General features: G+C 43.0%; 51 protein-coding genes and 1 tRNA gene (2 of these 52 cut by a window edge). 25 read left to right on the top strand and 27 right to left on the bottom strand.

What is annotated here, in order from left to right; genetic code table 11:
- The 6 genes from devC to AACT52_RS36890 all read right to left on the bottom strand — a co-directional run.
- Positions 1-720 carry the 5' portion of an ABC transporter permease DevC gene (devC, locus tag AACT52_RS36915; protein WP_073628511.1) on the bottom strand. It extends 525 nt beyond the left edge of the window, so 720 of the gene's 1,245 nt are visible here — the first part of the coding sequence; its start codon is at positions 718-720; its stop codon lies beyond the left edge, outside the window.
- A 60-nt stretch (positions 721-780) separates the two neighbouring features.
- On the bottom strand, positions 781-1,995 hold the full coding sequence (locus AACT52_RS36910) for an HlyD family efflux transporter periplasmic adaptor subunit (RefSeq protein WP_073628509.1): 1,215 nt from the start codon (positions 1,993-1,995) through the stop codon (positions 781-783).
- Between the two features lie 225 nt (positions 1,996-2,220).
- Complete coding sequence (locus AACT52_RS36905; RefSeq protein ID WP_073628507.1) at positions 2,221-2,958, bottom strand: phytochelatin synthase family protein; 738 nt, start codon at positions 2,956-2,958, stop codon at positions 2,221-2,223.
- A 270-nt stretch (positions 2,959-3,228) separates the two neighbouring features.
- The gene (locus tag AACT52_RS36900; RefSeq protein ID WP_073628505.1) at positions 3,229-4,149 is read right to left on the bottom strand and encodes a glycine betaine ABC transporter substrate-binding protein; all 921 of its coding nucleotides are present in this window, start codon (positions 4,147-4,149) and stop codon (positions 3,229-3,231) included.
- A 55-nt stretch (positions 4,150-4,204) separates the two neighbouring features.
- Positions 4,205-4,846, bottom strand: a complete 642-nt coding sequence (locus tag AACT52_RS36895) for an ABC transporter permease (protein ID WP_073628503.1) — start codon at positions 4,844-4,846, stop codon at positions 4,205-4,207.
- Positions 4,843-5,592, bottom strand: coding sequence for an ATP-binding cassette domain-containing protein (locus AACT52_RS36890; protein WP_073628501.1), 750 nt, complete (start codon positions 5,590-5,592; stop codon positions 4,843-4,845). Before AACT52_RS36890 ends, AACT52_RS36895 begins: the two co-directional genes overlap by 4 nt.
- Positions 5,593-5,981: 389 nt before the next feature.
- Here AACT52_RS36890 and AACT52_RS36885 point away from each other — a divergent pair, with 389 nt between their 5' ends.
- Both AACT52_RS36885 and crtC read left to right on the top strand, forming a co-directional pair.
- On the top strand, positions 5,982-6,251 hold the full coding sequence (locus AACT52_RS36885) for a PTPA-CTERM sorting domain-containing protein (RefSeq protein WP_073628499.1): 270 nt from the start codon (positions 5,982-5,984) through the stop codon (positions 6,249-6,251).
- Positions 6,252-6,555: 304 nt separating this feature from the next.
- Positions 6,556-7,443: a cyanoexosortase C gene (gene crtC, locus AACT52_RS36880; protein WP_073628497.1), complete on the top strand. Its 888-nt coding sequence runs from the start codon at positions 6,556-6,558 to the stop codon at positions 7,441-7,443.
- On the opposite strand, the gene AACT52_RS36875 is transcribed toward crtC, so the two are convergent.
- From AACT52_RS36875 to AACT52_RS36865, 3 genes are all read right to left on the bottom strand, one after another.
- Positions 7,427-7,822, bottom strand: a complete 396-nt coding sequence (locus tag AACT52_RS36875; RefSeq protein WP_158054540.1) for a hypothetical protein — start codon at positions 7,820-7,822, stop codon at positions 7,427-7,429. The genes crtC and AACT52_RS36875 overlap by 17 nt on opposite strands.
- 211 nt (positions 7,823-8,033) lie before the next feature.
- On the bottom strand, positions 8,034-9,593 hold the full coding sequence (locus AACT52_RS36870; RefSeq protein ID WP_073628493.1) for a glycoside hydrolase family 10 protein: 1,560 nt from the start codon (positions 9,591-9,593) through the stop codon (positions 8,034-8,036).
- Positions 9,594-9,718: 125 nt separating this feature from the next.
- The gene (locus AACT52_RS36865; protein ID WP_073628491.1) at positions 9,719-10,576 is read right to left on the bottom strand and encodes a nucleotidyltransferase domain-containing protein; all 858 of its coding nucleotides are present in this window, start codon (positions 10,574-10,576) and stop codon (positions 9,719-9,721) included.
- Between the two features lies 1 nt (position 10,577).
- On the opposite strand from AACT52_RS36865, the gene AACT52_RS36860 reads away from it, so the two are divergent.
- Positions 10,578-10,961, top strand: coding sequence for a hypothetical protein (locus AACT52_RS36860; RefSeq protein ID WP_198940845.1), 384 nt, complete (start codon positions 10,578-10,580; stop codon positions 10,959-10,961).
- A 73-nt stretch (positions 10,962-11,034) separates the two neighbouring features.
- Here the strand turns inward: AACT52_RS36860 and AACT52_RS36855 are convergent, their stop codons facing one another.
- Together AACT52_RS36855 and AACT52_RS36850 are read right to left on the bottom strand one after the other, a co-directional pair.
- Positions 11,035-11,295 carry a DUF433 domain-containing protein gene (locus AACT52_RS36855; RefSeq protein WP_073628489.1) on the bottom strand — a complete coding sequence of 87 codons (261 nt, stop codon included), beginning with the start codon at positions 11,293-11,295 and terminating at the stop codon, positions 11,035-11,037.
- Between the two features lie 55 nt (positions 11,296-11,350).
- A complete protein-coding gene (locus AACT52_RS36850; RefSeq protein ID WP_073628487.1) occupies positions 11,351-11,929 on the bottom strand; it encodes a Uma2 family endonuclease in 579 nt (192 codons plus the stop codon).
- A 219-nt stretch (positions 11,930-12,148) separates the two neighbouring features.
- On the opposite strand from AACT52_RS36850, the gene AACT52_RS36845 reads away from it, so the two are divergent.
- Genes AACT52_RS36845 through AACT52_RS36835 form a run of 3 tightly spaced genes read left to right on the top strand, consistent with a single transcriptional unit; the run spans position 12,149 to position 14,385 of the window.
- On the top strand, positions 12,149-12,604 hold the full coding sequence (locus tag AACT52_RS36845; RefSeq protein ID WP_073628485.1) for a hypothetical protein: 456 nt from the start codon (positions 12,149-12,151) through the stop codon (positions 12,602-12,604).
- 4 nt (positions 12,605-12,608) lie between these two features.
- On the top strand, positions 12,609-13,124 hold the full coding sequence (locus AACT52_RS36840) for a hypothetical protein (RefSeq protein ID WP_073628483.1): 516 nt from the start codon (positions 12,609-12,611) through the stop codon (positions 13,122-13,124).
- On the top strand, positions 13,114-14,385 hold the full coding sequence (locus AACT52_RS36835) for a hypothetical protein (RefSeq protein ID WP_073628481.1): 1,272 nt from the start codon (positions 13,114-13,116) through the stop codon (positions 14,383-14,385). Before AACT52_RS36840 ends, AACT52_RS36835 begins: the two co-directional genes overlap by 11 nt.
- Positions 14,386-14,509: 124 nt before the next feature.
- On the opposite strand, the gene AACT52_RS36830 is transcribed toward AACT52_RS36835, so the two are convergent.
- From AACT52_RS36830 to AACT52_RS36810, 5 genes are all read right to left on the bottom strand, one after another.
- Positions 14,510-16,471 carry an Hsp70 family protein gene (locus tag AACT52_RS36830; protein WP_073628479.1) on the bottom strand — a complete coding sequence of 654 codons (1,962 nt, stop codon included), beginning with the start codon at positions 16,469-16,471 and terminating at the stop codon, positions 14,510-14,512.
- 236 nt (positions 16,472-16,707) lie between these two features.
- Positions 16,708-17,751, bottom strand: a complete 1,044-nt coding sequence (locus AACT52_RS36825; protein WP_073628477.1) for a hypothetical protein — start codon at positions 17,749-17,751, stop codon at positions 16,708-16,710.
- Between the two features lie 649 nt (positions 17,752-18,400).
- Entirely contained in the window at positions 18,401-21,994 is a 3,594-nt protein-coding gene (locus tag AACT52_RS36820; RefSeq protein WP_073628475.1) for a PAS domain S-box protein, read from the bottom strand.
- Positions 21,995-22,596: 602 nt separating this feature from the next.
- Complete coding sequence (locus AACT52_RS36815) at positions 22,597-24,441, bottom strand: tetratricopeptide repeat protein (RefSeq protein WP_073628473.1); 1,845 nt, start codon at positions 24,439-24,441, stop codon at positions 22,597-22,599.
- A gap of 127 nt (positions 24,442-24,568) precedes the next feature.
- Complete coding sequence (locus AACT52_RS36810; protein ID WP_073628471.1) at positions 24,569-27,388, bottom strand: hybrid sensor histidine kinase/response regulator; 2,820 nt, start codon at positions 27,386-27,388, stop codon at positions 24,569-24,571.
- A gap of 308 nt (positions 27,389-27,696) precedes the next feature.
- Here AACT52_RS36810 and AACT52_RS36805 point away from each other — a divergent pair, with 308 nt between their 5' ends.
- The 3 genes from AACT52_RS36805 (at position 27,697) to AACT52_RS36795 (ending at position 31,768) form a co-directional block, all read left to right on the top strand.
- On the top strand, positions 27,697-29,232 hold the full coding sequence (locus AACT52_RS36805; RefSeq protein ID WP_073628469.1) for a DEAD/DEAH box helicase family protein: 1,536 nt from the start codon (positions 27,697-27,699) through the stop codon (positions 29,230-29,232).
- A gap of 56 nt (positions 29,233-29,288) precedes the next feature.
- Positions 29,289-30,503 carry a DUF790 family protein gene (locus AACT52_RS36800; RefSeq protein ID WP_073628631.1) on the top strand — a complete coding sequence of 405 codons (1,215 nt, stop codon included), beginning with the start codon at positions 29,289-29,291 and terminating at the stop codon, positions 30,501-30,503.
- 140 nt (positions 30,504-30,643) lie between these two features.
- Positions 30,644-31,768: a tetratricopeptide repeat protein gene (locus AACT52_RS36795; RefSeq protein WP_073628467.1), complete on the top strand. Its 1,125-nt coding sequence runs from the start codon at positions 30,644-30,646 to the stop codon at positions 31,766-31,768.
- Positions 31,769-31,796: 28 nt separating this feature from the next.
- On the opposite strand, the gene AACT52_RS36790 is transcribed toward AACT52_RS36795, so the two are convergent.
- Genes AACT52_RS36790 through AACT52_RS36780 form a run of 3 tightly spaced genes read right to left on the bottom strand, consistent with a single transcriptional unit; the run spans position 31,797 to position 32,811 of the window.
- On the bottom strand, positions 31,797-32,495 hold the full coding sequence (locus tag AACT52_RS36790; RefSeq protein WP_073628465.1) for a phosphoribosyltransferase: 699 nt from the start codon (positions 32,493-32,495) through the stop codon (positions 31,797-31,799).
- Positions 32,496-32,530: 35 nt separating this feature from the next.
- The gene (locus tag AACT52_RS36785) at positions 32,531-32,671 is read right to left on the bottom strand and encodes a hypothetical protein (RefSeq protein WP_198940844.1); all 141 of its coding nucleotides are present in this window, start codon (positions 32,669-32,671) and stop codon (positions 32,531-32,533) included.
- Positions 32,672-32,676: 5 nt separating this feature from the next.
- Positions 32,677-32,811 carry a hypothetical protein gene (locus AACT52_RS36780; protein ID WP_272937068.1) on the bottom strand — a complete coding sequence of 45 codons (135 nt, stop codon included), beginning with the start codon at positions 32,809-32,811 and terminating at the stop codon, positions 32,677-32,679.
- Positions 32,812-33,921: 1,110 nt separating this feature from the next.
- On the opposite strand from AACT52_RS36780, the gene kdpA reads away from it, so the two are divergent.
- Together kdpA and kdpB are read left to right on the top strand one after the other, a co-directional pair.
- Positions 33,922-35,631 carry a potassium-transporting ATPase subunit KdpA gene (kdpA, locus tag AACT52_RS36775; protein WP_073628463.1) on the top strand — a complete coding sequence of 570 codons (1,710 nt, stop codon included), beginning with the start codon at positions 33,922-33,924 and terminating at the stop codon, positions 35,629-35,631.
- 62 nt (positions 35,632-35,693) lie between these two features.
- A complete protein-coding gene (gene kdpB, locus AACT52_RS36770) occupies positions 35,694-37,790 on the top strand; it encodes a potassium-transporting ATPase subunit KdpB (RefSeq protein ID WP_073628461.1) in 2,097 nt (698 codons plus the stop codon).
- Positions 37,791-38,225: 435 nt separating this feature from the next.
- On the opposite strand, the gene AACT52_RS36765 is transcribed toward kdpB, so the two are convergent.
- Positions 38,226-38,450 carry a hypothetical protein gene (locus AACT52_RS36765; RefSeq protein WP_143172724.1) on the bottom strand — a complete coding sequence of 75 codons (225 nt, stop codon included), beginning with the start codon at positions 38,448-38,450 and terminating at the stop codon, positions 38,226-38,228.
- Between the two features lie 90 nt (positions 38,451-38,540).
- Between AACT52_RS36765 and AACT52_RS36760 the strand changes: the two genes are divergently transcribed.
- From AACT52_RS36760 to AACT52_RS36745, 4 genes are all read left to right on the top strand, one after another.
- Entirely contained in the window at positions 38,541-38,813 is a 273-nt protein-coding gene (locus AACT52_RS36760; RefSeq protein WP_073628459.1) for a potassium-transporting ATPase subunit F, read from the top strand.
- Positions 38,814-38,873: 60 nt separating this feature from the next.
- Positions 38,874-39,479 carry a K(+)-transporting ATPase subunit C gene (gene kdpC, locus AACT52_RS36755; RefSeq protein ID WP_073628457.1) on the top strand — a complete coding sequence of 202 codons (606 nt, stop codon included), beginning with the start codon at positions 38,874-38,876 and terminating at the stop codon, positions 39,477-39,479.
- Positions 39,480-39,593: 114 nt separating this feature from the next.
- A complete protein-coding gene (locus tag AACT52_RS36750) occupies positions 39,594-40,793 on the top strand; it encodes a universal stress protein (RefSeq protein WP_073628455.1) in 1,200 nt (399 codons plus the stop codon).
- Positions 40,794-40,841: 48 nt separating this feature from the next.
- Positions 40,842-41,996 (top strand): anhydro-N-acetylmuramic acid kinase, encoded by a 1,155-nt coding sequence (locus tag AACT52_RS36745; RefSeq protein ID WP_073628453.1) that lies wholly within the window; start codon positions 40,842-40,844, stop codon positions 41,994-41,996.
- Here the strand turns inward: AACT52_RS36745 and AACT52_RS36740 are convergent.
- Complete coding sequence (locus AACT52_RS36740; RefSeq protein WP_233153822.1) at positions 41,988-42,932, bottom strand: CheR family methyltransferase; 945 nt, start codon at positions 42,930-42,932, stop codon at positions 41,988-41,990. The two genes, AACT52_RS36745 and AACT52_RS36740, sit on opposite strands and share 9 nt — an antisense overlap.
- A gap of 473 nt (positions 42,933-43,405) precedes the next feature.
- Here AACT52_RS36740 and AACT52_RS36735 point away from each other — a divergent pair, with 473 nt between their 5' ends.
- The gene (locus tag AACT52_RS36735) at positions 43,406-44,653 is read left to right on the top strand and encodes a PAS domain-containing protein (protein WP_073628451.1); all 1,248 of its coding nucleotides are present in this window, start codon (positions 43,406-43,408) and stop codon (positions 44,651-44,653) included.
- On the opposite strand, the gene AACT52_RS36730 is transcribed toward AACT52_RS36735, so the two are convergent.
- Positions 44,650-45,213 carry a Uma2 family endonuclease gene (locus AACT52_RS36730; protein WP_073628449.1) on the bottom strand — a complete coding sequence of 188 codons (564 nt, stop codon included), beginning with the start codon at positions 45,211-45,213 and terminating at the stop codon, positions 44,650-44,652. The two genes, AACT52_RS36735 and AACT52_RS36730, sit on opposite strands and share 4 nt — an antisense overlap.
- 22 nt (positions 45,214-45,235) lie before the next feature.
- Positions 45,236-45,547, bottom strand: a complete 312-nt coding sequence (locus AACT52_RS36725) for a hypothetical protein (protein WP_073628447.1) — start codon at positions 45,545-45,547, stop codon at positions 45,236-45,238.
- Between the two features lie 35 nt (positions 45,548-45,582).
- On the opposite strand from AACT52_RS36725, the gene AACT52_RS36720 reads away from it, so the two are divergent.
- On the top strand, positions 45,583-45,870 hold the full coding sequence (locus AACT52_RS36720) for an antitoxin family protein (protein ID WP_073628445.1): 288 nt from the start codon (positions 45,583-45,585) through the stop codon (positions 45,868-45,870).
- Positions 45,864-46,331, top strand: coding sequence for a type II toxin-antitoxin system VapC family toxin (locus AACT52_RS36715; RefSeq protein WP_073628443.1), 468 nt, complete (start codon positions 45,864-45,866; stop codon positions 46,329-46,331). The genes AACT52_RS36720 and AACT52_RS36715 overlap by 7 nt, the downstream gene beginning before the upstream one ends.
- 232 nt (positions 46,332-46,563) lie before the next feature.
- Here the strand turns inward: AACT52_RS36715 and AACT52_RS36710 are convergent.
- Positions 46,564-46,635: transfer RNA gene (locus AACT52_RS36710), tRNA-Thr, on the bottom strand.
- Positions 46,636-47,032: 397 nt separating this feature from the next.
- Here AACT52_RS36710 and argF point away from each other — a divergent pair.
- The 7 genes from argF (at position 47,033) to AACT52_RS36675 (ending at position 54,698) form a co-directional block, all read left to right on the top strand.
- Positions 47,033-47,959 (top strand): ornithine carbamoyltransferase, encoded by a 927-nt coding sequence (gene argF / locus AACT52_RS36705; protein WP_073628441.1) that lies wholly within the window; start codon positions 47,033-47,035, stop codon positions 47,957-47,959.
- 161 nt (positions 47,960-48,120) lie between these two features.
- A complete protein-coding gene (lexA, locus tag AACT52_RS36700; protein ID WP_073628439.1) occupies positions 48,121-48,726 on the top strand; it encodes a transcriptional repressor LexA in 606 nt (201 codons plus the stop codon).
- Positions 48,727-49,037: 311 nt separating this feature from the next.
- Positions 49,038-50,516 (top strand): DNA phosphorothioation system restriction enzyme, encoded by a 1,479-nt coding sequence (locus AACT52_RS36695; RefSeq protein WP_073628437.1) that lies wholly within the window; start codon positions 49,038-49,040, stop codon positions 50,514-50,516.
- A 360-nt stretch (positions 50,517-50,876) separates the two neighbouring features.
- Positions 50,877-51,065 carry a hypothetical protein gene (locus tag AACT52_RS36690; protein ID WP_073628435.1) on the top strand — a complete coding sequence of 63 codons (189 nt, stop codon included), beginning with the start codon at positions 50,877-50,879 and terminating at the stop codon, positions 51,063-51,065.
- Positions 51,062-53,134 (top strand): AAA family ATPase, encoded by a 2,073-nt coding sequence (locus AACT52_RS36685; RefSeq protein WP_073628433.1) that lies wholly within the window; start codon positions 51,062-51,064, stop codon positions 53,132-53,134. Before AACT52_RS36690 ends, AACT52_RS36685 begins: the two co-directional genes overlap by 4 nt.
- Positions 53,135-53,435: 301 nt before the next feature.
- A complete protein-coding gene (locus AACT52_RS36680; protein WP_073628431.1) occupies positions 53,436-54,017 on the top strand; it encodes a Uma2 family endonuclease in 582 nt (193 codons plus the stop codon).
- Between the two features lie 219 nt (positions 54,018-54,236).
- Entirely contained in the window at positions 54,237-54,698 is a 462-nt protein-coding gene (locus AACT52_RS36675) for a DNA phosphorothioation-associated protein 4 (protein WP_073628429.1), read from the top strand.
- 52 nt (positions 54,699-54,750) lie between these two features.
- Here the strand turns inward: AACT52_RS36675 and AACT52_RS36670 are convergent, their stop codons facing one another.
- The 3 genes from AACT52_RS36670 to AACT52_RS36660 all read right to left on the bottom strand — a co-directional run.
- Positions 54,751-56,748 carry a DNA sulfur modification protein DndB gene (locus AACT52_RS36670; protein ID WP_073628427.1) on the bottom strand — a complete coding sequence of 666 codons (1,998 nt, stop codon included), beginning with the start codon at positions 56,746-56,748 and terminating at the stop codon, positions 54,751-54,753.
- A gap of 6 nt (positions 56,749-56,754) precedes the next feature.
- Entirely contained in the window at positions 56,755-57,435 is a 681-nt protein-coding gene (locus tag AACT52_RS36665; RefSeq protein WP_073628425.1) for a hypothetical protein, read from the bottom strand.
- A gap of 74 nt (positions 57,436-57,509) precedes the next feature.
- On the bottom strand, positions 57,510-57,671 hold the 3' portion of the coding sequence (locus tag AACT52_RS36660) for a DGQHR domain-containing protein (protein ID WP_073628423.1). 1,437 nt of this gene lie beyond the right edge of the window; only the last 162 of its 1,599 coding nucleotides appear in the window; its start codon lies beyond the right edge, outside the window — the gene reads right to left on this strand; the stop codon is at positions 57,510-57,512.

Genomic DNA, 57,671 nt, shown 5'->3' with positions numbered 1-57,671 from the left:
TTGGAGACTATTTTGCCCATTCCGTTGAGCATAATTCCAGTCACTGATGATGACATTACCTTTATCATTCATGGTGCTGCCCATATTGAAAAGCCCAACAACATAGGTGCGGTGATTGTCCATGATAGTTGGTAACTCTTCTTTCTTGCCAAGCAGTTTTGGGATATCTCCAAGAGATGATTGGGATAGGCGATCAAACAATACAGCATCTGGGATTGCCAATTTTGCCAACTGCTGATTAACTTCTGGCATATTCAGTACGGCAGGTTGGGCAGGATTGAAGGCAATTATCCTGACTTCGTTACCAAAAAGACGCGAACGTGGGCGTTTTCCTTTGGCAATATAACTCTCTCCAGAAGAAGATAACTGATTGGGATTCACCCAATTCGCCCTACCTATATATACAGGGCTAGCAGAAGCGACACCTTCTACAGCTGCTGCTTGATAAAGGTAAGCACGTGGAAAAGAGATTCTAAACAGTAAACTTGGGCTGAAAGACGATACTAACAGCAAATCACCAGCCAAACTTTCATGAAGTTTGGTTGATCCATCTGTCAGCATAGCCAGAAGCCCTAGCTGGCTAAACATCAGGATGTTGGCAAAGCAAACGCCTGTCGTTGCAACAGCAAGGCGAACCTTTTGATGAGACAATTGCGCCCAAGCAAGGGGAGTCTCGAAGTCAAAATTCTTGAAGAATGATTTCAAATAGGGAAATTTCATCTGTGTCCATCTGTGTCCATCTGTGGTTCATTATTTCTTTGATGTTTTGAAATCTCGTCCTTACTTAGAATCAGTATCAATTTTGACTCTTACCTGCATACCTGTTAAAGCGGCTACTTTCGGACTATCCTGTGGGTTAAGGCGGATTTTCACTTCCACAACACGAGCATTGACATCATTAGTTGGGTTACTCTGGTCTTGATTAAGACGCGTTTTGCCAATTTGTAAACCAATTTCGTCAACTTTACCCCGAATATCGCCGCCAAAGCCGCCATATTCACTCGTAACTATAGCTTGCTGCCCGGGACGCACTTTGACAATATCAGTTTCGTAGACTTCGGCGATCGCATACATTTGGTTTGTCCTTCCCAATTCTGCTATCCCTTGTTGGGTACTCACCAGTTCTCCAACGCGGGTGTTGATTCTCAAAATTTGTCCAGAAATCGGTACTCGCACTTGGGTGTTGTCCAATTCAGCCTTTCGTTGTTCCACCTGAATCAGGGCTTGTTCTAATTCAGCTTTGGCAATTTCTACATCGACTGGGCGAACTTCTTGCAATTTCGCCAAATTCGCTCGTTCTTTAGCAAGTTGTGCCTGTAAAGTCGTCTTAGTGTTTTCTAACTCTGCTTTGTTTTGTGCAAGAATTGCTGTAGCCTTGTCAAACTCTTCTTGTGCATTATCTAGGTTAGAGGTACTGATAGCTCCTTCTTTTGACAAAGCAAGGTTACGCCGATATTTCAGCTGAGCATTGCGCAGAGTTGCTTCAGAAGAGGCGATCGCTGCTTCTCTCTGTTTCGTTTCAGAACGAATGCGAGCCTCTAACTCAGCAATAGCCGCACGTTGGGCAGCAATTTCTCCTTCTTTTACGTCTCCCTGCTGGATTTTCAGCAACTGCGCCCGTTTAATAGCAACATTTGCCCTAGCATCCCTCAGCTGTTGTTCAGCTCTATCTTTTCCCTGAAGGATGGCAATGATTTGATTTGCTTTGACAAAGCCGCCTTCCTTTACCAAAATTTGGTTAACGCGGCTATCCTGCGCATTTGCTACTGAAATCTTGATCACGTCTCCTTCTGGGATTAACTTACCAAGAGCAACAACCCGAGTGGTAGAACTGGGATTTGCTGCAGAAGGAGTTTCAGAAGTATTATCCTGTGCCTGGGTTGTACCACCGCAGGCAGTAGACAAACCGAGAAGGCTGAGAATAACTGTGTAACTCACCCACTGGCGAAAACCGAAAGATACACCTCGGCTGAATCCATGTTGGGGCTGAACCATAATGATAGCGGTTCTCGTGTGGATACAATAATAACTCGGGTGTGGAAAAACGAATAATCTATTGAACTGGGGATTGGGGATTGGGGATTAGGGACCCTTAAACTGGGAGGATTATGAACAGACAAGTTAGACTCAAAATGCATCTTTGAAGTTCCCATAAGGAATATTACTTATTGTGCATCTGTCGAAAGGCAGAATAGACTATTGCACTTCTGCCTTCAACCTTTAACTTCGACTGACAAATACAAATCCCCGTGTCTTACCAGAAACTGAATCAGGCGTTGCCATAGCCTTCCATAAATCCGCTGTTTTCACCCAAATCGGGGGATACTTGTAACGAGCAACATCCATGATTAAAAACCTATCTGTTTTCTCGTTGTATGCTGCTATGGGCGAGATATGCCCGCCTTTTTGTTGCCCAATTTCTTTACGTAAATAATTAATTATGACGAAATTAGCTGGCTGTTTCAAATTTTGTGAAACCAATTTTCTAAAATCTTCTAGGTTAGTGTCAGCAGCGTGGTAAACTTTGACCTTAACACCATAACTAGCCAACAATTGCCCTATCTGCTCTAGCGTCATACCCATACGAGAAACAACTTCGGGTGGTAACACTTTTCGCGTCGCTTCGTTACTAAAAAAGTTTTCTTGAGTAAACACACGATAAGGAGAATACTGGGGCGTATCTGGTGCAGGAACTTGCAACCCATTCAACACCATAACAATGCTAGCAACTCCACAATATGCCTGATTGTTTTGCGTGATAAACTGCATACTGAGTGGAAAAAAATCTTCCCTCGATTGACTTTGAACAAATAATTTTTCACCTTCAGGCGAATTGAAAGCAATCAAATTTTGTGGCAGAGTTAATGTTTGAGCAAAGACACTTCCACCAGCAACACAAGCGCCTATTATCAAAGTCTTTAAAGGAAATCTGATAACTTTCATTAAAATATTATTCATAAATAATTTTTTGGAAAAATATATAATATGATATGTTCTCAAGAATCAATAGAATAAAAAATGTAATATTTTTTTGCAAGATTCATGGTATATGGATATTTTGAACCACAGATGGACACAGATGCACACAGATAATTTATCGGTGTTCATCTGTGTCCATCTGTGGTTTCATTTTCATAAATTTGATTTTTGCACTCTTGTCTAATCAATGATCTGTTAGCCCCACACATCCTTCATCCCCAGCATCCGTCATAAAATGCATTGCCAACTTTACGTCTTTACATCTTGTCGTGAGGCTAAACCCTTAGCTTTGCGAAACTCGCTGACAACTTCTTTAACATCACGTAACTCGCCCTCAACCAAATAGTTCAATTGGCGCATTTCGTCTGCCGAAATTCTTCCACCAAGTTGGGCGATCGCCTTCCTAACTTCCGGGTACTTTTGCAAAGTTTCTTTCCGTAGAATTGGAGTCGCTTGATAAGGTGGGAAATACTGCCTATCATCCTTAAGCACAACTAAACCCAAGCGAGAAATTTGCCCATCAGTCGAATTACCATTTATCATATCTACTTGCTTTTGTAGAATCGCCCGGTATATCAACCCCAAATCCATAATCCGAGGAGATTTTGCAAAGCGCAAACCGTAACTTTTAGACAATCCAGGAAAACCATCTTCCCGTTCTATAAATTCATAGCCAAAACCACCACGCCATTGAGGTGTATATTGAGCAGCTTCCGAAAGAGTTTTGATATTATAACGATTTGCATCTTCACCGCGTATAATCATTGCAAAAGTGTTTTCAAAACCCAACGACTCCATCACTTCCAGATTGAACTGTTGAGCGTAAGCTTCTTTTAAGCGCTGATAAACTTCTTTTGGATCATTAATTGCTTTTTGTTTTAAAATAACAGTAAAAGCCGTACCCGTGTACTCAACATAAGCATCAATTTTGCCAGCAGTAATCGCTTGATGAGTGACTAACGCACTCGTAAAGCGAAGACGCTGAACTTTTAAATTGGTTGTTGCTTCGATTTGCTGTGCTAAAAGTTCGCTTAAAATATCTTGTTCAGTAAAACCTTTTGAAGCAACGGCAATATCACCACCACCACCGCCACTTGTGCTGGGGTTACAACTGGCAATTCCCAGTACTAAGGCAAAAGTTAAAAGGAAAAAGGCAAAAAATCTCTTCATTTATCTCTCTTTCTCCTCCTCGGCTTCCTCTGCGGTTTATTAATGACAACGCACCCTATTTTTTTGTAATTTTAAATTTCCCTTCCAACCAACCAATCGCAAAATCAGCAAGCAAAGCAATCACTGCTGCAGGAATCGCACCAGCTAAAATCAACTGATTATTCACCGCTGAAATACCTCGAAAAATCAACTCCCCTAAACCACCAGCACCAATTGCTGCAGCAATCGTGGCAATTCCAATCGCAATCACCGTCGCCACCCGCACTCCTGCCAAAATCACACTTAGCGCCAAGGGAATCTCCACTTGAAGCAAGAGTTCTTTATCAGTCATTCCCATTCCCCGCCCAGCTTCTATAATGGCTGAATCCACACCAGTAATACCCGTGTAAGTGTTACGAATAATTGGTAATAGAGAATACAAAATCAGGGCAAAAATTGCAGGGTTTGCTCCAATTCCGCCAATGACAGGCACAGGGATAAGCAAGCCAAACAGCGCCAAACTGGGAACGGTTTGCATAATATTCGCAATCCCGAGAATTGGTTGACGGAGATTCTTCTGTCGGGTAATTAATATACCAAGTGGAATACCTATAACAGTGGCAATCCCGATAGAAATCGCTACAAGTAGCAAGTGTTCTAGAGTGCGTTCCAGGATTTCCGGGGCATATTTTATTAAGAAGAAGTCAGTGATGTTCATATAGCTGGCTTAAGACATTGGAGAAATGCGAGGGCTTCTGGATGTTGAGAATGCAAAAATTCATTGGTTGTACCTAACACTACTAATTCTCCCCCATCCATTAACCCAATTCTCGATGCCAAGACAAATGCTTCTTGAATATCGTGAGTGACAAACACAACTGTTTTCCCCAGTTCCTGCTGTAACCGTTTAAATTCTTGTTGCAGTTCCAACCGCGTAATGGGATCGAGTGCGCCAAACGGTTCATCCATCAATAATACTGGCGGATCTGCTGCAAGCGCCCTTGCCACACCAACCCGTTGCCTTTGCCCTCCTGAAAGTTCATGTGGATATCTTTGAGCAAATTTTTCTGGATCTAAACCAACTAAATGCAGCAATTCATAAACTCGCGTTTTAATTTGTTTGGGTTTCCAACCTTCTAAAGATGGAACTAAACCTACATTGCGTTCCACTGTGAAATGAGGGAATAAACCCGTTTCTTGAATGACATAACCAATCTTGCGCCGCAGTTTAATTTCATCCCATTGAGCGGTGGGAATGCCATCAAATAACACCTCGCCTTGTGTGGGTATAAATAGGCGATTGATTAATTTCATTGTCGTGGTTTTGCCGCTTCCACTGCGCCCTAGTAATATCAGTGCTTCCCCCCGATGGATAGAAAAATTGAGGTTTGATACTAAAGGGCGGTTGTTACGGCTAAAGGTAACATTGTGGAATTCGACAGCGATTTGGTTATCCTGTGGCATAGGTAACTTACAAGCTGGTTTTATGTCATTATCTGCTGAATTTTGCCATTATGCGTTAAGCTTATGCTTTGGCTGATTAATAAGAGAGCAACGCTTGGAGCCGATGTAGCTCCTGTACTTCTGTGAATTCATTAGCCGACAGCGACGAATACGGTTGTTATGACACATAGATAAGGAAAGCCAATTAGGTGTTCAGTATTTGCACTCTTGTGTTGAAATATCATCCCTAGTTGATGAAATATTTGCACTTCATACTTAGGTAATAGAGTTTCAAATGCGAGTTGCAAAATAACAGGCAAACAACTTTTCAGTAAAATTTCGGATGGAAATAGAACATAAGTAACACTAGATTGTTATGAAATTTCTTATGAAGTTACCGGAAGATGGACATGAAATTGCAAGCTATTTTCATGAGCGCAGCCGTCACTGTTGCCGTATTCACAGGGTTAACACTGAGCCATCAGCAGTCTGCTCAAGCTCAAGGTGCTAATATTAATGCTAATGTTGATACTAATGTTGTTGATGCTAATGCTTGCGTTGGAGTATTGGGAGGAAACTGCGCACAAGTTCCCACTCCGGCTCTACTGCCAGGTTTAATTGGTTTAGGCGTGGGCTTACTACGCAAGCGCAAGGCTAAGGAGGCTGAGGTTGATATCTAAAGTTTCTTACAGCTAAGTACCTGGACTGTTATGTCGTCCCGCTTAGGCTCACTAGCTATAAGTCATAAATGATGGCACTTTTAAGGCAAAACTTTGACTAGAGAGCCATCATTCTTATTTATCTGTCAATTGGGTTCTACCTAGCTGATAAGGCAGGAAGTCTTTAGAGCAACGTGGAAAAGCTCTTAGCATACTACTGACAGCAGTTAGCGGGGAGATAGCATTGCTGCTTGAGGTTATCTCCGGAGATTATACCAATGCATAGAATCCCAGTGCTGTAAAAATGTGGTAAAAGGTAGGCAATATGGGTCGGCTGTTGTTGTTTAAAAGCCCAAGAACTGCTCACAATTGGATAGTTCTATGTGGTCTTGTAGTAGGTTTGTGTTACCTGCCTGCTTGGTTAGGGATTCTACTAAAATTAGTTGTTCACGGTGTTGCGTTTCCTTTACTTGTCTTTGGAGCTGCTTATCTAGCAATACAAGAGCTATGGCATCAGCGAAACCAACTGGCTAAGCTAATTGCTCCTGTCGAACAGAGGCGACTAGGACACATCGTAATTCTGACTAGTGTAGGTCTTTTTGGGTTCTGTCGTTTCGCCTTCTGGTCACAGGCTCTACTGTGGTTTTTGGTCTTAGTTGGGATTGCTTTAAGTTCTTGGGGTGTAAGTTTCTTCAAAAAGTACCCGCAGCCTACCTTCTTGATACTTCTAAGCATACATCCAACACCAAATTATCTCATAGATTATCTATGGATATCCGTTAATTCCCACAAGACTCTAGAGCACTTGGTGGCTTGGAGTGGTAGTCTAGGACTTCAAGCTATAGGTCAGTCAGCGACTTCAACTGATAATATTATCTATTTAGGCACAGGTGCAATCCAGGTAGAGTGGGGTTGTACTGGCACTGATATGGCTATTACTATGGCTGCAACTAGCTTGTTATTGGGCTTAATTTTTAAGCAAAACTGGGTACAAACAGTAGGATTAGTTATTTTAGGAATTGTTCTGGCTTTTGTTTTGAATCTACCCCGAATTATGTTGCTAGCGTTTGCAAATACCTTCTGGGGGAAAGAAGCATTTGAATTCTGGCACGGTGGTTGGGGTGAACAAATTTTCTCAACAATTCTGTTCACAATTTACTATTACCTGATGAAGGGTATTTTTTGTGAGCGCTCCGTCAAATCGCAGTTCTGATGCTAGGTTGATGCACATCTAGGACACATTTCATACTTCTATCAAAGCATAGTGGGAGGGTGAGAACCCCTTGCTTAAAAGCCAGGGGATGAAACCCGACACAACAAGTTTTAACTTGTTGTTTCTCTGGTATAATTCTTGAAGGTACTGGGTGGCGACCCATACAGGATATCCATAACTGGACTCCGAGGGTAGAAACGTAGTATGAAGGGCTGTACCACAGTCTGCGGTGGGACGCGTCGTGGACGTAAAACCAAAATGCTTGTGGAGACGGTGAGACCAGCGCTGCGGGAGGGTTTCCCGACAGCAGGCGACTGGCGTTCGCGTAGCGTGCCGAAGGCATACCCGGAGGGTCTGGCGGGGACTGATTTTCAGTCAAGCTTTGAGTCTAAGAAACAGGAATTAAGGTGGAAATGTATGGCTAATGCCTACACTCGAACATCTTTTAAGAATTCTCGTGCATTTATGCCGAGGAGTACGTCAATTAAAAGGCAATACGGTTCAGTGAAGGATTGTTGGTAAAGATTGTACACATGTAGAGACGTTGCATGCAACGTCTCTACATTGACGTGTTTATAATGGTTTTGGTCTTATCTGGACTGTATTGATTTAAAAGGTGTAACAGCGATTGGCTTTGTCAGTGTCGTTTGGGCGATCGCTCCCTGAGTGCCGTAGCGAGTCACTGCGGAGACAGCCGCACTTTCAACTTGCGTATTATTTAACACGTAGGAAGTTTGCCCGACGGGTAAGATATTTGTCGTCCATTCACTTCCTGTTTTAGTCTGCACAACCCACCACCAAACTTTTTGCTGCCCTGTGGGTTTCCAGTTAAGTTGAATTCTGCCTGTAATTGGATCTTTATATATTGTCAGTTCAGGTTTACCTGGTGCTGTGTTATCTAACCACGGCGATGCAGGAACCAATGCTGGTTTTGTGTAAACCTCCTTTGCTAACAAGTCAGAAATTCCGCCACGATTTTGCATCAAGGATTTCATACTGAAGTGAATGTTGCCACCCGCTCCTGAAAAACCCCGCGTCCCCTGAATTTGAGAGAATATTTCGTGAGCATCCCAAGTTTTCGAGGTGTCGTTACCTACGCGGCTCGTGTAAATTCCAGACCAAATATGCCTACCCAAGGAGTTTTGCTCTAGCCACCAGTTCAGCAAAACGGGATAACTTTGATGAGTTTGTGAAATCTTCCAATAAAGTTGTGGTGACAAATAATCTAGCCAGCCGTTCACCAACCATTTTCGAGAATCAGCATATATTTGGTCGTAGGCGTTGAAGGTTTTATTTGCTGTCGCTTGAGGGTAGCCCGGTTTCCAAACTCCAAACGGGCTAATGCCAACTTTCACCCAAGGTTTTTGAGTTTTGACACTTTGATAAAGACGGTGAACAAACGTGTTGATATTTTCGCGCCGCCAGTCACTGCGGCTGAGTGTCCCTCCGGTACGCAGATATTGTTGCCAGCTGAGTTCGTCGGGGAAGTCAATCTGCTTCCCTCCGTCGCGTTCTGGGTAAGGATAGAAGTAGTCGTCAATGTGAACTCCATCTATGTCATATCGGCTAACAACATCCATAATGACTTTTAGAGAGTAGTCCTGAACTGCCGTTTCTCCAGGATCTAGCCACAGAGCCTTGCCATAGTGCTTGACTAACTGTGGTTGAGTTCTGCTAATGTGGTTAGCCGCAATTTCGGATTTTGCGTTTGCTTGACGGGCACGGTAGGGATTAAACCATGCGTGAAACTCCAAACCCCGTTTATGCGCTTCTTCCACTGCAAAAGCTAAAGGGTCATAATAAGGTTCTGGCGCTTTGCCCATTTGTCCAGTTAAGTACTCTGACCAAGGTTCGTAGGGAGATGGGTATAGAGCGTCACAGGCTGGGCGTACCTGAAAGATGACCGCGTTGAGCTTTAATGCTACCGCCCTGTCAAGTATCGTAATGAGTTCTGCCTTTTGCTGGTCGCTGGTTAAGCCGGGTCGAGAGGGCCAATCAACGTTGCCTACGGTAGCAATCCACACACCTCGGAATTCTCTTGAGGGCGGTGTTGGGATGGTATTTTCTGGTTTTTGTGGGATGTCCTGAGATAGGACGGGGGAACTGGCTCCGAGTAACAATAAACTGAGAAGAATCGCTTTAAGGTTCACAAGTGATATTTTTGACAATACAACTGTAAAAGGCTAGTGCCCCCAATCTTGGACTCTAGTTGTGTAGTGTCAGTTCCTATCCAGCAGCGTGAAGTTAATGAGGAGTCAATGAAACCCTTTAGACTTTACATGACTAACCGACGATTGCCATACCATTGACTCAAATCCTGCTCAATTCCTTCAAGGATGGCGATCGCATCCATTATTGATTTTGCATCAACCGCTAAATTAGCAAACACTGACTCAACCCGTTGTTGATAGTTCCGTGGACACAGCGCAAAGCTGTTGGCAACTGCTACCGCGCCTTTCTCATTCAATAAGTACTCTTCATTGAGTGCAAATAATACCTGATTCATACAAGCTACGCTGCGGAAACAACAACCTGCTGCATAGGCAACATCACCGCGTGCAACTGCCTTTTGTGCAATTAACAGTGAAAAACTAATTTCCCAGGCAAAAGTATTAACAGTTGCTTGTTTAAGCTGAATCGGATAGGGAGTTGTCTTAGCCTTTAAAGCGTCTAAAACGCCATCCGGATCGTGAAGTGGCAGACAAATGGCAACTTCACCCATATAAATAGAGGACACAAAGCCATGGGGATGTCCTGGTTGGTAATCAATCGTGATTTGCCCAGCATGGCAATCACCAATGACACGATTAACCTGAACCACATCACGATAGAGAAAATCTACAGATACACCTTCTACCTTTAGCCAACCACCGCCATTAATCCATTTCCCCCATTCACCAATTGGGGTGATTAGATTTGCGCGGTGGTTGTCGTCAAGTTCAGAGGCGAGGTGATTTAGAGCAATCAGATCAAGCGGATTCTCTGGCTTGTAATAAATTCCTAGATCTACATCTGACTTCTGTGTATGGTTGCCTCGTGCCCTTGAACCACCTAGAGCGATCGCTGCAATTCCCTGAATTGACTGCAAACGATCGACAACCCGGTGGATGAACTGAGGCAATTGCTGATTCATATTGACTCCATTTTCACCACCAATTCAAAACAATGTCACATTAGATGCTAACAGACAAGCTTCAAATAACACCCCCACCCATAGTTACATTGGTCAGCGGAAGAACTTATTTGACCTACGTCGTGTCGCAGTTGTTCACAATATACATGGACGCTTAGCTTTTGCTTACAAAAACAAAAATGAAGATGTAGACAGTAAATTGTTAGAAGCTTCTCCACCAGTGCGTCGAGTTATCAGACGTGTTACCAATACCTACTGGTTTATCCGCGAAGTCTTGCGAGATGCCCCAGATGTTTTGATTGTGTCGCCGGAAAATGTGCGATCGCTCGTCAAAGAAAAACTCAAAACCCTTTGCCAACGTTACAATCTAGAAATTTCTTCTTAAAACTTCATTGAAGATTCAAAGGTGTAAGGTTTCTCTTGCACCTACACCTACACCTTTGACTCCAGCTTTCACTTTACGCATCTGCTTCCTTGGTTGTACCTAAAGGAATTTCAACAAAAACATCCCGCGCCATTTCTGCACCATAGGCGAGACAAGCAAGCAGGTCTTCCCGCTCAATGCTAGGATATTCCTCAAGAATTTCCTCAATAGTTTCACCGGTCGCTAAGAGATCAAGAATGAGAGAAACCCAAATACGATGTCCGCGAATGCAAGGTTTACCAAAACAAATATTCGGGTCGATAGAAATTCTCGACAACAAATTATCCTCGCTCATAGCGATTGACCTCTGGTAGGTTAGGATTCAGCGTCGTGTCTCCTTTTATAATCATTCATGACCAAACTTCGCTCAAGTCCAAGACAAATCCCGGTAGCACATCTTCTCCTAATAGAGTCGTGGGATTGTCTAATACTTCCACCTCTCGACCTTGCCTGTATATCTCAACTTTCCGGCTTTTGCGGTCAATCAACCAACCCAAACTGGCTTTGTTTTCCATGTATTCGCGCATCTTTGCCCGCAACGTTTCTATGCTGTCAGAGGGCGATCGCAGTTCTACAACAAAGTCTGGGCATATGGGAGCGAAACCTTCTCGCTCTTTGGGCGTGAGTGCTTCCCATCGCTCTAACTTTACCCAAGAGGCATCAGGAGAACGGTTAGCACCATTGGGAAGGTGAAATCCGGTGGATGAGTCAAATACTACCCCTAACTTGGTTTGACGGTTCCACAGCCAAAGTTGCCCTTCAATGTTGAGGTTACGGTTACCCGTATCGCTTCCAGTAGGGGGCATGACAATTAACTCTCCAGTCGCAGTTCTCTCTAGCCTTAAATCACGGTTGACGGCGGCAAGTTCCTTGAACTGTTCGTGACTGACTTTAAATGTTTTGGGAATGATGATGGTGGGGTTGACCATAGTGGAAAGCTTCGCACTTAGGTTGGGCAGGAATTGCAGGCTATTACATTATCTATGGTGTCATAGGTAGGCAGGTGGAGCAGGTTTTGATTCATGGTTAACTATCCCCTTGTTATCATTAGCACTACTGTGAGTGATCAAAATCACTACATATTGCTTGCGAAATTGGAAACATATAGACTACTACAAACAAAAACCTGGGTGTATTGTTAATCAACTATGGAACTTGTAACACTCGCTACCGCAATCACAACTCTGATTTTTTCCGAAGCCTTGAAAGAGGGCGGCAAAACTCTAGGGAAGGGTGTTTCGGAACATATTGCCCGTTTGGTTACTATTATCCGTGAGAAATTCAAGGCAGTTGGAACGGAAGGGCTACTGATACGAGCGCAAAACCAACCTACAGAATCGAATAAGTCAATTTTTAAGGCAGAACTGGAGACTCAAATAAAAGAAGATGAGACATTTGCCAATCATCTCAAAGAATTGGTGAATCAACTTGAGTCATCTGAGATTATTAGGCAGGTGATGGCAAGTGGTATCGAGATTTCAGGTGATCTAGAAGCAGAAGACATGAGCCAGAAAGCGACACGTAGCAGTTCTGTGCAGCAAGAAATGCTCAAGGATGTGAAAGCACAAAATGTGAAGCTTGGTAATTTGAGTCAGGAGAGTTGAAGTAATGAACTCTCAACCTGAAGATCCTAATAAGCAAGTACAGCAGAGAGCTTTTGAAAATGTTAATGTTGGTAGAGATTTCTCTATTGAGAGCTTAACTCAGATAATAAATCTGGTATCACAACCAAATAACCAGAAAAATAGTTTCTGTAGTCTTCTAGAATGGATTCACAAAAAATCTGTTTCTTTAGAACAGTTACCTCCTTGCTATCAGGAAGAAGTTTTGCAAATTTTAAGAATAAATGTTCATATTAAAGAACATAATATTCTTGACTTTACTGCTTTTGAAGTTAAGGTTTTCGACTTAATTTTTAACTTTTGTCATTATTATCTTAATAAGGGTAAACCTCGCTCTAATGAGTTTGCCAGCTTCAAAAAGAAAGATTACTATTCGTATATGAAAAAATTAATAGAAGATGAAGAAACAATTAGAGTAGGAACTGTAAGGCTAAGTTCTCTGATTAAAGATAAAGAGATGTCTATTCTTGTCAAAAAGGTAGAAAAAATAGATGAATTCTAATGATTATAAAAGGAGTTTGATTAGAATATACTTTGAATTACTCAAAAAACATCATGAAAACGAATCTTATCCTGCATTAGAAGAAGTAAAAAAAAGTTTAGAAGAACAATTATTTTTTTATGAAAAAGAACTATTTTATACAAAATTTCTACTACGTGAAATTGAATATTTTTTGTCTCATCCGATACCCATTCCTCCATTCTTATCAAAGGGAATACTTTTAAAGTTGTTAAATGAGATATATGAAGATATAAAATATGTTTTAAAATTTATAATTTCAAAAGCTATATTTGTATACAACAATTTCTGGGTTACACCTATACCTAAAAAAAGAATACCGTTATTTACACTGATATTTGTTTTAACTTGTCTTCTCTTACCATTTCTTATCATTATTCTTGTAAGGATTATCAGGAGAAATATTCATATATCAATCCTAATATTAGGAATTATTATTTTTATTTATTTAGTAAGAAAAATAAAAAATATTCGAGACGATTGTGAACAAAGAATTACTTTATGGGAAGAAATCATTCAACAGAACAAAAATGAAATAGAAGCATTAGAAAATCAAATTATTGAGTCCCAGATTTATAATATTTTCGATTTAGAAGATAAGGTTAAGATTTGGCTAGAAGAGGATAAATTAGATTTAATTGAATTGGGCATGAGTAAGTTAAACATTGAAAAAGAATTAGTAGATCGTGACCCAATTCTTTCATTTTTTGGTATTAGTTCCGACGAAAGTTCAGAGAGCTTTATCTTAATTACAGACAGAGAAATGGAAAAAATTAAGAACAAATACCAAAACTTGTTGATAAATGAGAAGGATTTTTACAAAGAAAAGGGACTTGACGGAAAGTATAGATATGGTGTTTATGAGTGCTTCTTAATTTTCTTATGTGCAAATTTTATTTCCTATTATAGATGCTATTGGAACTTTCTTAAAGGCGAATCAGTAGATGAGGAAACATGTGAATTTCTTTATGACAGTATAGTTTCTGTGAAAACACAGGAAAGGTCTTCATTAAATCAAGCAAATCCTGATGAAAAAAGAAAGTATATTGACTTATTATCTTTAACAACTATGGATGGAAAAATTGTTTATTTCAAAATATCTGATGATAGAAGGCAAAAAATAAACTCTTCTAACAGAAGAGTTATAGAATATGTTTCTGAAATTAATGAAGCAGCAGCACGTATTAGATATTGGTTAAGACAAAGACGAGTAGATTACCAAAGAATTAAGGGGGTAGATTAAGACCTATTACACGAATCAAATCATCCCCTATTAGTCCATCTAGGCGGGCTTTGCTTATTTAGCTGCGAATTTTACCTGTCAGGTATTCATGCTTTCAAAACAAATATTTGAAAACTCACATACATCACGCAATCAACAACCTAGCTTTATCCGCTTGCTCTTGCACACTTTCCTTGAGCCATTCACTAATAGATTTACCCAGTTTGACACCGATTGTTGGATCTTGGATTAAAGTCTGTTGAATTTTTTGCTGCAACTCCGGTTTCTTCTGATACGCTAGTTCGTCAATTTTCTGATCAGGCACTAATTTGCGTATCCAACCAGGTATATCAGTTTCCTTAACTAAGGACTCACCTACAAAGTAAGCTAATATCCCAACAATTGGTGCAATGATTCCAGTGAAAAGTAGGATATGGAATATTCCTGCCAGAACAACGCCTACGATTAAAGCAACAAGGTGTCCAACAAATATAGAAAGCCCGGTTAAATCATCCAACGATATGGAAGTGGGAACCTTGTCTGTGTGGTCGCCCAAGTCAATTGTTTTGCTGCTAAATGTTTCCAGTGGTAAGCCATACTTTCTACAGATTGAATCTGTTTTTTCCCTCACCTCGTTCTGAACTTTTGACAACCACTCAACTAAACAAGTAGCCATTTTGTCATTGGCATCACTTCCTGTTAGCCAAGCTTTGGCTTTCTGCTCTATTTCCGACTCCAGAGATGAGAGCGTTATGATATCCCTCTTCCGCCAAGATTGCACACTTGGCTTTATGACCTCGTCTACCAAACCATTTGCCAGTTCCTCTGCTAATTTTTCCAAGAATAAGGGTATGTAATTTCCCACAATACCTGTCAATTCTTGGTCAAGGAATTGAGTAATTTCTTCGATAAATCCTTCTGTGCGAATGTACACCCGTCCCCAACGGGCAAGTCCTCTAGCAATAGAAAGTTCAGGTTCTCCATCGCGCTTGCAAGGCAAATCAGGAAAGACTTCTTGGCATATTTCCAGAACAAACCCCATTTTGGAAGCACTGCCTGTGAGGAGGATGACGCTGGGTTGAATGCCTATGTGCTCCAACTTTTGTTTGACTGCCTGCAACTCGTCACGGAAAGCATCACACCAACTTTTGTTGGCAAGTTCTGGTAGAGGTTTGCTGAGGATTGCGTTCATAATTTTGCCATTGACCAGAGGCAAAAACTTATATTTTCTTTGAATATCCTCAACGCCTACATTAACAATGCTCTCTTCGTAAGAATCTTGATAGTTAAAATACTCTTCTTTTGCTTTACGGCATCGGAGTTCACAGCGATTTTTGTATATTGGGTTTTGCTCAAAAATTTTTTCAAGCTGTGAAATTTCTTCTAGTTGCAGAATTTCTTCATCTCTGAGAATTTCTCCAAGTCGTAAAATGTCTTCGCGTCCCTCTCTATATTGTCTTTGACATTCCAAGGTTTTCTTGAGAATTTCTTTTTCAATGAGGGATGCACCTAAGTCGTGTCCGAAATCTATCGGGGTGTCAGACATACCCTTGACAAGGGTGTAGTCTGTGGTGGAAGAACCAATGTCGATGACCAGCACCGACTTTTGTAATTCTTCTATGGTGAATATGCCACTTTCTTTGGCGTGCATCAAAGCAGCGCGTGACTCTTTGACTACGGTTGCCTTTAGCAAGCAATCTTCAGAAAGGAGTTGTTTGTAAGTCTCAATTTCTTCTTGCCACCATCCTGATGGACAACCTATGAAAAAGTAGTTGTCATCTCCTGACTGAATTTGTTTAGTATCAATCAAATGCTGATAGATAGCATTCACAAATTCTTTAATGTTTTTTTGGTATGTTGGTTCATTAAATTTTCTGCTTTTAAAGGCAATTTCAAAGATGGTGGCATCGGGCATTTGATACGCCATTTCCCCAATGAAAATTCCTTTTTTAGGATGGTGGGCAATGGCGGTGGTTTGGCTTTTCCTGTTATTAATAAGCAGACTTTGAGGAGTCGTTTCTGGATTATCTGCTCGCACCCAGGTAAGAGCCGTTTCTCCGTGCCCTAAATCAAATCCTATAATTTTAAGATTGTGATAATCATGCATTTGTAATTCTATCTCCTAATTTTATACCATGACTCGTTCCCACGCTCTGGGTGGGAATGCATTCAGGAGGCTCTGGCTCCTGAAACCAGAGGCAGAGCCTCTCGCAAGGCATTCCCAGGTGGAACCTGGGAACGAGAGTAACGAGAGTAACCTGGGAACGAGAGTATTTGTGATAAATTCTGTAGAGACGTTGCATGCAACGTCTCTACAACCCTGAAAATGAATGCGACAGACCACTAGGCTGCTGAAGACGATGGAGGCTCAACTACGCTGCCTGGTAAGAGTACTTGGTCATCTTTCACAAAAGCATGCTTCAGGGTGATGTAATCTGTGGTTTGTGGGTCAAGACTCGGCTCAAAGTAGAACATTGACCAAGGTTCCATTGCCAAATCCTGTTCTTCTGTGGGTTGATAAACTCGTGTCTCAATTCCGTAGCGTCTCAAAATCGTCGCAGCTTGTTCAATGCGCCTACGCACGGCTGTTGGCAGTTGATTTTGTTCATCCAGTCCATCCGCCATCAAGTCTTGTAGGTACTCTAACAAGTCTAGATGATTTTCCAGACCGGGTTTGGGTGCTTTCTCTTCCGTTCCCCCGTACGCAGCAACAGTTAGGTCAATTGATTGAAAAGCTTGATAAAGATGGTCAAGTAATTTATCAATATCTACACCTACTTTCAACTCATTTTTACGAGGTTCTGACTGTGAGGCAATACTTGCGTTCTCAGACGACTGCGTTTGCTGAAATATTTTTCCAAGCAAACCTCCGGTTATTGCTCCTATTAACCCCCATGAATAACCCCCAGCCAAGGTTCCTGCTATACCGCCAGCAAGTAGGCTGCTCATAATCTCGCGGTTGTTGTGTACTTGTTGTGATAACGTCTGCTTGTAATAATCAAGCGATGTTAAGGCTTTCAGATTTTTTTCTAGCTGAGTAATTGTGTTAAATGACGATAAAGTGTTAGAAGTTAACTCAGTTAAGGCTAGCTGGCTTTCGCTTGGCGAGTTGGTAGTGCTGTTAGATTTCTCTAGAGCATTTGGGGTTGAATCTTGCAGTTTGACTAATATCAAAATGCTCGTGTATTGATTAAGCGCCTTTAACATGACTGTAGCAAGGCGCGCCTGTGGTGGAGTCAATCCCCTAATGTAATCACCACTCAAGTCTGCAAGCTTGTTAATCTCTTCTTGGACTATCTTGACGACTTGCTCAGTTGTTTCTACACGTTCTAATTGAGACTTTAGCTTTTCTTTTATTTCTTTGTAATGAGATACAAGGGTTTTCATAATAAATTTTAATGCATCCCATTCCTATAGTATCTCTGCTATTTTACAGGTCGATATTTATGTTTGTTGGGTTTGCACAACCCTTTTAGTAGTATTTTTAAGTATGTATTGTATATGTAAAATATAATACATGTTTTCTCATCACATTGTCACAATTTATTATGTAATAAATTTTTAAAATATAGCCGCAAATACACGTAGCCTGTCAAACCGCCGTAGCGGTATTGAGCGTCCCGCTTGAATTCCTAGGACGCGTAATTATCACCGAAAAAGAAAAGGCTTCGCCGTGAGTTCAGCGGCTCGAGTGAGCCTTCGCCGAACTCCGAACGGATACAAGCCTTCCGAAGTTCCCTAGGTTGGGAAGCCCCGAAGTTTGCCCGGAGCGAAACCAACGCCAGTCGCCTGCTGTCGGGAAACCCTCCTGCAGCGCTGGCTCCTCCTTGCAACTTCTCTCCGCCTGCAGGACTTCTCTCTGAATTTATTCATGGATAGGAAAAAATGCGCGAGCTAATTATTCAAGCCCCCGGATTCATTCTTTGGGGTCTTCAATTTTGAATTTTGAATGAGCGAATTTTGAATTCCCCATTCGCGTAGCGTGCCCGTAAGCGCAAGCGCACACTACGTGTTGGCGCAGCCTGTCCGTAAGGACTTACGCGCAGCGTGTCCGTAAGGACTCAGGGCTTAGGGGTTGACTGTTGCGTCTACAGAGGTTGGCAATTGCCACTGCTAACTCGGCTGGCTCTACAGGTTTAGTAAGGTGTGTTTGAAAACCTGCTGAGATGATCTTGTTATGGTCAGTCTCTGCTGCAAATGCTGTTAGGGCGATCGCCGGTAACGTCTTTCCTGAGGCTCCCTCCAAAGCTCTCACTTGACGAATCAGCATATATCCGTTCATTTCAGGCATTGCAATATCGCTTAACAGTAAATCGGGTTGTGTTTGTGCGATCGCCTCGAGTGCCTCGCTTGCCGACGCAACTGCCTTGACTTCAACCCCATACTGCTCAAGGATGAAAACTAGTAAATTCAGCGTATCAACATTATCATCCACAACCACGATTCGCAAGCCCTTAAGATCTAAGGAATGCTCAGGTAACTGATAATCCTTACTTGTTTGTGAAACACCAGTCGTGAGCAGGGGTAGCGTTACCGTAAAGGTTGCTCCCAGCCCTTCTCCTAGGCTCGTGACTTGAACAGAACCACTATGGAGTTCAACCAGGTTGCGGACAATTGCTAGCCCTAGCCCCAGCCCGCCGTACGTTCTTGTCGTTGCATCATCCGCTTGTCGGAAGCGGTCAAACACATGGGGCAGAAAGTCGGGACTAATGCCTTTGCCAGTGTCAGTGACTGTCATTTGGGCAAAAGAGCCAACTTGTTCCAGGCGAATTTCTACCCGACCACCTGCGGGTGTGAACTTAACGGCATTCGTGACTAGATTCCAAACCACTTGCTGTAAGCGGTTGGAATCGCCCTCGAGTGTGCTTACAGCAGAAGCAAACTGCGTCTGAATTTGAATTGATTTCGCTTCAGCGGCCAGACGCACGGTTTCCACTGCTGCTTCAATCGTAGCAACCAAGTCAACCGCAGAGACATTCAAGCTGAGCTTACCGCGCAGAATCCGCGAAACATCAAGCAAATCGTCAATCAACCGCGCTTGCAATTTCGCATTGCGCTCAATGATTTCTAGCGCTTGAGTCGTCTTTGCTGCATCCAATTTTCGGCACTTGAGGAGTTGTGACCAGCCCAAAATCGGATTCAACGGGGAGCGCAGTTCGTGCGAGACAATTGCCAAAAAGTCATCTTTCATCCGGTTGACTTTTTCGAGTTCTATTCGGGCAGCACGTTCCCGTTGCAAAGCCTGTGCCCGTTCCTCGATCGCCAACTTCTGATCGTGAATATCGGTACATGAGCCAAACCATTGCATAATTTGACCGTCTCGATCTCGCAATGGAAACGCCCGTGCTAAATGCCAGCGGTATTCTCCGTTAGAAGCACAACGGAGACGGTACTCAATCTCATAAGTTTTTCCAGTTTGAAGGGAATTTTGCCAAACTTTGATTGTGCGTTGCACGTCGTCGGGATGCAAAATATGTTGCCATCCTTCGCCTTGTGTTTGTTCTAGCGTCGTTCCGGTGTATTCATACCAGCGTTGATTGAAGTATTCATGATAGCCATCTGGCTTGGTAATCCAAAACATCTGCGGCATTGTATCCGCAAGTGTGCGAAACATTAATTCACTGCGATCGCGTTCTGCTTCTGCCTGCTTACGAGCAGTCATGTCGATAACACAAGAGAACCCGTATTCTGGCGAATCCTTAAATAAGGCAGCAGCAATCAACACAGACACACGGCTGCCATCTTTGCGGAAGAATTCTTTCTCGAATGGTGTGCAAACTCCATACTTTTTAAGTTCCTCAGCTGCTTGCTGAGTTCGCTCAACCTGTTCTAGTGGAGTCATATCAAGCCAATGCAGTTTGCCTAAGAGCAAATCCTGCTGTGTATAGCCAACCATTTGCAAAAAGGCGTCATTGGCTTCTGTGATGTTGCCGCTCATATTACCGAAAAACACGCCTAAAATATTAGACTCAACAATGTGCCGGAATCGAGCTTCGCTATTTTGCAGTGCGATTTCTATCTGCTTGCTATCTGTGATATCAACATTGACTCCTACCAACCGCCAGGGTTGACCTGCATCATCATAAAGAATTCTCGCTCTCGTTTGCAGCCAGCGAATCCTACCATCCCTCCTAATGATACGAAAGTCGGCGAAAAATTCGCTCGTACCTGTCGTTAGAGAATGGCTGAATTCTGCTTCTATCTTAGGTAAATCATCCGGGTGAGCCCATCTTGCCCAGTCTTCGCGAGTGCCGCCAAACTCACCAGGTTGCAAACCGTAGATCGCTTCTAGCTCCTTTGACCAAAGATTCACATTGGTTTGTATATTCCAGTCAAAGCTGCCCAATTTAGCTGCTGTTTGCGCTAAATCAAGCCATTCCTGCTTTTGACGCAATGCTGCTTCTATCTGTTGGCGTTCTGCCTCCGCTTGCTTGTGCTCAGTCACATCCAGGAATGCTCCGACAACTCCTCTTACAGCACCGTCCGGCTCTCGCAATGGCACAGCTTTGCCGTAAATTGACCTGACATCATCTTCACTAAAGACAAATTCAAATTCTGCCTCAACTTCTTGCCCAGTGCGGCTGGCTTGCTGCATCGCTAGTTCATCAAGTGGAATATCTTGACCATTTTTCTGGATTTTAAATGGGAAGGGATATTCTCCACTAGCAGGAGTCGCCGTCATGACGGAACCTGGTGACAAGCGCATCAATTCGTAGGCAGTTCGATTGACTGTCATGTGATGGCATTGTGGATCATGAGCAATCCAGACAGCAGCTGGAACAGTCTCCATGATAGTTTCGAGTTCTTCTGCTCGTGCTTTGGCGATCGCTTCACTTTGCCGCAATGCTTCCTCTGCGACTTTACGAGCAGTGATGTCTACGTTGACAGCCACTGCATTCACAACAGTACCTGTTTGATCTCGAATGGGCACGGCAGAATTGAGGATGGTTTTTCGCTGCCCGTCAAACGTCTCAATATCAATCTCTTCGCTAATCACCGCCTTACCTGTAGCCAAGGTACGGGCTAATGCCCACTCTTTGGCAGCAACAGGTTTGCCTGTACTTGCCCACCAGCCTTTGTATTTGTGGTATTGACTGGCATCATCCAACAATGGTGCATCCGCACCCCAAATCGCTTTGACCGTTGGATTGATTTCTAAAAGCCGTCCCTTCGCATCAGAAATCAGGACTCCAACAGGTAAAATATCTAACACGCTGCGGAGACGCTGACGTTCGAGATCACGATTTGCTTGTTCTTGTGCCAGTATTTTCTCTACTTGTTTGAGTTCTGTTCGTTCCCTAGCAGTCTGTTGCTCTACATTTAACGAGCTCATCAATAATGCGACTGAACTGAATACGATTAACTCTAATCTGTCAGCCCTACTGGCTATAGCTAACAAGTCAAACGGCTCTGTAAAGAAGTAGTCGTTAACTAAAATAGTCAAAACTGTGGACACTAAACCAGAAGCCAGTCCCCCATACCAGCTACTGAAGACTACAGCAGCAAAGAAAAGTAGTGAAACCTCTTGCTTAAGCTGTGATCCTAATAGCAAGCCCAGTAGCAGTGCTAATAAAACTGAAAAAACGGAGACACTGTAACGCAGCAGTTGGGGAGGCTGGACTTTGAACATACTGCTGGGATTCCTTGCTATAAATTGGTTTATAAGAGACAGGTTTTCATTTTACTCTGAGCAATAGCTTAAGAACTATTTATAAGGTAAATCTTAAATAAAGATGGGTTTATGGCGTGTCACGTATGGCAGTCCTATTTCATTTGTGTTCGCTTGCGTGGCGTTAGGCGCTAGACGTGGCGTCAGCCATAGCCATACTTAGCTTCTTTTACGAACCGCAGAGGACGCAGCGAAAAGTTGTCAGGAGGAGCTAGAGCCATGCAGTGAGGCAGCGCTCTTGGTAGGGTTTCCCTCGTGCCGGCTCTGCCGAAAGGGTTTCCCACGCCCAGGTGACTGGCGTTGGTTTCCCGACAGAGCAAACTTTTCAAGACACACACAGAGGAAGAAGAGAGAGAATCTCATGTGCCTCCTCAAAGGAGGAGCTTACGCGCTCCGTGTAGCGTGCTTGTAGGGCTTATTATTTAGGATTGCTATATCGTTGTTTTAATAAAAGCTTACATTATAGATAAAAAGCAATTTATGTCTAGATTTCAGTATGCTTGTTTTAGCTTGATAAAGCTTGCATTTTTAGAGCCTCAGACATAGAGCCTGAGGTATAAATACTACATACTTTGCTTGTACTCTTCTAACAGTTGAGGAATATAATCATACCCATCAACACCAATCACCGGAATGATTTTAGAACGATTTTGTTGCAATAAGTTCCTGAAACTTTCTTCCCCTATTTCTCCCTGTAAAATTGTTAGCAATGCTGCTGTTTTATGCCATTCATTGGAAGCAATTTGGTTTAACAAATACATTCCTAAACAACCTGTGGAAATTGCTTTTTCCTGGTCTTGTAGATTATAATAAGCTTCTGCTAACTTCGCTAAATTCAAAGCTTGGAGATACAAATCGCCAGAAATTTGCGCTGCTTGCAAGCCGTCTTCCAAATATTTAATCGCTGTTTGTGGTTGTTCGATAACTAGATAAGCGATGCCTAAACTACTGACACACAGAGCTTTACTTTGAACATCACCCAATCTTTCTGATAGTGTTAAGCCTTGTTGTAAGTAGTTAATCGGCATTTCATAGGTCTCGGGTTCTACTTGTTCGAGCTGCTGTGCCTGCATGACTTCGCTGTAGCCCAAGTTTACCAGAGCATTTGCTTCTCCCGTGCGATCGCCTGTTTGCCGACTCAGTATTAATGCACGTTGGCTGTAGTTAATTGCCTCATCATACATTTTTTGGGCAACGTAAGTACGGCTGAGGTGGTTGAGATTGGCAATTTCACAAGGGCGATCGCCTGAATTGCGTGCTATCTCCAAGGCTTGCTGATGAAACTCTACAGAGCGCTTATATTGTCCAAATGCTCGTTGAGAATAGCCTAAAAGTGTCAAAACCCTTGCTTTTTCTTGAGTACCCTCAGCTTGACGCAACGGTTCATCCAGATAATTCAGTGCATCCCGCAAATAGCTGCCAGAAAACGAAGCGAAAATTCCGCCGTACAAGGGAAAGTATGGACGCTGTGCAAAAGTTCGCAGAATCTGTAGCATCACTTGAGAACAACCAGCGCTGTACATTGCCGCACTACTAAAACCATCTGCTAGTTGACTCCAAATCACTGCAAACGTCAAGAAAGTTGAAATTGACAACTTTGACCCTGCTTTGACGTTGTATGGTTGTTGATCAAACCAGTTGACTAACCCTCGTTGCAAGTACTGCAAAACGATTGCCATCTCCACCCAGTCGCGGACGGTGATACCGCGCTGCTGTTGGGCAAATTCTATTGCAGATTGCTCCATTGCCAAGGTGCGAAACAGTGCTTGGGGTAACTCAGTATTCACTTGCTTTGCCCAAGTTGCCCAAGGACCACGTTCTCCCGGTACGCCGCCAAATCCCAGTGACTCCCGGCTTTGCTCGTACATCCAGCTGATCAAGTGGTCTTGCAGTCGCACCCAAGCAGCTACACCACGGGTGATACCTTCTGATATTTGCTGCAAATCAGAATCAGGCTGAGCAAATTGCTGTAAAGATTTTGACAATTGCTGAATTTGCTGCAAATTGAGTGCATTCTTTCGGTTAAAGTCGATAGTGCGTAAGAATGCAGTAAGACGCTGTCCTGCTTCGGCTGTAGTAATTTCTTTAATTGCAGAAGTAATGGCTTCTACGACTTTATTTTGCTGTTGAGCGCGTTGCCATTGACTTTGAATCGTCTTTATTGCCCTAAGAGTGCGGGTTGCTTTCGCTTGCTTAAGTTCATCTTTTTCGGTGTCTACTTGTTGCTGGGTGGAATTGAGGCGATCGCTCAAACCTAACTCAAAAACTTCCCCTGTGTCAGCAGTCACACCTTTAAGCAACATTTGATACACTTGCTCTTGAGAGCTAATCTTGCCCTTAAGTGTATTTTGGACAATTTCGTCGATTAAGGCGAGATACTTTTCACGCAATGGCAGAGAATCAGACACTTTAGCAACCAGAAAGGGATACGTTAATTTTAATTCCTGTCTCGGTAAAGGTGCATAAGAAGATTAGGGGGACAAATCAATTCAAAATTCACGCATTCAAAATAAGAACTCTGTCCCTCCCTCCTCTTCAAATGCGTCCGGCGAGGTTGGCAACAACGGTAGCTAACTCGGTTGGGTTGACTGGTTTGGGAACATGAAGCTGAAAACCTGCGTTGAGTGCTTGTGTACGGTCTTCTGCTCTAGCATATGCTGTCAACGCCACTGCTGGAGTTCGTCCGCTTTCACCAGGAAGCGCCCTGACTTTACGAATCAAGGAGTAGCCATCTTCTTGTGGCATACCAATATCGCTGATCAAGACATCCGGTTGAAATTTTTGCAGGGCAACAAGTGCCTCACGAGCAGATGATACTGCTATGACTTGTGCTTTATGCTGTAAGAGCACTGTGGACAAAAGCTGACGGGCGTCTGGCTCATCATCTACGACTAGCACCCGCAAGCCTCCCAAGTTTGGAAGATCGTTCTCAACCACTTGAGTGTCTGGTGTAGATAAAAGCTGCTTTGCCTCACTTGTCTTTGTGGCAACAACTTTCATAGGCAGATTGACAATGAACGTTGCCCCCTGTCCAATTCCTGCACTTTCGGCACGAACTGTACCACCGTGTAATTCTACCAAATGGCGCACAATGGCTAAACCCAAACCGAGCCCGCCATGCGATCGCGTACTTGAGCTATCAGCTTGGCGGAAGCGCTCAAATACATACGGCAAAAACTCAGGAGCAATGCCTTCTCCTGTATCTCTCACCTGAAATTGCACGCGGGAATTTATGCTTTCAAGTCGTACATCTACCGTTCCCCCCTTAGGTGTGAACTTAACGGCGTTGGAGAGTAAATTCCACACAATTTGTTGCAAGCGGTTGGCATCGCCCAAAATGACTCCGACACAAGGGTCTGAAAAATATTGAATACAAATTTCCTTGGCGTCAGCACCTGGAACAACAGTATCAATTGCTACCTTGATCAGCGATACTAGTTTGACTGGGCGCAGATCTAAACGGAGTTTCCCAGTAATGATACGCGATACATCCAAGACATCTTCTATCAGTGTTGTTAAGGATTTCGTGTTGCGGTCAATTGTTTCTAGCGCTCGGGCAGTGGTTTCCTCATCAAATTTACGGCTCCTGAGTAGTTGTGTCCAGCCAAGCATTGCGTTGAGCGGGGTACGGAGTTCGTGGGAGAGTGTAGCTAAAAACTCATCCTTCATGCGATTTGCTGCTTGTGCCGACTCGCGGGAAGCTTGTTCTCTTGCCAACAGTTGTTCGCGTTCTTGCTCTGCTTGCTTGCGATCGCTAATGTCAATCATAAATCCACGCAGTATCTGCGGTCCATTTTCACCCCGCACGACATTGACAATGTCATACAGCCACACGACTCTGCCATCTGCTGCCAACATTCTATATTCAAATTCGTAATTCTCCAGAGACAGCGAAGACTCTATGCAATGTTTGATTGTCCACTCCCGATCCTCTGGATGGATATGATCAGCCCAGAAATTATCTGTGTACCAATCTGACAATGGATAGCCAAGAATTTCAACTGTTTGCGGTCCTACATAAGTAAAATTCCCTGTAGTAGCGTCTGCCTCCCAAGGAATCACTCGCACCTTTTCTGCCAGTTTGCGAAACCGTTCTTCGCTGTCTTTGAGAGCTGCTTCTGAAAGCTTGCGTTCTGAGATATCACTAATTAAGGCAACAAATCCTACGACTTCTCCTCCTTGGCTAAATTGAGGAACGTAAGAGACGTTCACATAACGGGTGACACCATCTTCATAATCTAAATTTGTCTCATAGGAGACTTGCTCTCCTCTTAATACCGCTTCCACATATGGACGAATCGACTCATAAACTGACTCGCCCACAACTTCTTTAATATGCTTGCCGTAAATTTCTGACGCGGGAATCTCATGCCATTGTTCGTATCTTTTATTATTAAAACGATACCGTTGCTCGGCATCGACATAGGAAATTAAAACTGGCACAGCATCTGTAATTAGGCGCAGTTGTTCTTCTCGTTGACGCAATGCTTCTTCCATCCGTTTGCGTTCCCTCAAATCGAGAGAGAATACAATCATCTCCTGTTGAGTGTCGTAAGGTTCCTGCAACAGTGCACCACCGATGAGAATTGGGACACGGCTACCATCTTTGTGGATGTATTCTTTCTCAAAGGGAGTGCCAACTCCCTGTTTGCTGAGTTCTTCTGTTCGTTGTGCATCCAAATGCCGATATTCCGGCGCTGTTATGGCATCCCAACGTAACTTGCCTTTTAGTAGTTCTTCACGGGTATAGCCCACCATATTGAGAAAATAGTCGTTGGCGTAGTGAACACCGCCACTAAAGTCACCTAAGGCTACACCAAAAATATTCGACTCCACCAGTCTTCGGAACAGCTTGTCGCTCTCGCGCGTGGTATCTTCACACTGGCGTTCTGTCATGTCGTGTTGAGTTCCCCACCCTCGCACTAAAACGCCATTTTCCACACTTCCCACAAGATTCTTCACCAAGTACTGAGAATTTCCATGCTTATCTATCTCATGGGATACATCAATTCTATCAAAGCCCTGGTTAGCACTGCCTAACCTTGAATTTAGCGAGCTAATAAGAATCGCTACAGGTACGAACGTCCCTAACTGCAATATGTTATCCAGAGCAAAATTGCCTAGCAAGTACACAGGTTCTGTAAAAAAGTAGCCCATAGCCAAAGTAGACAGAGCAGTAGCCAGCAACCCTGGTTGCATCCCACCATACCAGGTACTCACTGCTACAGCCGCAAAAAACAGTTGGCACAAGGTTGGCATCAGCAGTGACTGTAGCAATAGTGTTAGTATGAACGCGCCACCAACAGCTAAGGCTGCCACAGCGTAAGGCACAAGAAGAGGGCGAATTCCTTTCAAAGCGGGTTCTCCTTTGGTGCAGCACTCACAGCAACAATTGCTTGCTCTACTGCTGTAGCTTGTATCAGCAACTTTACTTTGTTAAAACTCTAATTGCAGATAATTTTAAAGAGTTTTAAATTTTTTTCAAAAATACCGAAAATAACTTTATATTTATTTAACATTTTTTCATTTTTCCTTGACCTTCATAAAACCTCGCGGTGAGTGTGGAAAAGAGCGCGACTTGGATTTCTCATGCAGCTTTTACGTTATTCATAGTTAAATGTGAGAGATATCTTGCATTTTAAGAAAGCGAAGGATAGCGAAAAATGGCTCGCACATCCACATTAACTTTTGATCGTGGCACATTAATTTTGCATCCACCACCACGCGGCAAAGCTTGGATGGATTTTGCTACATGGGATGATAGAGTGGAAAAATTCCGCATTCCGGCTATTCATTACCGTGCTTTGGTGGAAGCAATGCAAGCGGAAAATACTGACTTTATCGATGAAGCTAAGGCGTTTTATCCTCTGGAGTTGGTTCCCAGTGTGGAAATGGAGCCTTATCCCCACCAAAGTGAGGCGCTAGCAGCTTGGAAACTCGCGGGAAGACAAGGGGTGGTAGTGCTTCCCACAGCAGCAGGAAAGACGTATTTGGCGCAGATGGCGATGCAAGCAACACCGCGCACGACGCTGATTGTCGTACCAACGCTGGATTTAATGCACCAGTGGTATGCTCATTTAAAGGCGGCGTTTCCCGATACTGAGGTGGGGTTGCTAGGAGGTGGTTCGCGGGATAGAACACCTGTACTTGTTGCCACTTATGATAGTGCAGCAATTCATGCGGAAAGTCTGGGGAATCTGTATGCTTTGTTAATTTTTGATGAATGTCATCATTTGCCAACAGATTTTAGTCGAGTGATTGCGGAATACGCGATCGCACCCTACCGTCTGGGACTATCCGCCACACCCGAACGTACCGATGGCAAACACGCTGATTTAAATATTTTAATAGGCACAGAAGTTTATCGTAAAAGGGCTGAAGATTTAGCGGGAAAGGCGTTAGCAGAACATGAAATTGTACAACTTAAGGTGAAATTATCACAACTGGAACGGGAAAGATACACTCAGCTGATTCAAACTCGCAACGACTTTTTAAAGGAATCAAAGATTTCTTTAGGGAGTCTTCAAGGCTGGCAACATTTTGTGCAGATGAGTGCGCGATCGCAAGCTGGACGTAGAGCAATGTTAGCACACCGGGAAGCGAAAGAAATTGCTTTGGGCACTGATGGGAAGATAAGAGTTCTTGCTGATATATTGGCTCAACATTATCCAGAACGTGTTTTGATTTTTACTGCTGATAATGCTACGGTTTATCATATTTCGCAACAGTTTCTTGTTCCGGCTATTACTCATCAAACTCCTGTGAAGGAACGTCATGAGATATTAACAAAATTTCGGGAGGGAGAGTATAAAACTCTGGTTGCTTCTCATGTTTTGAATGAGGGTGTTGATGTACCTGCGGCTTCTGTTGCTGTTATTTTATCTGGGACTGGTTCGACACGGGAGTATATTCAAAGATTGGGAAGGGTTTTAAGGAAGGGGAAGGATAATAATAAGCAGGCGATTTTATATGAGGTGGTGGCGGAGGATACGAGTGAGGAGGGGACTTCGGCGAGGAGAAGAGGGGTGGAGAGAAATGAACCGCCAAAACGCCAAGAGCGCCAAGATAAAGAGGAGAAGAAAGGGAATTTGCGGGTTATTTATGGGAGTGGACAGGAAAAGAATCTTAAGGCTGCTGAACAGTTAGAGATAAATTATAAGGTTCAAAAAAAGCCGCCGATAAACACGGATGAAAGTTGATAATGTTTCAATAGTTCTTTGTGTTCATCTGCTATAAGCTGCGGTTTAAAATTCCAATGTTACCAACAGAGTTACTAAGTCACAGGCAAAATGGGGAAGAGATCATCCCGAAGAGACTAAAGATTGATGATCAGAATTTGGCGATCGCCACTGAGTTAATGACTTGTTTTCAGAAGGTTGTGGGCGATACTCAGGGTGCGCTGGAGCGTCAGTTGTTGGAGTTGGAGGGGGATACTCCTGATTATAGAATCAAGCGGGGTTTGGCTTATATCCTCAAAAGCGCTTTTTGCACGTTTGAGGTTGTGAGTCCTTTGGAACCTCAAATGTTACGAGAAAGGGTTTTTGCAATGGCTGCGAAGTCTCCTCCGAGTCGGGAGTTGACTGAGGTTACGTTGACAAAGATTGCTCTGGAATTGAGTCACGAACTTGAGCGTGAAGTTTTGCCGAAACAAGTTCGTGAGGGGTTATATGCAGATTTGTCTGAGAATAAAATTTTAACTGCTTTTGATACACCAGACTCTAAGGAACTGTTGCATCGATACAATTTATCTCAAGTGCAAGGGGTGTTTTATAAGGCGAGTCAGTTGATAATAAATGCTCATCGTAATGTTCCAGGGCAATATAAGCTTTTATTTCGCTATCTTAAGCTATTTCAATTAATGTCTTATATTGAGGGAGATGCTGACCACGGGTTTACAATTACGATTGATGGTCCGACGAGTTTGTTTACTCCAAGTACACGGTATGGTTTGGCAATAGCTAAGCTTATTCCGGCGTTACTTCATGTAACAAAATGGAGCCTTTCTGCGACTCTGCAAACTCGCGATTTTTACACGAATACATGGAAAACTGGGCGTTTTACTCTCAATTCTGAATGTGGGTTGGTGTCTCATTATTCAGCCGGCAAGCCATATGATAGTATGCTGGAAGAGTCTTTTGCTAATAAGTGGGAGTCAATGAAAACGGATTGGGTGTTAGAGCGAGAGGTTGACTTAATTCCCATTCCTGGAAGTGTGATGATTCCCGATTTTAGATTAGTTCATCCTGATGGTCGTACGTTTTTATTAGAAATAGTTGGTTATTGGCGACCAGAGTATTTACAAAAAAAGTTTTCACAGGTGCGGCGTTCGGGATGCGATAACTTGATTTTAGCAATTTCTGAGCGCTTGAATTTGGATAAGGCAGGAGTCAAATTAAATGATGTTCCTGCAAGAATTGTTTGGTTTAAAGATAAGTTGTTACCAAAATCAGTGTTAGCGGTGATGGAATAAAAAGGGGGTAGCTTTGTCACCGACTTCTGTTAATTAACCCCTACTTCCCCTACTGTCGCCACTTCCCCCTCTCCCCATGAGAGATGCGTCCTGATTTTGGGAACACTAAATGTATCACCATTATTAACAGGGATTGGTCGATGTGGAATCGTGAATGGAATCCCATCTCGAAAAATATAGTTCTCCTGCAATCGCTTACAGCATACCTGACAGCAAGGAAACGCGGTACTATCACCCATGACTTTAGCCATTTACAACTAAAGATGCTAGTTCCACAGGCTGAGGACGATGGCGCTTTTCTCCCGCCTCTTCGAGGCGATCGCTCAAGAGAAGCATACACGCTACTACGGCAAGGAGTTCAACAGCAGCAAGCTGGAGATTTACCTGTAGCTATGAAGTCTTTGCAAGAATCGCTGGCGTTATTTCAAGCAATTGGAGACATTGAAAAACAAGCACTTGTGCTTTCTTGTTTGGGTTTTATAGTTTACATCTTAGGAGACTACAAGAGTGTAATTTCCTACTCACAAGAGTGTTTGTCTTTAACAAAAGATATAGCAAACTTACAAATCGTAAAAATGCAGACACTTTCGTATTTAGGCAATGCTTACCGTCATTTATGCAAGCATAACAAGGCAATTGAGTTTCTACAAGAGTGTTTGAAAATAGCGCAACAACTACAAGATAAGCGAAGTCAGGTGGCAGGACTAAATAATTTGGGATTAGTTTATAAAGCTTTGGGTGATCTTGCTCGGGCGATTGAATTTAAACAGCAAAGCTTAGAAATTGTGCGGGAACTCCACGATGATTGGGGCGAGGAGCAAATCCTGAAGAATTTGGGCAACGATTGCTATGCTTTAGGGGATTATGCTAAAGCGATCGCCTACTACGAGCAGTGTCTGAAAATCGCTTACTCGCTTAACAACCAACCTAGTGCAACTCAGGTGTTAAAGAATCTGGGTCATGCTTGTTATGCACTCGGCGATTATGCCAAAGCTATTATGTACTATGAGCAACGTTTACTATTAGCTAGGGCAATGAAAGATCAGCGCAGTCAAGAACAATCATTAGGTAGTTTGGGAGTTGCGCTTGAAGCCTTGGGTGATTACGCTAAAGCAATTACTTACTATCAAGAACATTTGGAGCTAGCTAAGTTTCTCAAAAACCGTGGTAGTGAGGAGAAAATTCTTGCCAGTTTAAGGATGGCTTACTACGCTTTGGGTGACTATACAAGACTCATGGAATATCAACTATGGATAGAAAAATGATGAATGATAAATTATGAATTATGAAATTTTACAATGATTCATTCATCATTTCTTCGTTATGTTGGAGCAGACATTCCAAAGCTTCTCTTGTCTTTAGCTGGGGAAATTCCGAGTAAAAATGACTCACACTACAGAAAGGTTCTGGTGTTGCTAGGACAATCACGCGATCGCCCCACTGATGCAACCAAGGTAGCAACTTCAAAGGCGCTACTGGAGTACATAACCAAACTTCTGCTGGAGAAAGTGCCTTTAGAGATGTTGCGGCTACTGCCATTGTCATACCTGTGGCAATACCATCATCAACTAAGATCAGCGTAGCACCTTCGGTATTCACCTGCCTCGAGCCAAGACTCAATTGAGCCTGAAGAGACTTCGCAAGACTCGCTGCTGTATCTAATGCTGCTTCTCGCCACCCTGAATTCGGCAGATTGCGAAAAGACACCTTATGCTGATCCCAAAGAACATTTCCTGAAGCAGTAACCGCACCAATAGCCAATTCGGGATTTTCTGGATGGCTAATTTTTTTCGCTACCTCTATCGTCAACGGACAGTTGAGGAGACGCGCTACTGGTGCTGCTACTGGTAATCCTCCTCTTGGCAAAGCATAGACAATTGTCTTAGGTTTTGCTACCAAGTTAGCAGTTTGCTGGGTTAAGATTGCCTGAATCGCTTGCGCCAGTTGCTCACCAGCTTGAGTGCGGTTAGTAAAAAGCGGGGTGTTTGTCATAGTTTCCCCAGCATACGACAGGGTCTATGCTTCTATCATGACTGATTTTGACCTGAATCTGTAACTAACTCCGCAGCAGTTCTTTTGCCACCAATCCTTTCTGAAGTGTAGGCAATGGCTTCTTCGTTGCGGCGGTTGCCGTCACTCAAGTAACCTGTTACCAGCAGTGCTATCATAGCAATCAACCGATTCGCCACCGTTGGCGGATGAATCGTTTTCTACTCCAGGGACAAACAAATTCAACAGCCTTCATCCAAGAGCCGCTAGCGTCACGCCAAATACTGCCTTGCGGCTTTTCCGGGAGTTTGCGTTCCAAAATCGTCCCCCTGTAAAGGTAGCCGAACACATACTCAGGCGGCGTCAACTATTCCAGTGCCATGACTACGGCAAATCCACCAGTTATCAGACCTCGTTCGTTCGTTGTCAAGACATTTTCTTTGATTCTTAATAACCAAGACCACATCTTAAGCTTTTAATAAAGAATGATATGAATTACAATCGGGTTGATAATGTCATTCAGTTGCTATTCTCATTTCAATACTATTTCTATCCTTGAAAAATCTCTCTGTTCCAAGCCCTAAATACTATTTGTATCCTTGAAAAATCTCTCTGTTCCAAGCCCTAAATACTATTTCTATCTTTGAAAAATCTCTCTGTTCCAAGCCCCTATAATAATCCTTTGAAGTCCTTTTCACCTGATACTTTATATTCCAACCCTTATCTGACCTATATCAACATATATATAACCTTGCTTTCACCTATATCAACACATATATAGATGCTTATATCAAATAGATAATTGCTGGTGCTGGTAGAAATGTGATATTTCTTAATAAAGAGCCAACAAGAAATATAATTTTTTGGTAAAAAGTGGTAATTTAATTTGCTTATAAGTACGCCATACTAGCTAAAATTCAAAAATATGTATTTTTTAGTCAATTTTTTCTTGATTTTAGTAAAACAACTATAACTAAAGACAGATGTAAAATACAAAATTTAACAAATCAAGCCAAGATGGGAGGACAGAAAAAAAGGAGAAAATGATATTAGGACTTACGCACTTTACAAATAAGTTGTTATATGTAGGAACGATACTACGTTAATCAACGGGGTTGTATGGTGGCAGTAAATCTTAAGACAAGGTAATTTTCGACCGTTGTGTTTAAATGTTTCCAAATTATTGACAATTGCAGCCTAAAGTGAAACTAACAGCTTTTTACAAGCTGCTTGCAAAGACGGCGATAGTAAATGCATATGCGGGTGCATTTCTACAGTGGGTAAGTCCTAGATATTAGGAGGAAAGATAAAGCAGAAGAAGAATAGAGATTCAATTTATAAATAAAGGCTGAAGCAATAAGATTGATTGCTAACTAATTTTGGGTGAAAAAATATTTCAAATTATCCATCTATAATTTTGGCTAGATAAATGGGACAAGGATTTTTTCAAATTGGCGTAACGCTGTGTATTGTGATAGCAATAACTCCGCTATTGGGCAGATATATAGCGCGTGTTTTCTTGGAAGAAAAAACGCTGCTTGACCCAGTCATGAAACCTGTAGAGCGAATTATTTTTACATTAGCTGGTACAGGCACAAAAGACGATATGACGGGTAGGCAGTATGCCAGAGCAGTACTTTACAGCAACATTATTATGGGTGTTGTGGTGTTTCTGCTCATATCTGTTCAGAAATTCTTACCTTGGAATCCTATTGGGTTAGCTGCTCCTAGATGGGACATAACGCTGCACACGACAATTTCATTTTTAACGAATACCGACCAGCAGCACTACTCTGGTGAGACAACCTTAAGTTATTTCAGCCAAACGGCAGCTTTAGCCTTTTTGATGTTTACTTCAGCTGCTACTGGGTTGGCAGTAGGAATTGCTTTTATTAGGGGTTTGACAGGTAGACCCTTGGGAAATTTCTACGTGGATCTAACGCGTTCAATTACGCGCATATTACTGCCAATTTCAATTGTGGGTGCGATCGCATTACTCGCATTAGGTGTACCGCAAACATTGAATGGTCCTTTGAAAGTGACAACCTTAGAGGGAGCAACGCAATATATAGCCAGAGGTCCAGTTGCTTCCTTTGAGATAATCAAACAGTTAGGAGAAAACGGCGGCGGTTTTTTTGGGATGAACTCCGCACACCCGTTTGAAAATCCCAATAGTGCTTCTAACTTAATAGAAATCATCGCCATGATTTGTATTCCAGCGGCGATGATTTACACCTACGGTTTATTTGCCAACAACACCAAGCAAGCTTGGCGACTTTTCTGGATGGTTTTTGCCATCTTTGCGGTTTTGGTGAGTATTACAGCGGTTGGCGAGTATCAAGGCAATCCCATTGTTGATAATACATTGGGATTGGAACAGCCGAATTTAGAGGGCAAGGAAGTCAGGTTTGGCTGGGCACAAACGGCATTGTGGGCGATCGCAACCACCGGAACCATGTGTGGTGCAGTCAATGGAATGCTCGATTCTCTCATGCCACCGGGAGGCTTTTCCACCCTATTAAACTTGTTTTTGCAAATTGTTTGGGGTGGGCAAGGAACAGGAACCGCTTATTTATTCATTTATTTAATTCTCACCGTGTTTCTTACAGGACTTATGGTGGGACGTACTCCAGAGTTTTTGGGGCGCAAAATTGAAAAGCGAGAAATTGTCCTTGCTAGCGTAGTGCTATTGATTCACCCAATTGCAGTTTTGATTCCCAGTGCGATCGCCTTGGCATTTCCCAGTACCTTAGCATTTCAAATTCCGCCGCCTGGATATACCGGTTCGCCGGAATTTCACAACATTTCACGAGTGGTGTATGAATACGCCTCAGCTAGTGCCAACAATGGTTCTGGCTTTGCGGGGTTGGGCAATAGCACTTTGTGGTGGAACTTAAGCACCTGTTTCAGTTTGTTACTGGGACGCTACATTCCGATTATTGCCATTTTGCTTTTAGCAGACAGCATGGCACGCAAACAAACAGTACCCCAAACTCCAGGCACTCTGAGAACCGACTCTCGGCTATTTACGACTGTCACAGCTGGTGTCATTTTGATTTTGGGTGTGCTAACGTTTTTCCCCGTTTTGGCTTTAGGACCAATAGCCGAAGGTTTTAACCTTGCCAGTGGCATTAAATAATTTTGTTCGTGGTGGGTGCTAGTTTTGAATGCGTGAATGCCGTACCTTATGAATTGTTCGTCATGGACTCCACAAATCCTTCATCCAAACCTTCTCCTCGTAAAAGCGATCGCCGCCAAGCACGCAAACAATCGCGGGTAAATACGAAAGGGCTTTACCAAAGAGCAATCAAAGATGCTTTTGTCAAGCTTAATCCCAAAAACGCGATTAAAAACCCAGTCATGTTTTTGGTTTGGGTTGGCACCATTATCACCTTACTTGTGACCATCGACCCTTATTTGTTTGGTCCGGTTTCAGGCAAAAACCTACGACTTTTTAACGGATTGATTACGGTAATTCTGTTCTGCACCGTTTTATTTGCCAACTTTGCCGAAGCAGTGGCAGAGGGGCGGGGTAAAGCGCAAGCGGATGCCTTAAGAGCAACCAAGTCAGAAACAATTGCCAAAAAACTCGCTCCTGATGGTTCAATGAGTGAAGTTTCTTCCACCAGCTTGCGGCAGGGTGATACGGTGTATGTGGTTGCTGGTGATGTGATCCCCGCCGATGGGGAAGTGATTATGGGTGTCGCCAGTGTGGATGAATCGGCAATTACCGGAGAATCTGCGCCAGTCCTCAAGGAAACAGGTTCAGATGTCGCCAGTTCTGTCACCGGCGGTACGCGGATTATCTCGGATGAGCTGATTATCCGCATCAGTGCAGACCCTGGTAAAGGGTTTATTGACCGAATGATTGCCTTGGTGGAAGGGGCGGAACGCAGCAAAACACCAAACGAAATTGCCCTGACGGTGTTACTCGCGGTTCTGACGTTAGTGTTTCTGTTTGTCGTAGTGACTCTAAGCGCGATCGCCAGCTATGTCAGAAGTCCAATCAGTGTGGCGATATTGGTTGCTTTGTTAGTCGCGTTGATACCCACTACCATTGGGGGGTTACTGAGTGCGATCGGTATTGCTGGTATGGATCGAGTCGCCCAGTTTAACGTCATAGCCACCTCCGGACGAGCCGTAGAAGCGTGTGGTGATGTCAATACGCTGGTTTTGGATAAAACAGGGACAATCACCCTAGGCAACCGCTTGGCAGAAGAGTTTATCCCCATTAACGGTCACTCTCTGGAGGAAATTGCCAATGTAGCGCTCATAGGGAGTGTGTTCGATGATACACCCGAGGGAAAATCGATTGTCCGACTGGCACAAAGACTAGGGGCAAGGATTGATTTTGACCACGAAAGGTCCCAAGCGATAGAATTTTCAGCAAAAACCCGCATGAGTGGCACAAACTTGCCCAATGGAAGTCAAATACGTAAGGGTGCGGTATCAGCCATTAAGGGATTTGTCCGTTCCCGCGACGGACGAGATTCACCAGAACTTGATGCAGCATACACAAAAGTTTCGCAACTGGGAGGAACACCGTTAGCAGTAGCCCTTGATGGTGAAATATATGGCGTCATCTATCTCAAAGACATTATCAAACCAGGTATCCACGAACGTTTTGACCAGTTGCGGCGGATGGGAGTGCGTACCGTCATGCTGACTGGAGACAACCGGATTACCGCTTCTGTGATTGCTAAAGAAGCTGGAGTTGATGACTTTATTGCCGAAGCCACCCCAGAAGACAAAATCTCCGTAATTCAACGGGAACAGGCGCTGGGCAAACTGGTGGCGATGACGGGAGACGGTACCAACGATGCACCAGCGCTAGCCCAGGCAAATGTCGGAGTCGCAATGAATACTGGGACTCAAGCGGCAAAAGAAGCAGCCAATATGGTGGATTTGGACTCTGATCCCACAAAGCTGATTGATATTGTTGCTATTGGTAAACAATTGCTGATTACTCGCGGTGCGCTGACAACTTTTTCCCTCGCTAATGATATTGCTAAATACTTTGCGATTATCCCGGTGTTATTTACCTCAGCTAATCTGGGAAGTTTGAATATCATGAAGTTGACTAGTACTCATTCTGCTGTGCTGTCGGCGTTGATTTACAACGCTTTGATTATTCCAGCTTTGATTCCTTTGGCACTAACAGGGGTGAAATTTAGACCTTTGACGGCTAATCAGCTTTTGCAACAAAATATTTTCATTTATGGCTTTGGTGGTGTGATTGCGCCATTTATTGCCATTAAGTTGATTGATATATTGATTACAGCTGTGGGATTGGCTTAATAGGAATATTTATCTGTGTCCATCTGTACGGCAGTTGCTATCTCCCTCGCGGTGCGGCACGGCTGCGCCTGTACCGTGCGTCCTCCTAGAGAGGCACGGAGACGCGCTCGTCGCAAAGCGTCCCGTGAGGGATACGCGAACAACGGGGGGAACCCCCCTTCGGGTATCTCCTATGTCCTGAGCCCTATGTCCTGAGCCCTTCGGGCACGGCTTGAGGCCGTTAGCGCAAGCTCCTCCTCAGGAGGCACGGACACGCAAAGAGCGAACGGGCACGGCTTGAGGCCGTTAGCGCAAGCTCCTCCTCAGGAGGCACGGACACGCAAAGAGCGAACGGGCACGGCTTGAGGCCGTTAGCGCAAGCTCCTCCTCAGGAGGCACGGACACGCAAAGAGCGTTCGGAGACGCTACGCGTATGCCTAACGGCACGCTTTGCGCTTACACCAGTCGCCTGGGCGTGCCGCAGGCATACCCGAAGGGTGGTTCCACCTGGAAATGCCCTTGAAGCGGCTGTCCCTCAAGTAAGGCAGGCAGAGCCTCCCAAGGCTGCATTCCCAGCCTGAGGCTGGGAACGAGGCAAAAAAACCGCCAAGAGGCAAAGGACGCAAAGGACGCAAAAGGGGAGATGAAGTAATTATTTATCTGTGTCCCATGAGTGTCCATCTGTGGTTCATTATTTCTTTGGTGTACCTTACTCCGGGTTGCAAAGCGCTATATTCGTGCAATAAGTCTAATGAGTAAGCAAGGTAGTTTATGAAGAAAAAAGTTGATGTATTGGATAAGTTTTTGCCAATGGATGTGATGCAGGCAATTTCGTTTGTCTGGTCGGAATGGCGTTCTCAAAAGTTGCCACTGGCAATTTTTGTGGCGCTTTGCCTGAATTTACTCATTGCCCCTATAGTTTATGCTGCTGCTGATGGTACTTTGGAACGCCGTTCTGCTTGGGCAATTGGCGTTTTAGGATTGGTGACTTTGGCAGTTATCGTTTACTTATTTGTTGTTGTTTTTCAGCCAGAACGCTTTTAGTTAAACTACACAATTTTATTGATTATTAAAGCATATTAAAGAGGGTGTAGAAAAAATTTTATGTCTATTCTTAGAGAAATTGCTAAAGCAATTCGTATCACTCTGATTTTATGGTTGTTGACCGCTATCATTTATCCTTTATTCATACTTTTGGTCGGTCAAGTCCCTTTCCTTAAAGACAAGGCACAGGGCAGCATAGTGCAAAATATTCAGGGACAAGAAATTGGTTCAGCTTTGATTGGTCAACAGTTCAGATCTGATCGATATTTTCAGAGTCGTCCCAGTACTATTAGATATAGCCAAGGAAAACAAGGAAATCCTACTGGCATTTCTGGGGCTAGCAATCTCGCTCCTAGCAGTCCACAATTGCTTAAGCGAATTGTAGAACAGGCAAATCGCCTCAAAGATGAAAATATACAACCATATGCCGATTTAGTTTACACCTCTGGCTCTGGCTTAGATCCACATATTTCAGTGAAAGCAGCACGAGAGCAGTTGGATAGAATTGCTCGTGCCCGTGGTGTCAGACCAGATGAGATACTTCCTTTTATTAATAAGTATACCGAAGGCAGATTTTTAGGCATTTTTGGAGAGCCTGGAGTTAACGTTTTAAAATTAAATTACGCCCTTGAGCTAGATGAGTTTAACCGTCAGCAGAATAGATAATTATTCATTAATGTAGAGACGTTGCATCCGAAAGTTCTACATTAGTCATTAGTTTTGTTGGACTATTCGCTTGTAGCAGTGGGAGCATATTAAAGCATAAAAGCCAACACTTTCATGATTGATAAGCGTGAGCTTCTCGGTAAGAATAACTCAAAACAAACAGACACTAAATCGGTACCTTCTGCCCCTTATGACCTTAGTCCAGCACGGCGAGGTAAACACAAAATATACATTGGCATGGCTCCCGGAGTCGGCAAAACTTTCCGCATGTTGGAAGAAGCCCATTCACTGAAACACGAAGGTATTGATGTCGTGATTGGGCTGTTGGAAACCCACGGACGTAAGGAAACGGCGCAAAAGGCTCAAGGGTTGGAGATAGTAAAGCGCAAGGAAATTCCTCGGGGTGGGTTGATTCTCACAGAAATGGATACAGATGCAATCATAGCCCGATCGCCTCAGTTGGTGTTAGTCGATGAACTAGCACATACTAATGTCCCAGGTTCGCTACGAGAAAAACGTTACCAAGATGTAGAAATTATTCTGGCAGCAGGTATTGATGTTTACTCCACAATGAATATTCAGCATCTGGAAAGCCTCAATGACCTGGTAGCAAGAATTACTGGGGTGGTAGTACGAGAGCGCGTTCCTGACCGCATCCTAGAGGAAGCATCGGAGGTTGTGGTAGTAGATGTTACTCCAGAAACGCTGCGAGAGCGCTTGCTAGAAGGCAAAATTTACGCACCGCAAAAAATTCAAGAATCACTCGATAACTTTTTCCAACGCCGCAACCTGATTGCTTTACGAGAGTTAGCACTGCGGGAAGTGGCGGACAACATTGAGGAAAATGCCGTTGCCTCGACTCCACAAGGTCAATTTTGCAATATTCACGAGCGGGTTTTGGTGTGTGTATCCACTTATCCCAACTCAGTACAATTGTTACGTCGGGGAGCTAGAATTGCTAGCTACATGAATGCCCCTCTATATGTTATCTTCGTTGCCGCTCCAGACCGCTTCCTCACTAAGGAAGAAAGCCTATATATAGAAACTTGTGAAAAGTTATGTAAAGAATTTGACGGTACATTCATTCGTCACACCAGCAATGATATAGCTCAGGCGATCGCCCAAATCGCTGAAAAATACCGCATCACCCAAATTGTTATAGGTGCAAGTCAGCGTACACGTTGGCAAATCCTCCTCAAAGGGTCTTTAACCCATAAATTGCTACGCTTGCTGAAAAACATCGATTTACATATTATTTCCGCCGATAAATCCGCTGAGAGAAATAATGGGTTCAATCGTTCGATGCAGGAATGATAATTTTGAGATAATTATTATCTGCGTCTATCTGCGGTTTAAAATTAGATGATTGTAATAGGTTTAATAAGTGGCACGTCTGTAGATGGTATAGACGCTGCCTTGGTAGATATTTCTGGTACAAATTTAGATATCAAAATTGAGTTGGTCGCTGGTGCAACTTATGCCTACCCAGCGGATCTCAGAGAACGCATCTTAGCAGTGTGTGCAGGGGTTGCCATCTCAATGGCAGAGTTGGCAGAATTAGATGATGCGATCGCCTTTGCTTTTGCCCAAGCAGCGCAAAATATTCAAATTGGTCACGAAAAAGCCACTTTGATTGGTTCTCACGGTCAAACCGTTTTCCATAGACCACCGGAAGATAAGAAAGCAAATACTTCCTCATCCCCACTCGGTTACACCCTCCAACTTGGTCGCGGTGCGGTCATTGCTAATTTAACGGGTATAACAACAGTGAGTAACCTCCGTGTAGCGGATATTGCTGCGGGAGGTCATGGTGCGCCCCTCGTACCTCGGATAGATGCGGCTTTGCTCAGCCATCCTCAAGAAGCACGTTGTATACAAAATCTAGGTGGTATTGGTAATGTTACTTATATGCCACCTCGCCGGGACAACTGGTTAGAAAAAATTCGCGCTTGGGATACGGGACCTGCAAATAGTCTTTTGGATTTGGCGGTGCAGCATTTAACGGATGGTGCTAAAAGCTACGATGAAAATGGCAGTTGGGCGGCGAGTGGTAATCCTTGTGAACCATTAGTAGAAGAATGGCTGAGTCAAGACTACTTTCATCTACCACCCCCCAAATCTACTGGTCGAGAGTTATTCGGTGTGACTTACCTACATCAGTGTTTACAAGACGCCGAAGCTTACCAACTCAGTCCAGCCGACTTTTTGGCAACTCTCACAGAACTAACGGCGGCTTCGATTGTTCACAGTTACCGCACTTTTCTACCACAAATGCCAGAGCGGGTGTTATTGTGCGGGGGTGGCAGTCGCAATCTTTATCTGAAAAGTCGGTTACAACAGCTGTTGGCACCAGTACCAGTCTTAACAACAGATGAAGTTGGTTTAAGTGCCGATTTTAAAGAAGCGATCGCCTTTGCAGTTTTGGCATACTGGCGACAATCAGGTACTCCTGGTAACTTACCAACCGCTACAGGGGCAAGTCAAGAAGTGCTGCTGGGTGAGGTTCACTCACCGTAGCTTTTTCGGAACGTCAACAATGCTTGTTCGTCCACTTGCTTTTAACTTGTGAGGATTGATAAGCGATGAGTAATCCTGCAGTTCTAGATTTAGCCCTTTTGCATAAACACGGTGCTTCAAACTGACAGGCGTAAAAATTTCCCTGCGGCTGATTACTGATTCTGTCTTACCCAGGAATAAAAAACTCGTGTTTTTGAGCGCAAAGTGAAAGCGAACCAAGATAGACGTTTGAGCCTCTGGGTTGAAATAAATCAGCACATTGCGGCACATCAGCAGATCTATTTTAGACATGGGAGCATCTTTAGCCAAGTCATGATGAACAAAGATGATCGTGCGGCGAAGTTGTGGGTGAAAGACATAACCCTCCTCAGTATGTTGAAAGTATTTTTCAAGCAGAACGGGAGGAATGCCCATAATATCTCTCGCACTGTATGTGCCTTGCCGCGCTTGCCAAATGGCAGCTTGATCTACATCGGTTGCAAAACACCGAACTCGCTTTAAGCAGGACTCGATACCGAGCGCTTCTGCTAATAAAATCAGGGAACTATAGATTTCTTCCCCAGAAGCACACCCCGCACTCCAAACTCGAATGGGTTCATCAGGTTGTTTGCTGGCGATGATTTTGGGGATGATGTCAGTTGCTAAATAATTCCAAGCGTCGCGATCGCGAAAAAAACAAGTGACGTTAATCAGAACGTCGTTTAACAGAGCAAGCAATTCTCTTGGCTCACTTTGCAAATACTGTCGGTAGCTTTGATAGCTATTAATGTTGATGCTTTGCATTCGGTGCTGGAACCGTCGCATCAAGGTAGAGCGTCTATAGCCCGTGTAGTCACAATTTTGGCTGTGCTTGAGGTAGTCTAATAACGCTTCAAATTCTGGGTTAGCTTCGGGCGAATTGATGACGAGTGTTGATGTTTTCTCTTGTAAAGCCATGCCTTAACCTCTAGATTGTCTGAATTGACTCAAACAAAGCACTTCAAGCAGCCAGCCAATCGCTGTTCTAGAAGCTGCATGCAGTTGTAGACGGCGGTTTGCCACACCTAGGCAACAAATGATAATGTGGAGGGGGTCACAGGCGAGCCTGTGACCCCCTGTCTTTTATGTGATTATCATTATTAATTGAAAATTTTCCTATACTTGGACGTATTCACAAAATTTACTTGCTGACAAACAAATCTTAAACTATGATTCGTATGCTTTTATTATTGTAATAAAAAATAAGGTTGCGTACGAATAATAATTTTCTCAAAAATATTATTTTTATTGCGTACGAATCAAAAATGCACACCTGAATAACGCGGGATGCGAGGTCACGCCCCGAAATACGAGTCTCAAGAAATTAAATGAATTGAGACTTCTTTTGTTATTTATATCGGGGTAGAAAGGCGAGCTTGAACCTGCTGAGGATGGCAAAAGAAGAATTGCGGCGAGAGCTACAGACTGCTATCTATCAGGTAAAACAGCAAAAGCTGCCGATCAAACGGGAAGGTTTACAGGTGAGACACGGCGATAGGATCGGGCAAATCACCATTAATGTCATTCCGTTCCAAATCGGCGCACAAGAGTGTTTTTTAGTTCTATTTGAAGATGCTCCGCTCATCCCAGCCTTGCCACCGGCAACCAATGATGGCAGCACCCCCTCTAAGCGCAAGACAAGGGAAGCGACTGAGATTGCTGGGCTCCAGCAGGAACTGGCAACGACAAGAGAACATCTGCAATCGATCATTGAAGAGCAGCAAGCCACGAACCAGGACTTGAGAGCCGCCAACGAAGAGATTTTGTCGAGCAATGAAGAGCTGCAAAGTACGAATGAGGAACTGGAAACAGCGAAAGAAGAAATTCAGGCGGCGAATGAAGAACTGAACACGGTGAATGAGGAACTGCGCCGACGCACGCTGGAAGCGACTCAGGTGAGCAACGATTTGCAGAATCTGCTCAGCACTATCAATATCCCTATCCTGATGCTAGGAGGCGATCTGCAAATTCGGCTGTTTACTCCATCGGTCGAAGGCATCTTCAACTTGATTTCAAGCGATGTGGGGCGACCGTTGAGCGATATTAATCACAAGCTGAATCTGCCTAACTTAGAGCAACAGATTTTAGAGGTGATTCGTACGCTCAACTTGAAGGCTCAGGAGATTCAAGACCGAGATGGGCGCTGGTATGACCTGCGGATTCGCCCCTATCGGACAATTGACAACAAGATTGATGGGGCGGTTTTGGTGTTGGTTGATATTGATCATCTCAAACGCAGTAACATGCAATTGATGGAAGCGAGAGATTATGCCGAAGCGATTGTGCAAACCGTGCGGGAACCTCTGCTCGTGCTGAATCTAGACCTGCGGGTTATCACTGCAAATCGTTCTTTTTATGACACATTTGAGGTTGCGCCAGTGGAAACTGAGCAACATTTGATTTTTGAATTGGGCAATGGACAGTGGAACATTCCTCAATTGCGATCGCTGCTAGAAGAGATTCTTGCCAATAATACCCAGTTTCAAGATTTTGAGGTTGAGCATGATTTTGAGCAGATTGGGCGTAAAATCATGCGGCTCAATGCTCGCAAGATGCCTATAATCGACAATACACAGATGATTTTGCTGGCGATCGAGGACATCACCGAGCTTCATCGGTTAGAGACACAACACAGCTAATAGCTTCTCGCTACACCTATGAGACGTTCAACTTGGACGGATACATCACCAAAGGCTAGAGAGGCAATAGTACCTGTAGTTAGTGTCAGTTCGGTTTCGTATTGCCCATTTTTGAGGTCACGAAATACTTGCAACCGCTTATATTTGAGGTTAACAACCCAATATTCAGTAATGCCTGCCTCAGCGTAGATATCTTTTTTTTCACCTAAATCTTTATTTAAGGTGGCGTTGGAGAATTCAATAATCCAGAAAATATCTTCAGGATAGGGGTGGTGTTCTAAGTAAACTTCGCCTAAAGGTTTGACAATGGCAACGTCGGGGACAGGTTCGGAATTGTTTGGCAGAGTTACAGGTTTAGCATCGCGGATTTTTGCCCGTTCACCAAGTAGTGTGCGGAGATAATCGGCGGCTTCTGTATTGTAGTAGGCGTGGGGTTCTCGTTCTGGCGGCATAACAATGAGATCGCCGCGCAATAATTCTATAGGCTGGTCATCAAAAATGCCTGCCTCTATTGCTCGGTGATATCGTTCAATTGTCCATTTATAGGTAGTTACGGTCATGACACTTTATCTAAGCTTTGTTCTACCGTTTAGACAACAGGGTTAGTTTGATTTTAGTGTAGTGGGCTTTGCGGTATTGGGGGCGATTGCCATGCAGGGCAGTGGCACCTTTGCAATCGCACTTTTGATGATGGGGTTGATGTAGGCTATCCGCTAAAGGCAGCAGCATGCGCGATCGCCTGCGGTTAGTATTTACCTTTTTCGCCGTAAGGCGATAAGCCGGAGGCTTGACGCTACGCGTATCGCTTTTGAATATTCTAATGCAATCTACAGTTTCAGCATTGCGGACATTTGTATTTTGTGGGTCGGTAACAACTACCAACAGACTTAGCATAGAATAGCCTTAAAACTAAAAGTCAATTAATTTCAATGGCTAAGGCAATTCCGGCAATTTACGAAAATGGAGTGTTGCGTCCCTTGGCTCCAGTAAATTTTTCTGAGCGCCAAACTGTTTGGCTACAAGTGTTACCCGAACAAACCACGACTGAACTTCTGCCTTTACTTGAACCTCTCTACGAGTCTGGTTTACTTACTCCTGCAACTTCCTCTGATGCTCCCCCGATTTCTGACGCTGATTTGGTAGCAATGGTACAGTCTATTCATGTTGCTGGTCAACCACTTTCAGAAACAATCATTGAGGATCGAGGTGAGTGGTAGCAGCATATTTTTTAGATACCAGTGCTTTGCTTAAACGGTATGTTCCAGAGACAGGAACTGCTTGGATTCAATCGTTAACTGCTCAAGAAACTGGTAATTTATTGGTCGTTACCCGAATTGTCTGGGTTGAAGTTTTTAGTGCATTGGCTCGTCGTCAGCGAGAGGGCAGTATTTCTGGTAATCAGGCTAACCAAATTTTGCAAGCATTTCGTTACCACTTCGATAGTCAATATCAAAAAGTTGAATTGTTGCCAGTAGTGACTGAAATGGCAGGACAACTTGTCAGTCGTCATCCCCTGAGAGCTTATGATGCTGTTCAACTGGCTTCTGCACTATGCATCTTACCTCAACTGTCTGGGACAAATACGATAACATTCACATTTCTCACCGCTGACGAACGCTTGCTAGCAGTTGCTCAAGCCGAAAAACTCATCACTGATAATCCCAATTACTATCTATAAATTTGTATTTACAAGAAAATTTTGCAAAATTTATGAACTTACCTAGTGAATTCTCGCTTTAAAATCATAAAGGCGATGTCTACGACGGGCTACGCCTACGCACTCTGAGCAAATGTGTCAAGTCAGCGATGTCTAGCGACAAGAAGCAGAGCTTCTACGCACTTTTGATAATGGTGTAGAGCGACAAATTATTTGACCGTGGCGACAAATAATTTGTCGCTCTACATTTAAAAGCCAGCAGTCGGATTTGAACCGACGACCTTCCGATTACAAGTCGGATGCACTACCACTGTGCTATGCTGGCGTACTTGGCTCTTTTAACTTAGCTCTTTTACGATAAAAGCTACGTTATGTTTTTTGAGCTTCACACTAATTTATGACTATACCACAAGCTAGCTGATTGTACAATATTTAATTGAAGAGCAGTATTCAGTCCAAATGAGCCTGAAAATAAGTAATTATTCTCATACTGCTGATATTCCAGCCGGAAATATATTTAAGCGCTGCAAGTGTAAAGAAATTAAAATAAATTTGTGATTTTTATCACTGATGAAATTGATAAACTAAATCATAGACCAAAGCCACCTTAAATTATGGGCTAGACACAAAAATATCTGATACAGTTTTAAGACACCATTTTTTGAGACGGCTAGGTACACTGAACAAAAAGACAGAACTGTTTTTTACAGATCATCAGAAGCATGGCAGCGTTGATCGGACGAGATTTCTTAAGTCTGGCAGACTTTAGTCCAACGGAAGTTCTAGAACTTCTGCAAATGGCATCCCAGCTAAAATCACAAAAGCTGAGGTTGCGGTGTAACAAGGTGTTAGGGCTGTTGTTCTCCAAGGCTTCAACTCGGACAAGGGTGAGTTTTACTGTAGCAATGTACCAACTGGGTGGACAAGTGATTGACTTGAATCCTAATGTCACTCAAGTGAGTCGCGGGGAACCAGTGCAGGATACAGCGCGGGTTTTGGATAGATACCTCGATGTTTTGGCTATTCGTACCTTTGCACAGCAAGAATTAGAAATTTTTGCCAATTATGCCAAAATTCCTGTTATTAATGCTCTCACTGATTTAGAGCATCCGTGTCAGGTACTTGCTGATTTGATGACAGTTCAAGAATGCTTTGGCACTTTTTCTGGATTGACTTTAACTTATGTCGGTGATGGGAATAATGTTGCTAATTCCCTGTTGTTAGGCTGTGCTTTGGTGGGAATGAATGTGAAAATTGCCACACCTAGTGGATTTGAAGCAAATGCAGCAATTATAGAAACAGCACGTTCGATTGCTGGCAATAAAACTGAAGTCCTCTTAACTCATGACGCTGAAGTCGCGACAAAAGGTGCTCATGTCATTTACACTGATGTGTGGGCAAGTATGGGGCAAGAATCAGAAGCAGACGATCGCATGCCGATTTTCCAACCTTATCAAGTCAATGAACAACTGATGAGTCTTGCTCACCCAGAGGCAATTGTTTTACACTGTTTACCAGCACATCGTGGTGAAGAAATTACCGATGAGGTGATGGAAGGTTCTCACTCACGCATTTGGGACCAAGCAGAAAATCGGATGCACGCTCAAAAAGCTTTACTTGCAAGTATCTTAGGGGCAGAGGAATTTTAAGTGAAAACGAGTAAGTAGCTAAGTATTTACTCCTCAGTTTTAACTTCTGTGTTCTAAATTCTTAAATAAAAAATCAAAAATCCCAAAATATATAGTGCATAGGGAGGTTTTTTGTAGTACTAATGTTCTAAGAACATTTGTATTTACCTCCCTACAAATTTATGGAACGTCTCACAGAAGCGCAAAGAGAACTTTACGAATGGCTAGGAGAATATATACGAGTCCATCAGCATTCACCTTCAATTCGACAAATGATGCAGGCGATGAATTTAAAATCGCCTGCACCAATTCAAAGTCGCTTGGAACATTTACGCACCAAGGGGTATATTGAATGGAATGAAGGTAAGGCGCGGACAATTAGAGTTCTGCAAGCGATAAAACAAGGTGTACCAGTTTTGGGAACAATCGCCGCTGGTGGATTAATAGAACCCTTCACTGAGGCTGTAGAAAATGTAGATTTAACTAGTTTGTCATTGCCTCCCCAAACGTATGCTTTGCGGGTTGCTGGCGACAGCATGATTGAAGATTCTATTGTCGATGGAGATTTGGTATTTCTGCGCCCAGTACCAGAACCAGATCAGGTGAGAAATGGTACCATAGTCGCCGCACGAGTGGATGGACATGGTACCACATTGAAGCGGTTTTATCGATTAGGCGATCGCATCACCTTGAAACCTGCAAACCCGAAATACAATCCAATAGAAGTAAACGCCATTCAAGTACAGGTGCAAGGTTCCCTTGTTGCCATTTGGCGCAATTACAACTGATAAATAGGGAATGGGGAATAGGGAATGGGGACTGGGTAATGGGTAGTAGTTAGTGGGTAGTAGGTAGTAGGTAGTGGATAGTGAAACAACAACTCACAAATGTAGAGACGCTTTAAACAGCGCGTTTCTACAACTAATACCAATTCTCTGTAACAATGCGCTTAATAATTACCCCCCGCCTTTGGCGTCCCCCCAAGGCATCGGGGGGACTACAGGGGGGTATTAAGGCGGCGCATCTTCATACAGAATTGGTATAACACCAACCTATCCCCACTCCCCACTCACCACTTCCCTTATCAATGAATTAGTTTATGTATTTAGTAAAGAACCAAGTTAAGCAACCGCCCACTTTCAAACTCAGGTTACCATTTGTAGGTGAAACAAAGGGCGGTTATCACACACAACCATCACCAGGATGCCCCAGAATGCCACCATCTCTGCAATTGCGGGGATATCAGCGACAAGCCGTTAACAACTGGTTTGCCAATAACGGCAGAGGTACCCTGAAAATGGCAACTGGTAGTGGGAAGACAATCACGGCGTTGGCGATCGCCTGCGAATTATACAAGCAAATTAACTTGCAAGTCTTGGTGGTGGTGTGTCCTTACCGACATCTTGTCACCCAGTGGGCGCGAGAATCTGAAAAATTTAATTTGCAACCTATCTTAGCTTTTGAAAACGTACGCAATTGGCAGAGTCAACTTTCCACACAACTTTATAATGTACGTTCTGGTTCTCAACGTTTTCTCACGGTGATTACTAGCAACTCTACCTTAATTGGAGAAGGCTTCCAATCTCAACTCAAGTATTTTCCTGAAAAAACTTTAATTATTGGAGACGAGGCACATAACTTAGGCGCACCCAGGTTGGAAGAAAGTTTACCTCGCCGTATTGGGTTGCGACTGGCTTTGTCTGCTACGCCAGAAAGGTATTTTGATGAAGGGGGAACTCAATCTTTATTTGATTATTTTGGTCCTGTTCTCCAACCAGAACTAACCTTAAGAGATGCTATTGCTCAAAATGCTTTAGTACATTATCTTTATCATCCCATATTAGTAGAATTAACAGATACAGAAAGCCGCGCTTATGCTAAATTAACGCAAAAAATTGGACGGGCGCTACTTTATCGGCAACGAGAAAATGTGGAATCGGCATATTTTGAAGATAACGAAGATTTGAAGCCGTTGTTGATGCAACGAGCCAGGTTAATTGGTGCAGCAGAAAATAAGTTAAATGCTTTGCGGGAGTTAATGTCAACTCGCCGCGAAACGACTCACACGCTTTTCTATTGCAGTGATGGTTCACAAGACGTGGGACAGCGTTCTAGCTTGCACCAACTAAAAGCCGTCGCCAAAATTTTGGGGGTAGAACTTGGTTACAAGGTAAGCACCTACACCGCCCAAACATCTTTAGAAGAAAGGGAAGTTTTGCGGCGTCAATTTGAAAGCGGCGAATTGCAAGGTTTAGTAGCAATTCGCTGTTTAGATGAAGGAGTCGATATTCCAGCAATTCAGACGGCTGTGATTTTGGCAAGTTCTGGTAATCCTCGCCAGTTCATTCAACGGCGCGGACGAGTTTTGCGTCCTCACCCAAAAAAGGAACGCGCCACAATATTTGACATGATTGTTTTGCCACCAGATTTAGACAGGAAAACTTTAGAAGTTGAACGCAATTTACTGCGAAAGGAATTACTGAGATTTGTTGAGTTTGCTGATTTAGCTGATAATGCAGGTGAAGCTAGAATCAAGTTATTGAACTTACAGAAGCGATACGGATTACTGGATATTTAATTTTTGAGTATCGCGCCAATCCGCCAAGAAAAACTTTGCGGATTGGCGTGAAATAATTTTCACATCTGGGCAAGAAAAAATTTAAATTATTATAAATAGATGATCTACCGAGCCGGGCAATGGGGTATACTTTAGATAATGGGAATATTGGCTATTTTTTTAAATCGACCAATAGTTCGATTATAACAGAAATGATATTAACTAATATGATAATATCAGAAAGACCCAAAAATCAAGCATTTTTTGAAAATTTTATGAAATAAAATGCGCGAATTTTGAAAAATTAAAAACTTACATATATTAAGATGCAATAAGCCCAGTAGACTGGTTAAAATATAACTAAAATTTTATTGAAAAAAAATGAATAAAGAAGATAATAATAAAGAACATAATATAGATGAAGTGCAGGAGCCAATTACCAATGCTCCCCCAGAAGTGCGGCAAATTATTGATCGCGTATGGCAACTAGAAAAAAGCCGACTAGATAAGAAAATTAACAGCCATATTAATGATGATATTCTGGCGATTGTGAAGGAAGCGGTGCGATGAAGCTGACTTCAATTAAACTTTGCAACTTTCGGTCTTTTTATGGCAAAACGCCGGAAATTATCCTTGCGGGAACAGAGACTTACAACACAACGATCATTCACGGCAATAATGGTTCAGGAAAAACCAGTCTCTTGAATGCGTTTACTTGGGTACTGTATGAGAAATTTAGTGCAGCTTTTGCATCAGTTGAACAGTTGGTGAATAAGCGGGCGATCGCCGAAGCAAAACCAGGGCAAGTTGTAGAGTGTTGGGTAGAGTTGGAGTGGGAACATGAAGGCAAACGCTACAACGTGAAACGCGTGTGTCGGGTTTATAAAAAAGAAACCGACGTCAACGTTACCAAAACAGAATTGCGTATGCAGGTAGCTGGGGATGATGGACGTTGGTATTTTCCCCCTCAGCAACCAGAAGACGTGATAGCGCAAATTTTACCTGTGAGTTTACATCAATATTTCTTCTTTGACGGTGAGCGCATTGAAGAGATAGTCCGTTCTGATAAGAAAGCAGAAATTGCGGAAGCCACGAAGATTTTCTTAGGTGTGGAAGTCATCAACCGTTCCATCAGTCACCTGAAGGAAGCTAAAAAAACTTTAGAGAATGAGTTAAAGGCAATTGGTGATTCCGAAATTAAACAGCTTTTGAAACAGCAGGATAATCTAGAACAGGAAATTGAGCGAATCAGCAAGCGGCAAACAGAAATTAAACAAGAGTCGGAATATCAAGAAACTTTTAAAAAAGAGACAAGCAACCTTTTAAGAGAACTCAGTGCTGCCAAGGAATTGCAAGAAAGACGGCAAGAGTTAGAAAAACAGAAAGCATCAAGTCAGGAAAACCTGAGAGAAAGTAAGGAAGCAATCAAAAAAGCGATTTCTGCACGCGGTTATACTGTATTGATCTCAGAAACAACAGCACAATTTCGGGAAATTATAAATGATTTGAAGCAGCGAGGCGAGTTAACCTCTGGAATTTCGCGGGAATTTGTGAATGAATTACTTGACTCTCAACGTTGTATTTGTGGTGCAGACTTACGCGATGGAAGTCACTCGCACAAGAATGTGAGAAAAATATTGGATAAAGCGGGTTCTTCGGCGGTGCAAGAAACAGCCATCCGTATGAGTGCTCAAGTGGATGAAATTGACAAGCAAGCAGTCAGCTTTTGGGAAGAAGTTGACAGAGAACAAACGAGGATTAATCAGTTAAGGCAAACTATCTCCCAAATTGAAGGTGAGTTAGATAATATCCAAGAACGGTTGCGGAAAGATGCCAATGAAGAAATTAGCAGTTTACAAAAGCGGTTGGATGAGATTGAAGAGAAAATCAGAGATTTAATATTAGAACAGGGTGCAAATCAGCAGCAAATTGCGACTCTTAAAACTGAGTTGGAAGTTTTGAGAAAACAAATCGCCAAACAGAAACTGAATGAAGATAGGCAAGCACTGGCGCAGCGACGCATAGCCGCAACTCAAGATGCTATTGAACGTTTCACGGAAGTTAGAAACCGTCAAGAAAAGCAGTTTCGTTGGCAACTAGAAAAGCGGGTACAAGAGATATTCAGCGAAATTTCATTTACACCCTACATTCCCAAAATCAGCGATAAATATGAACTGACGCTTGTAGAGAATACTGCTGGTTTAGAAATGCCAGTTGCAGCTTCTACAGGAGAAAATCAAATTCTCAGTTTATCTTTTATTGCCAGCATTATCGATATGGTACGGGATTGGAGTGAAAAGAAAAAAATTCTGCTGGTTCCCGATAGTAGTACTTTCCCGATTGTCATGGATTCACCTTTTGGGAGTTTGGATGAAATTTCTCGGCGACAAATTGCCAAGACAATTCCTAAATTGGCAAATCAGTTGATTGTGTTGGTGAGTAAAACGCAGTGGCGAGGTGAAGTCGAAGAAGAGATGACAGAAAGAATTGGTAGGGAATATGTGCTGACTTACTATTCTTCTAAGCCTGATTGTGAACAAGATTCTATTAAGTTGGGTGGAGAACGATATGCTTTGGTTAGGCAAAGTCCAAATGAGTTTGAGTATACGGAGATTGTTGAGGTGAATAGGGAGAGGTAGGGATATGAAAATTTCGCGCAAAGGCGCTAAGTACATGATTGCATCTGTTTGATAGCGAAAACTTAAACCAAGGCTCTGCGTCTCTTTGCGCTGACTTAGCGTTCCTCTGCGTTTAAAAACATTACGAATTAATAAAATGCTGTACTAAGAAAAACTTTGTGTCTTTGCGTCTTGGCGTGAGAATTTATGAGAAACGTAGACGCGCAGCGGCGTGCCGCAGGCTACCACAGAGGCGCAGAGGACGCAGAGGGAAGAGAGTGTTTAAGAAGTAAAAGTTAAAACAATAGCAAGGTATTGGGTTATGGTTGCGAGTTCAGACAAACGATATATGACTCCCCATATGACTCCCCAGGAATACCTGGAGTGGGAAGAACGCCAAGACACCAAATATGAGTACGTCAACGGCGAAGTTTATGCCATGACTGGGGGTACTATTCCTCATACTACCATTGCCCTCAACTTGGCTTCGGCATTAAAAAGCCATCTCAGAGGTCGTGGTTGTCGTGCTTTTATGGCGGATGCGAAAGTAGGTGTATCTGAGAATGGACCATTTCACTACCCGGATGTCATGGTAAGTTGCGATGAACGAGATAGACAAGCTATTAAATTCATTCAGTATCCTTGTTTAATTGTCGAAGTCCTTTCGCCTAGTACAGAAGCTTACGACAGAGGCGGTAAATTTTACCAATATCGTCGCATCCAAACTTTGAAAGAATACGTCCTCATCGATGCTGAAAAAATCAGTGTGGAGTGTTTTCGGCTAAATAATACAGGTTTCTGGGAGTTACATCCCTACGAGGAGGGGGATGAAGTTCACTTAACCAGTGTTGATTTTCACTTTCCCATATCTCTAGTTTACGAGGATGTCCAGTTTCCGAGGTAGGAGAAACGAACCGCCCTACGCCGTTCGCGTAGCGTGCGCTCTGCGCTCAGGCGCATGCCCGGAGGGCTTTAGACGCCAAGGACGCAGAGACAAGAGAGGGCGATCGCTTGTCGCTTAGTATAAAGTAGTGGGTTTAGAAGTGCGTAGACGCGCAGCGGCTTGTCCTTAGACATCGCTCTATCTCTAAGTTAAAATTGCAACAAAATAGATATCAATATCATGGCTGCAAATAGAATCAAAATTGCTAAAGATAAGGTTGAATTAGTTAAAGCTTTAGTAGCTTCAAAGGATACAACTGGTCCCTTTCAGACTTATGTAGAGGTTATGGTGTTTGCAGCAGCTTTAGGGGCAAAGCATAAAAAACGAGTTCCTTTAGAGGGAGTTGCTAAAGATTTATCTCCACTGCGACAGGATTATTTTACCAGCAGCTTTGCTCTGTTAATTAATTTATTGGCTATTACCGAAATAAAGGACATCAAAATTTTAGGTGATGATGATATAGCTGACGAGCAACGCATCCATATTTTTGAAGAGTATGCTAATGGTGGACTGGAAATTTTGCAAAATGAACTGCGGGGAGCAGTAGACTATTCAGAGCGGCTTCTCTTGATTGTTAGTTCTCAAAGATTTAAGCAAGAACAGCAAGAAGAGGAATTTGACCTCAGCAAATTCCTTTCTTAAGTAAACTGATTTTGACCCTCTGTAAAATTACAATTTTTCTTTCATTACTCTACTACTCTGTATCTAGCTCATCATCATCATCAGATGTTTGTTTAGCTAAAGACTGATTATATAATTCAGGCAAACCAGCAGCTAGTACAGCAGAAAATCTGTCACGAACCATATCTTCTTTTTTCTTATCATTCAATTTTTCATGTTCTTTACCATAAAAGGCAACAGTATCAAAACCTTTATGTAATGCTTTATAAGCATCAGTACAACCAGGCCACTGGGCTTTATTTGTTTCTGCATTAAAGAAATTTAGTAGCCTTCGCCTCGTTAACATCTGATAACCTTTAGCAGCATCAATTTCAGTTTTTCGAGAACCGTAGTACCACAAGGATAATAATGAAAATATTCTATCTTCTACTGCTTTTGCAACCTTGATTTTATTATTTCCAGGGTTGATAGCTACAAATGTCCATAGAGGATAAGGGTCTCCTGGTAAACTGGCATCTACTCTAAGAATATCTTTGTCATATAACCGATCCAAAAAATTCAATACATTTTCTATGTTGCCTAAGTTTACATCTTTACCTTTAGATTCAAATTCCACTATTTTCCCCAGACGAACCATAGCTTTTTGAAATATTGTTTTGAAAGCCCATTGATTCTCTTTCATCCGAGTAATAGCATCTTGATGAGCTAGTATTTCTCGTTTATTCCAATCACTATCTCTGGCAATTTCCTGTTCCCGAATAATTCCTTTATGTTTGCTCGTTTGAGCTTGAAATTTACCAAATTTACCCTCAATTAAATTATTTTCACGAGCATACTTAAGCAAGTTATTGTATGGTTTGAACTCTAATAAAAGTTTTAATAACCAGGGACGAAAGTTAACTTTAAAACCTTCTATTGCGGAGTCAAGGTAATTTTCTGGTATTCGCACAAATGGTGTAACTGGTTCTCCATCTTCATCACAGTAGTCTTCTACATAATATTCTTTGAGAGAACGCCCCTCATACTGAACTTCTTTATCATTTATACCGAGTGCAGAGTCAATACTTTCGATAAAATCGAAAACTTGCTTCTTTTCCATTGGATCGCGTGGTAGTTTTAGATCTAATATTGCCGAAACCAACAAATCCAAATGAACTAGCGAATTCAAGTAGTAGGAACTATCAAACCGATTTGAGTCGTCTTGCCACCGTACTAGAGAAAGGGGGAGTCTATCTTTAGCGTCTTCACCTGTACTCTCAGTCAGTAATGTTCTGACACATTGTGCGCTAATGCTCTTGTCATCAAGGATGAGTTCTCTAGCCTTATCTACTGTCTTCGCATTTTTATTTAAATCAGTAAATAATTCACGAGCAATTCCCCGAATGGAATAGTCAGCTTCACTCTGAACGTTTTGGAAACCAGAATCAGGATGAAGCAAAACGAACAAGACTGGAATTTTAGTTTGTTGCTCAACTGTACGGAGAGTACCGCCCCGAAACTTTTGATCTTCACGGAAAGTACGGAGTGCCCAGAGGCGATGTTGTCCATCTACAGCGACTGCCAACACTCGATCTTCATCCCAGCGAAGTCGAGCAGAAAGTCCGATAGAGACGAATTGAACACCCCCAAAGTTGGCAACTTTGGCTTGTGAATGGTTCCATTGTGCATCATCAGGATCAGTACCATCCCAAGGAATAGGAGGAGGCTCGATGCTTATAGAATCATCGAAAGTATCCTGAATCTTGCCATCAGAACCCTTTGGCATCAATACAATAGTAATTGCATTAAAAAATTTTAGCTTTTTCGGATCGAGAAGATAGCCTTTAACAATATCATCTTCTACTCTCTTCTCATCAATCTCCCGTTGAAAAAGTTCTTTAAGTGACCATTGTGTATCTAACGAAGCAGGAATTTGTTCAGCAATCTTCAGTTCGTCAATAGCTCGGTTAATTTCTAGTAGTGAAAGGAAGTAGGGAAGTGCTATACCTTCCGATAAAGTGTAAATACCAGTTAAACCATACAGAGGTTTATTGAATCTTGCTTTTCCTTCATTATTTGAGAATATCAGCATTTTATATCAACCGTATCTAAGAGTAAATGATGGAATAAATAGCCTAGATAATATATCTTCAATTAGTTTGTCTGAAGCAAGTTCAGAACATTCAGAGTCTTCATCAACTTGATTTTCCAATTCATCGGTTTCATTGAAACCATTTGGGGCAATGCTTGAATCACTATATGAAGTATGAATAATTAGAAGCCTGCATCGATTAATTCTGTGCCCAGCAGATGCTAGTCTTTCGCGTAGAATGCTACTCTCACGAAGATGGCTGCGAATTCGAGAGTATAAATTAGTCGCTTTACCTATATATAATGGCTGCTGAAATATCAGGGAATTATTCAGAAGCATACACAGCAGTTGACGAAAGGACGAATCAGCAGCTAACTCTTTCAGCAACAGTTCTTTAGAAAATGAAGTCTCCGCTTGGAGTCTGATCCTGTGTGCTGGAGGAAGTCTTGTTTCTCTGGGAGCGGAATGATCCTTACAAAGTTCCTCCAGAATATACTGAACGAAAACTTCAGGATCGTCTTTAGCAGCAGGATCAAGCTCAAATCGCCGATACCAAGCGTAAACACCACCGATATTTTCGGGGATGCGGCTTAAAACAGCACTATTTCCGCGCATCTGTGCTAAGTCGTACAAGACGACGTTTTCACTTAGCTGTTGCACAGCATCATTGCCATGTAGCCATGCCACAAAGTAGACTCCTTTTATACATTACGTATCAAGGTAGCATAAGAATTTCTCTATGGGCGAGTCATCATTAGTAACTACAGAACGGGTGGAAGCCCTACCGCCTTCGGTTCAACAAACTTGCCATCAAAACCTATTGTTTGATTTTCAAAAGTTCTAGCTTTAGCCAAATCCTTACGAAGTTCAGCACGTTCCATCTGATCTTGAATTCCGCCCAAAATATATATCAGTAACTTCGC

It is taken from the genome of Scytonema sp. HK-05 (assembly GCF_963872035.1).
Lineage (GTDB): Bacteria > Cyanobacteriota > Cyanobacteriia > Cyanobacteriales > Nostocaceae > Kalymmatonema.
Note: the sequence above shows the minus strand (reverse complement) of the source record. Positions and strands in the feature narration are given on the sequence as shown.

Bases quoted from the DNA above. Each gene is read 5' to 3' on its own strand.
- AACT52_RS36695 (WP_073628437.1), top strand. From the start codon at position 49,038: ATGTATTTAGTAAAGAACCAAGTTAAGCAACCGCCCACTTTCAAACTC.
- AACT52_RS36835 (WP_073628481.1), top strand. From the start codon at position 13,114: ATGAATTCTAATGATTATAAAAGGAGTTTGATTAGAATATACTTTGAA.
- AACT52_RS36820 (WP_073628475.1), bottom strand. From the start codon at position 21,994: ATGTTCAAAGTCCAGCCTCCCCAACTGCTGCGTTACAGTGTCTCCGTT.
- AACT52_RS36675 (WP_073628429.1), top strand. From the start codon at position 54,237: ATGGCTGCAAATAGAATCAAAATTGCTAAAGATAAGGTTGAATTAGTT.
- AACT52_RS36905 (WP_073628507.1), bottom strand. From the start codon at position 2,958: ATGAATAATATTTTAATGAAAGTTATCAGATTTCCTTTAAAGACTTTG.
- AACT52_RS36685 (WP_073628433.1), top strand. From the start codon at position 51,062: ATGAAGCTGACTTCAATTAAACTTTGCAACTTTCGGTCTTTTTATGGC.
- AACT52_RS36800 (WP_073628631.1), top strand. From the start codon at position 29,289: ATGTTACCAACAGAGTTACTAAGTCACAGGCAAAATGGGGAAGAGATC.
- AACT52_RS36730 (WP_073628449.1), bottom strand. From the start codon at position 45,213: ATGACCGTAACTACCTATAAATGGACAATTGAACGATATCACCGAGCA.
- AACT52_RS36855 (WP_073628489.1), bottom strand. From the start codon at position 11,295: ATGAGCGAGGATAATTTGTTGTCGAGAATTTCTATCGACCCGAATATT.
- AACT52_RS36740 (WP_233153822.1), bottom strand. From the start codon at position 42,932: ATGGCTTTACAAGAGAAAACATCAACACTCGTCATCAATTCGCCCGAA.
- kdpB (WP_073628461.1), top strand. From the start codon at position 35,694: ATGGACTCCACAAATCCTTCATCCAAACCTTCTCCTCGTAAAAGCGAT.
- AACT52_RS36760 (WP_073628459.1), top strand. From the start codon at position 38,541: ATGAAGAAAAAAGTTGATGTATTGGATAAGTTTTTGCCAATGGATGTG.
- crtC (WP_073628497.1), top strand. From the start codon at position 6,556: ATGGGTCGGCTGTTGTTGTTTAAAAGCCCAAGAACTGCTCACAATTGG.
- AACT52_RS36885 (WP_073628499.1), top strand. From the start codon at position 5,982: ATGAAATTGCAAGCTATTTTCATGAGCGCAGCCGTCACTGTTGCCGTA.
- AACT52_RS36850 (WP_073628487.1), bottom strand. From the start codon at position 11,929: ATGGTCAACCCCACCATCATCATTCCCAAAACATTTAAAGTCAGTCAC.
- AACT52_RS36690 (WP_073628435.1), top strand. From the start codon at position 50,877: ATGAATAAAGAAGATAATAATAAAGAACATAATATAGATGAAGTGCAG.
- AACT52_RS36840 (WP_073628483.1), top strand. From the start codon at position 12,609: ATGAACTCTCAACCTGAAGATCCTAATAAGCAAGTACAGCAGAGAGCT.
- kdpA (WP_073628463.1), top strand. From the start codon at position 33,922: ATGGGACAAGGATTTTTTCAAATTGGCGTAACGCTGTGTATTGTGATA.
- AACT52_RS36750 (WP_073628455.1), top strand. From the start codon at position 39,594: ATGATTGATAAGCGTGAGCTTCTCGGTAAGAATAACTCAAAACAAACA.
- AACT52_RS36865 (WP_073628491.1), bottom strand. From the start codon at position 10,576: ATGAATCAGCAATTGCCTCAGTTCATCCACCGGGTTGTCGATCGTTTG.
- AACT52_RS36825 (WP_073628477.1), bottom strand. From the start codon at position 17,751: ATGAAAACCCTTGTATCTCATTACAAAGAAATAAAAGAAAAGCTAAAG.
- AACT52_RS36720 (WP_073628445.1), top strand. From the start codon at position 45,583: ATGGCTAAGGCAATTCCGGCAATTTACGAAAATGGAGTGTTGCGTCCC.
- AACT52_RS36745 (WP_073628453.1), top strand. From the start codon at position 40,842: ATGATTGTAATAGGTTTAATAAGTGGCACGTCTGTAGATGGTATAGAC.
- AACT52_RS36785 (WP_198940844.1), bottom strand. From the start codon at position 32,671: ATGATAGCACTGCTGGTAACAGGTTACTTGAGTGACGGCAACCGCCGC.
- AACT52_RS36765 (WP_143172724.1), bottom strand. From the start codon at position 38,450: ATGGACACTCATGGGACACAGATAAATAATTACTTCATCTCCCCTTTT.
- argF (WP_073628441.1), top strand. From the start codon at position 47,033: ATGGCAGCGTTGATCGGACGAGATTTCTTAAGTCTGGCAGACTTTAGT.
- AACT52_RS36725 (WP_073628447.1), bottom strand. From the start codon at position 45,547: ATGCTAAGTCTGTTGGTAGTTGTTACCGACCCACAAAATACAAATGTC.
- AACT52_RS36795 (WP_073628467.1), top strand. From the start codon at position 30,644: ATGTGGAATCGTGAATGGAATCCCATCTCGAAAAATATAGTTCTCCTG.
- AACT52_RS36735 (WP_073628451.1), top strand. From the start codon at position 43,406: ATGGCAAAAGAAGAATTGCGGCGAGAGCTACAGACTGCTATCTATCAG.
- AACT52_RS36895 (WP_073628503.1), bottom strand. From the start codon at position 4,846: ATGAACATCACTGACTTCTTCTTAATAAAATATGCCCCGGAAATCCTG.
- lexA (WP_073628439.1), top strand. From the start codon at position 48,121: ATGGAACGTCTCACAGAAGCGCAAAGAGAACTTTACGAATGGCTAGGA.
- AACT52_RS36845 (WP_073628485.1), top strand. From the start codon at position 12,149: ATGGAACTTGTAACACTCGCTACCGCAATCACAACTCTGATTTTTTCC.
- AACT52_RS36830 (WP_073628479.1), bottom strand. From the start codon at position 16,471: ATGCATGATTATCACAATCTTAAAATTATAGGATTTGATTTAGGGCAC.
- AACT52_RS36670 (WP_073628427.1), bottom strand. From the start codon at position 56,748: ATGCTGATATTCTCAAATAATGAAGGAAAAGCAAGATTCAATAAACCT.
- kdpC (WP_073628457.1), top strand. From the start codon at position 38,874: ATGTCTATTCTTAGAGAAATTGCTAAAGCAATTCGTATCACTCTGATT.
- AACT52_RS36680 (WP_073628431.1), top strand. From the start codon at position 53,436: ATGGTTGCGAGTTCAGACAAACGATATATGACTCCCCATATGACTCCC.
- AACT52_RS36900 (WP_073628505.1), bottom strand. From the start codon at position 4,149: ATGAAGAGATTTTTTGCCTTTTTCCTTTTAACTTTTGCCTTAGTACTG.
- AACT52_RS36890 (WP_073628501.1), bottom strand. From the start codon at position 5,592: ATGCCACAGGATAACCAAATCGCTGTCGAATTCCACAATGTTACCTTT.
- AACT52_RS36790 (WP_073628465.1), bottom strand. From the start codon at position 32,495: ATGACAAACACCCCGCTTTTTACTAACCGCACTCAAGCTGGTGAGCAA.
- AACT52_RS36910 (WP_073628509.1), bottom strand. From the start codon at position 1,995: ATGGTTCAGCCCCAACATGGATTCAGCCGAGGTGTATCTTTCGGTTTT.
- AACT52_RS36805 (WP_073628469.1), top strand. From the start codon at position 27,697: ATGGCTCGCACATCCACATTAACTTTTGATCGTGGCACATTAATTTTG.